Here is a 57,091-nt window from a genome sequence, read left to right as displayed (position 1 = left end):
GGTGCGGGCGGTATCGTGAACCTCAATCTCGGCGCGATCGTCCGGGCGGGCGGTCTGGTCAATTTCGTGCTGCCGACGGGCGGCGCGATTACGACGAGCAATGCCGACGGCGTGCTCGGCGGCTGGGCGACGATCAACGGATCGGATTATGCGAAGGTCGTCGGCGGCGGCATCCTCGCCTTTGATGCCAGCGATTACACGGCGAAGGACGATGCCGGCACCTGGGCGGATGGCGATATCATCAGCGATACTGCGGGCGCCGCGAACTCACCCTTCTTTGGCACCGTGACCGGAGATGTCCAACTCGGCGGCCTGCGCTACACTGCCGCATCGGGATCGACGGTGACGATCGGCGCCGGCAACAGGCTGGGCATCGACGGCACGATCATCGTCGCGCCGAGCACCGCGGCGACCAATCAGCTCATTACCGGTGGCTCTCTGACCGGCAGCGCCGGCGGCGGGACGCTCGGCGTTCAGCATAATGGCACGGGCGCGCTGACCATCGCCTCGACGATCGTCGACAATGGCGGTGCAACAAGCTTTGCCAAGAGCGGCGGTGGCACCGTCCGGCTGAGTGCGGCCAACAGCTATACGGGCGGCACGACGCTGAGCGGCGGCCGCCTCGAGGTCGCGCAACTGGCCAATGGGGGTATCGCGAGCGGCATCGGCGCGTCGAGCGCCGACGCGGCAAATCTCGTCCTCGAAAGCGGCACGCTGGCTTATACCGGCGGCGTCGACGCGGTCACCGATCGCGGCATCACGCTCGTCAACGGTGGCGCCGAGCGCGCGATCCAGGTCGAGACCGGGCGTACGGTCGAGTTTTCGGGGCTGGTCACAAGTCCCGACGACGCGGGACTGACCAAGACCGGCTGGGGCACGCTGGTCCTGTCGAATGCCGCCAATGATTATGTCGGCGTCACCACGATTACCCAGACGTCGGCCGGCAACAGCACGCTTTCGGTGAACACGCTTTCCGACGGTGGCATCGCAAGTGGCATCGGCGCAGCAAGCAGCGATTCGGCAAACCTCGTCATCAGCAACGGGGCGAAGCTGCAATATACTGGCGGCACGGTCGCCATCGACCGCGGCTTTACGCTCGCGGCCGGGCAGGGCGGTATCGACGTCGCCAACGCGGCGACAACGCTGACGATCGGCGGCGTCGCCGCGGGCGCAGGGACGTTGTTCAAGGACGGCGCGGGCACGCTCATCCTCAGCGGCACCAACAGCTACACCGGCGACACGATCGTGAACGGCGGCGTCCTGCGCGCCGGATCGGCGCGCGCATTTGGTCCGGGCGGCCGCAACATGACCGTCAACAGCGGCGGAACGCTGGATCTCGGGGGCTTCGATCTTGGCTTTGCCGCCGTCATCGGCGGCGGGCAGATCGATCTTGGCGGACGCACGCTGACCACGGGCAGCGGCAGCGGCGTTTTCACGGGCCGCATTTCTGGCACCGGCGGCTATACGCGCATCGGCAGCTTCACTCAGACGTTCAGCGGCTGCAATAACGACTACACCGGCGTGACGACGATCGGCGGCAATGTCGCGATCGATTGCATCGCAAACGGCGGGCAGGCGAGCGGTATCGGCGCGTCGACGGCGGCGGCATCGAACCTCGTTTTCGCGACGGGGTCGCTGGCCTATACCGGCGCCAGCGCTTCGACCGATCGCGGTTTCGCCTTGAACGGAAACGGCGGGCTCAACATCGTCAATGCCGGCACCGTGCTCGAATTTTCGGGTAACATCACCGGCGGCGGCCAGCTTCAGAAATCGGGGGCCGGCACGCTTCTCCTGTCCGGCAACAACAGTTCGACCGGGTCGGTGCGAATCTATGGCGGGACGCTCCGCGCCGGATCGACTACCGCGCTCGGCAGCGGCGGGATTCAGTTCGAAAATGCGCCGGGCACGACCCTCGACCTCGACGGATATGATAATAGCGTCGCCTTTTTGTTCACGACGGGCGGCTTGCAGGGCGGCGCGGTCGCGTTGGGCGACGCGACGCTGACCATCACCAACGGCGGCAGCACGGGGGTCATTTTCGGCGGCGCCATTTCGGGCAGCGGCGGCTTGGTCAAGACCGGGGGCGGCTATCAGCAACTGTCGAACTGTTCGAGCAGCTATAGCGGCTCGACCGTCATCAATCAGGGCATTCTCGCGGTAGCCTGTCTCGACGATGGGGGTGCGAACAGCTCGATCGGTTCGTCGTCATCGGCGGCGAACAACCTCGTGCTGAGCGGCGGTACGCTGCAATATGTCGGGTCCGGCGGAAGCACGAACCGCCAGTTCACCCTTGGCGCCTCGACGGCGAGCAAGCTCGATGCGTCCGGTACCGGCGCGATCGCCTTCACCCACGCCGGGCCGCTGACCTTCGCCAGCGCGAACACCGCGCAGACGCTGACACTGGGTGGCACAAGTACGGCGAACAATATCCTTGCCGCGCAGATCACGAACAATGGCAGCGGCGTAACACGCCTGACCAAGACCGACGCCGGCACGTGGATTCTGACGAATCCGGGCAGCACCTATACCGGCATCACCACGATCAGCGGCGGCGTGCTCGGCGTCGACAAGCTTTCCAACGGCGGACTCGCCAGCAGCATCGGGGCTTCCTCCAGCGCCGCGGCGAACCTTGTGATCGGTAACGGATCGACGCTGCGTTATACCGGCGCGGGCGACACGACCAACCGGCTGTTCACCCTGTCGGCAGGCGTGACCTTCATCGAATCGTCGGGCACCGGCGCGATCGTCTTCACCGACACCGGGCCGGTAACGCTGGCGAGCAACAACCAGGCGCGGACGATCGCGCTCGGCGGCACCAATGGCGGCAACAACACGCTCGCGGGGTCGATCGGCAATGCCGGCACGGGCGTCACGACGCTGGCCAAGAACGACAGCGGCACATGGGTGTTGACCGGCAACCACAGCTACACCGGCTCGACCAACATCAACGGCGGCACGCTGTTCGTCGGCGGCGGCGGCACGACCGGTTCGATCGCCAGCGCGCTCGTGAACAATTTCGGCACGCTCGGTTTCAATCGCAGCGATCTGCTCGCCTATGGTGGACACATCGTCGGCACCGGCTCGCTGCGTCAGGCGGGGACGGGGACGACCGTCCTCACCGGCACCAATAGCTACACCGGCGGCACGACGATCGATGCGGGTACGCTCCAACTCGGCAATGGCGGGACGACGGGCAGCATCGTCGGCGACGTCGTCGACAATGGCGCATTCGTGTTCAACCGCTCCGACCTCGTCAACTTTGCCGGGACGATATCCGGCAGCGGTGTCGTGCGGCAGATCGGCAGCGGTACGACGGTTCTGTCGGGTATCAACAGCTACGTTGGCGGGACATCGATCCTCGGCGGCACTCTGCAGGTGTCGGCCGATGCCAATCTCGGCGCAGCGGTGGGCGGCCTCGCCTTCTCGAACGGCACGCTGCGCACCACCGCATCCTTCGCAAGCGCACGAAACGGTGTCCTGACCGGTACCGGAACAATCCTCACCGACGCCGGAACGACCTTTGCGTTGAACGGACTGATCTCGGGCGCGGGCGGCCTCACGAAGTCGGGCGCCGGCATTCTGACGCTCGGCGGCAACAACAGCTATGCCGGCGCGACCGATGTGAACGCCGGTACGCTGCGTATCAACGGCAACCAGTCGGCGGCGACGGGTCTTGTGACCGTGGCGTCGGGGGCGACGCTGGCGGGCAGTGGGACGATCGGCGGCAACGTCAATGTGCTGAACGGCGGCATCCTTGCGCCGGGCAACAGCCCCGGCACACTCAATATCAATGGCGACCTGTCGCTTGCAGGCGGTTCGGTGCTCAACTTCGAATTCGGGCAGGCCGATGTTGCGGGCGGCCCGCTCAACGACCTCGTCAACGTCGGCGGCAATCTGACACTCGACGGCACGATCAACGTCAGTGTGTCGCCCGGGGGCAATTTCGGCGGCGGCCTTTATCGCGTGTTCAACTATGGCGGCACGTTCACCGACAACGGGCTGACGCTGGGTTCGATGCCTGCGGGCAGCAATGTCACCGTCCAGACCTCGGTCGCGGGTCAGGTCAATCTGATCAACAGCGATGGCTTGGCGCTCAGCTTCTGGGACGGCACCGGGGGCCCCAAGTTCAACAATGCGATCGACGGCGGCAACGGCAGTTGGCACCTCGGCGGCGTCGACAATAACTGGACGGGCGCGGACGGCAGCATCAACGCCGCTTATGCCGATGGCACTTATGCCATTTTCGCGGGCGCTCCGGGCACGGTCACGGTCGATAACGGCGGCGGCGCGGTCACCGCGACGGGCATGCAGTTCGCGACCGACGGCTATACGATCAACGGCGCGCCGCTGACGCTTGTAGGCCCGCAATCGCTGATCCGCGTGGGCGACGGCACCGCGGCGGGCGCAGACTTTACCGCGACGATCGCCGCCAACCTCAGCGGTGCGTCGCAACTGGTCAAGACCGACGCCGGTACGTTGGTGCTGGCCGCGGCAAACAGCTACACCGGCGGCACGCTGATCAACGGCGGCGTGCTTTCGGTGGGCGCAGACAGCTTCTTGGGCACCGGCGGGGTCACGCTCGATGGCGGCACGTTGCGGCTGACCGACCTCACCTTCTCCAGCGCGCGCGCGTTCGATCTGGGCGCAGCCGGCGGCGCGATCGAGGTCACCAATCCCACGACGACCGCCATCCTTTCCAATGGAGTGACGGGCAGTGGCGGACTGACCAAGCTTGGCGCGGGTACGCTCCAGCTTGGGCAAGCGAACAGCTACACCGGCGGCACGACGATTCAGGACGGCATACTCTTCATCGGCAGCTTCAGCGGCAACACCACCGCCTCGATCGTGGGCGACGTGGTCAATAACGGGACGCTGCGCTTCGGCCGTGCGGATGCCTACACCTATGCGGGGGCGATCACCGGCACCGGCTTCCTCGACATCGTCGGTACAGGCGTGACGACGCTGACTGGCAACAGCAACTATGGCGGTGGGACGAGGGTCAATGGTGTGGGCGGCGAGCTTCGTATCGCCGGCGGTGCAAAGGTCGCTTCGGGCGGCTCGACAACGATGGGTCGCTCGACGCTGAGCGTCGACGGTGCGGGATCGGAGTTCAGCACTGCAGCGATTGGCGGGAATATAGCGGGCAACGGCTCGACCATCGTGCTGGTTACGAACGGCGGCACGCTCCGGACCACGACCGGCGATCTCAACCTCAGAGCTCTGACTGCCGCCGTTCAGTTCAACGTCGATGGCGCGAACTCGCTGGCCGATCTTGCAGGCGGGGTTCAGGGGAGCGCCAGCTTCAACGCGCCGTTCAGTACGACGATCAGCGCCGGCGGCATGCTGCGAACCGCGGGTGCGAGCCAGATCGGTTTGACGACCAGCAATACCAACCCCATTGCAGTCACGATCACCGGCACCGGTTCCAATTGGACGAGCGGCAGTTCGCTGCTGATGACCGCGGGCAATTTCAGTGTCGATCAGGGCGGCGCGGCCAGCTTTACGTCGGCGACCTTCGGGGCGGCACCGCAAGCGGCAAGCCTGTCCGTGTCGGGAGCAACTTCCCGTTTCGCCACGACGGGCGATCTGGTCATCGGCAGCGGGAACGGCACGGGTGTGCTGACGCTAACCGACGGCGGGCGGGTCGATGTGGGTGGGACATTGATTCTCGCGAACAGCGCTGGGGCGGCGGGCAGTCTCAACATCGGCGGGGTTGCGGGCGACGCTGCGGCGGCCGCGGGCTTCCTCACCGGCGCGATCGCCTTCGGACCCGGCACGGGCGAACTGAACTTCAATCACACCGGCACCGACTATGGTTTCTCCAACGCCATCTCAGGCGCGGGTAGTATCAACCATGCGGCGGGCACCACCCGCCTGACCGGCGACAGCTCGGTCTTTACCGGCACGACGTCGGTCGCGGGCGGCACGCTGCTGGTCGACGGCACGCTTGGCGGCGCGGCGAGCCTGATCAATGTGGCAACGGGCGGCACGCTCGGCGGTACCGGGACGATTGGTGGTAATGTCGCGATCCTCGACGGCAACCTCAATCCGGGTGATATCGGCGGGATTCCAGGACGGCTGACGATCGCCGGCAACCTGAGCCTTGCTTCGGCTGCGACACTCAACGTCGATTTCGGTCAGGCGAACGTCGTCGGCGGCGCGCTCAACGACCTGATCGAGGTCGGCGGCGACCTGACGCTCGACGGCACGCTCAATGTTGCCGTGCCCCCGGGCGGCAGCTTCGATCCGGGCCTCTATCGCATCATCAACTATGGCGGGTCGCTGACCGACAACGGTCTGACCGCCGATTCGGGCTATTTCGTCCAGACCTCGGTCGCGAACCAGGTCAATCTGGTCAACACGACTGGCCTCACCATGCGTTTCTGGGACGGCGTCAACGGCGGCAAGAATGACGGCGTAATCACCGGCGGCGACGGTTTGTGGCAGGCCAGCGGCGGCAACGACAACTGGACCGAATATGACGGTTCGGCGAACGCGCCCTTCACCGACGATGCCTTCGCGGTCTTCTCGGGCGTCGGCGGCACGGTGACCGTCGATGGCTCGCTCGGCGCTGTCGCGGCTTCGGGCATGCAGTTCGCCAGCGATGGCTATATCATCGCGGGCGACGACATCGCGCTCGTTGCGCCGGAATCGGTCATTCGCGTCGGCGATGGTTCGATCGGCGGCGCGTCCTATATCGCGACGATCGCGACGAACCTCTCGGGCATCGGCGATGTCATCAAAAGCGATCTCGGCACGCTGGTGCTGACCGGCACCAGCAGTTTCGTCGGCGAGACCAATGTGCGCGGCGGCGAGTTGCGGCTCGCAAATGGCGGCACGCTGACCAACGCGGAGGGCATGATCGGCCGCGATGGCGGTGAGCAGGGCATCGTCACCGTCACCGGGACGGACGCGGGCGGCAATGCTTCGACATGGACCAACACGGGTATCCTCCGCGTTGGCCGCCTCGGCACCGGCACACTCAACATCCTCGACGGCGGCATCGTGACGGTCGCTGACATCGCTTATATCGGCGATGATATAAGCGGTCAGGGCACGGTCACGGTTTCGGGACAGGGTGCGAGCGGCAATGCCTCGACATGGACCGGGGCGAGCGACATCGTCATCGGCGAGTTCGGTAGCGGTACGCTGAACATCACCGCCGGCGGCCAGGTCAGCAACCAGTCGGGCTGGATCGGGTCGAATGCCGGTGCGCAAGGCATCGTCAACGTCTCGGGCGTCGGTACCAATGGCGTCGCCTCGACCTGGATGAACAATGCCGACCTGTTTGTCGGTTACGACGGCAACGGGACGTTGAACATCACCGACGGCGGCAAGGTCGTTAGCGTCGGGGGCCAGGTCGGTGGCAACAGCGACAGCTTGGGCGAGGTGCTTGTCAGCGGCGCGGGCTCGTCGTGGGACAACAGCGGGCGGATCAACGTCGGCCTGTTCGGCACCGGAACGCTGCGCATCGAAGGTGGCGCCAGCGTTACAAGCAATGACGGCATCGTCGGCGGCTCAGCGCAGGGCGACGCGGTCGTCTCCGGTACGGGTACTTCTTGGGTCAACAGCCAGCAACTGAATATCGGCAGCTTCGGCGCCGGCTCGCTACGCATCGAAAACGGTGCGAGCGTATCGAGCAACCAGGGCTATATCGGCGCCAATGCCGTCGGTAGTGCCGTGGTGACCGGGGCCGGCTCGAACTGGCTGGTCACCGATTTCTCGATGACCGTCGGCAATGACGGCACCGGTTCGCTTTTGGTCGAGAATGGCGGGCTCGTCCGCGCCGAAGGCGGCTTCGCACTCGGCCTCGCGGCCGGCGCGAGCGGGACCGTCGCCGTCACCGGTGCCGCGGGCAACCGCGGCATCGTCGAAACCAGCCAGATCGGCGGCGGGCTTGGCACCGTCGACTTCTCGCTCGATGGCGGCGTGCTGCGCGCGACGCAGGATGAAGCCGCATTTTTCGTCGATTTCGGCGCGAACGACATCACGCTCGGCGCAAACGGCGGAATCATCGACACCGACGGCCACGACATCGGCGTCGCTCCGCGCTTCACCGGCGCGGGCGGGCTGACCAAGGACGGCCTTGGCGCCCTGACGCTGACTGGCGGGAACAGCTATGCGGGGGCGACGCTCGTCAACGCGGGCACCCTGTTCGTCAACGGCGACCAGTCGGCCGCGACCGGCCTCACAACGGTCTTTTCGAGCGCGACGCTTGGCGGGACCGGCACGATCGGCGGCGATGTCGTCATGCAGGGCGGGGCGATCCTTGCGCCGGGCCAAAGCGCCGGAACCCTGACCATCAACGGAAACCTGTCGCTCGCGGGCGGTTCGATCCTCGACTATGAGTTCGGACAGGCGAATGTCGCGGGCGGCGCGCTCAACGATCTGGTCAATGTCGGCGGCGACCTGATCCTCGACGGGACGATCAATGTTTCGACATCGGCGGGCGGCACCTTCGGACCCGGCATCTACCGCGTCTTCAACTATGGCGGCGCGCTGACCGACAACGGACTGGCGCTGGGGACGATCCCCGGCGGCGCTGCGGGCGTTTCGGTCCAGACCGGGATCGCGGGACAGGTGAACCTCGTCAATTCGCAAGGCTTGACGCTCAGCTTCTGGGACGGTGCGGCCGGGCCGAAGCATGACGGTACGCTCGACGGCGGTGACGGCGTGTGGCGCATCGCCGGTGGCTCGAACAATTGGACCGACGCCAACGGTACGATCAACGCCGATTATGCGCAGGACAGCTTCGCGATCTTCGCGGCGGCACCGGGCACCGTGACGATCGACAACAGCGGCGGCAATGTTCTGGCGTCGGGCATGCAGTTCGCAGCCGACGGCTATGTGCTGACGGGGGACGCACTAACGCTGACCGGCGCGCAGGCGATCGTCCAGGTCGGCGACAGCAGTGCCGCGGGTGCGGGCTATACCGCGACGATCGGCGCCGACCTGACCGGGACGGCGATGCTGGTCAAGACCGACGCGGGGACGCTCGTCCTGTCGGGAACCAACAGCTATGCTGGCGGCACGGCGATCAATGGCGGCACACTCCGAATTGCGTCCGACGCCAATCTTGGTGACACGGCGGGGGGATTGGCATTCGGCGGCGGTACGCTGCACACGACTGCCGATGTCGTGTCGGGCCGTGCGGTCGACCTCGTCGGCAGCGGAACCTTCCTGACCGACGCCGGCCTGACGCTTGCGGGTATGATCTCTGGCGCAGGCGACCTGACGAAGGACGGCGCGGGCACGCTCGCCCTGACAGTGGACAATGATTATGCCGGCGGCACGTCGATCCTTGCCGGACGGCTGGAGATCGGTGGCGGCGGGACGAGTGGCGCGATCGTGGGCGATATCGTCAACGACGGCATTCTCGCGTTCAACCGGTCGGACGACAGGGTCTTTGCCGGCCTGATCACCGGCGGCGGTTCACTCGAACAGATGGGTTCGGGAAGGACGATCCTCACCGGCGACCATCTTTTCACGGGTGGTACGACGATATCGGCCGGCACGCTGCAAGTCGGCGACGGCGGCACCTCGGGCTCGATCACCGGTGATGTGGTCAACAATGGCCTGTTCGTCTTCAGCCGTACTGACACACAGACCTTCGCGGGCGTGATTTCGGGCAGCGGTTCGGTCGACCAGAACGGCGCGGGCACCACGATCCTGACCGGCAGCAACAGCTATACCGGGACGACGAGCGTCAGTGCGGGCACCCTGCTCGTGAATGGAGACCAATCGGCCGCGACGGGCGCAACCAACGTGGGCGCAGGCGCGACACTGGGCGGATCGGGCATCATCGGCGGCAATGTGTTCGTCGACACCGGCGCGACGCTCGCCCCGGGCGCGAATGCGCCCGGCACGCTCACGATCAACGGCAATCTCGCACTCGCGGCGGGCGCGACGCTCGGCTTCGAATTCGGCCGCGCGAACGACGTAGGCGGCCCACTTAATGATGTGATCAACATTGGCGGCGATCTTGTGCTCGACGGCACGCTCGATGTGACGGTGCCCGTTGGCGGCGCCTTCGATATAGGCCTTTATCGCATCGCCAATTATGCCGGTTCGCTCACCGACAACGGTCTGGCCCTCGGTACGTTGCCAGCCGGCGCCAATGCGCAGGTGCAGACATCGATTGCGGGTGAAGTGAACCTGATCAACATCGGCGCCGCGACGCTCAACTTCTGGGACGGCGCCGCCGGGCCGAAGTTCGACAATGCGGTAAACGGTGGTGACGGCGTGTGGCAGAACAGCGGCGGCAACAACAATTGGTCCGATATCAGCGGCGCGGTCAACGCGGGCTATGACGATGGCGCCTTTGCCATCTTCTCGGGCAGCGCAGGAACCGTCACAATCGACAACAGCCTTGGCGCGGTGTCGGCGTCGGGCCTGCAATTCGCGACCGACGGTTACCTGATCACCGGCGACACGTTGACGCTGGATGGCGCGCAGGCTGTGATCCGCGTCGGCGACGGCACTGCTGCGGGTGCTGCCTATGTCGCGACGATCGACGCCGAACTCGCGGGCGCGGCCGGGCTGGTCAAAACCGACGCAGGCACGCTCGTCCTGGCTGGCAGCAACAGTTATGCGGGCGGGACGTCGATCAATGGCGGCACGTTACAGATCGGCACCGACGCCAATCTGGGCGCCGCCGGCGGTGCGATTCGCTTCGACGGCGGCACGTTGCAAACGACGGCGACCCTCTCGTTGGCTCGTAGCATCGATCTGATCGGCAGCGGTGGGTTCCAGACCGGCGCGGGAACGACGCTGACGCTTGCCGGTCCGCTTTCGGGCACTGGCAACTTTACCAAGAGCGGCAGCGGTACGCTGGTATTGGACGGCATCGGTACCTACGGCGGCGCAACGGTCGCGAACGGCACGATGTTCGTCAACGGCAACTATGCCGCGGCGACGGGCGCCACCAATGTCCTCGCCGGCGCTGTACTGGGCGGCACCGGCACGGTCGGTGGCAACGTCACGCTGGCCAACGGCGCCGTGCTCGCTCCGGGCGCCGGAGCGGCGGGCACGCTGACGATCGGCGGCAATCTGTCGCTGTCGGCGACGACGCAGCTCGATTTCGAATTTGGTGAGGCCGGCGCGGTGGGCGGTACGCTTAACGACCTCGTCAACGTCGGCGGTAACCTCGTCCTCGACGGCGTGCTCAACGTGGGGGTTCCGACGGGCGGCGCATTCGACGTCGGCGTCTATCGCATGTTCAACTATGGCGGCACGCTTACCAACAACGGCATCACGCTCGGCACCATGCCGGCGGGCGCCAACGCCAATGTCCAGACGTCGATCGCGGGCCAGGTCAATCTCGTCAATTCGGCGGGACTGACACTCAATTTCTGGGACGGCGCAGCCGGACCCAAGAATAATGGCACGATCAACGGCGGAAACGGTGTTTGGCAGGCAAGCTTCGGCAATGACAATTGGACCGGCGAAGATGGCGCCGTAAACGCTGGCTATACCGACGGGGGCTTTGCCATATTCGGTGGCACCGGCGGGACAGTCACGGTCGACAACAGCCTTGGCGCCGTGTCGGTCGCGGGCATGCAGTTCGCGGCGAACAATTATGTGATCACCGGTGGCGACATCGCCTTGACCGATGCCACGGCGACGGTCCGCGTTGGCGACGGCAGCGCGGCGGGCGCGGGTTTCACCGCGACGATCAATTCTGCGCTCACCGGCGCGGCCGGGCTGGTCAAGACCGACGCGGGAACGCTCGTCCTTGGCGGCGCCAACGCCTACACCGGCGGCACGCAGATCGTCGGCGGCACGCTTCGTATCTCGCGCGACGCCAATCTCGGCGCGGCTAGCGGTGCGGTGACGCTCGACGGCGGCACGCTCGAAACGAGCGCCGACCTCACCAGTGCGCGCGGTTTTGTTGTGGCAGGCGGCGGTGCGATCGCGACTGCGGCCGGCACGGTCTTCACATACAACGGCCTCTTCTCGGGCACGGGCGGGTTGACCAAAAATGGCGCGGGCACGCTGCGCGTTACCGCCGATAACAGCGGCTTTGCTGGCAGCACGGCCGTTGCCGGCGGCACGCTCGCCGTGCAGGGAAGCCTCGGCGGCGCGGTCACCGTCGGCTCCGCGGGCCGCCTCGAAGGCGCGGGCCGCGTCGGCAGCCTCGTCAACGCGGGCGTCGTTGCGCCGGGCGAAGGTATCGGTTCGCTGACCGTCGCGGGCGACTATACCGGCAACGGCGGCGTGCTCGAGATCGAGGCCGCGCTCGGCGGCGATATGTCGCAGGCCGATCGCTTGATCGTGAACGGCGCGACCTCGGGCAATACGCGGGTTACCGTTGTCAATCGCGGCGGCGCCGGCGCCCCGACGGTCGACGGCATCAAGATCGTCGACGTTGCGGGTGCATCGAACGGCACCTTCACGCTCGATGGCGACTATCTGTTCGACGGCGAGCAGGCGGTGGTCGTTGGCGCTTATGGCTATCGCTTGTACAAGAATGGCGTTTCGACGCCGCAGGACGGTGACTGGTATCTGCGCTCGGCGCTGCTCGCGGGCGAAAATCCGCAAGGCCCGCTCTATCAGCCGGGCGTCCCGGTTTACGAGGCCTATGTTGGCGCGCTGCAATCGCTCAATCGTCTGCCGACGCTGCAACAGCGTGTCGGCAACCGCTCATGGGCGGCATCACCGATCGCCGGTGCGGGTCTGTGGGGCCGGTTCGAATCCGAACGCCAGCGTCCCGACGCGCTCGTCTCGACAAGCGATACCGACCGCAAGGTCGACCAGTGGCAGGCGCAGCTCGGGCTCGATGCGGTGCTGGCAGAACGCAGCGATGGCGCCGCGCTCGTCGGCGGGCTGACCGCACATTATGGCAAGGCGGACAGCAGCGTCGCGTCGATCTTTGGCAATGGCGCCATCGACACGCAGGGCTATGGCGTCGGTGCGACGATGACCTGGTATGGGCCGCAGGGCTTTTATGCCGATGGTCAGGTCAAACTCAGCTGGTTCGACAGCGATCTGGAATCCAATATCCTCGGATCGCTCGCCCGCGGTAACAAGGGCGACGGCCAGGCCTTCAGCCTCGAACTCGGCAAGCAGACGGCAATCGGCCGCAACCTCAGCATCACGCCGCAGGTCCAGATGAGCTATGCGAAGGTCGATTTCGATCGGTTCGCCGATCCTTCAATGGCCGCAGTTTCGGTCGCGAAGGGCGAAAGCCTGAAGACCCGCTGGGGTCTGGCGATCGATCATCAGGCGAGTTGGAAGGGCCGCGCGGGCGATACGCGCCGCACGCGTCTCTATACCGTCCTGAACCTCGGCTATGAGTGGCTCGACGGTGCGGTCTCCGACGTATCGGGCACGCCGATCGCCCATCGCGAGCACCGCCTGTCGGGCGAACTGGGGCTGGGCGGCAGCTATAGCTGGGGCGATGATCGCTTCACCCTCTATACCGAAGTGTCGGGCGATACCGCGATGGCCGACTTTGGCGCGGGATATAATCTGAAGGGTAGCGCCGGGTTCCGGGTGCGCTTCTGATGCGACTGAGCCCCGCGCCGACGACGGCGCGGGGCTCAGTCGGCGAAGTTCAGCGAGACTAACGCAAAGATGAAAAGAAGGACCACGCCGGTAAACAGAGCCGTCAACGCGGTAAGCAGGATCGCACTTGGCCGCCGCGCATAGAGTCCCTCGGTGTCGCCCGCCGGCATGCCCTCGGCGACATCGTCCGCTTCGCCGTCATGCGGTGCTCGGAGCAGGGCTGCGCTGATCGCGCTCGCCGGGACGGGCGTCAGAAACTCGCAGCCAAAGAGCCGGCCGTCGTTGCGGACGACGCGCGCTGGCGCGGCACCCAGTTCGGGCAGGACCAGCAGGAATGTCTCACCGATGGAAAAGGCGGCGTCGGTCTCGATCAGCAGACCGGTTCGCGACAGGTTGCGGATGACCACGGCCGCCTCGTCGGTCGCGGAACGCGCGGCGACATCGAGCCGAAGCGTCCGCCGCTCGGTCCGCCGACGATCGGGCGTTTCGACCGGAGCCGCGATATGGGCCAGCAAGGATCTCACCAACACCTCCTCAAGCGAACAGTCATCGCGCAGAACCTTTAATATTGCATTTTTTCCCAAGCGATTTTCAGTGGTGCAAGCGGGGCGTCTTACTCGTGCCCCGCTGCGTTTCGCTAAGTTGGCAGGGCGCAAAGAATCGGGCCAATCGGCCACGATGTGCGGCAAATGTTTGCGACGAGCCGCGTTAAGTTATGGTTCGAATTGGGACGCGTCTTGAATTGCCTCACCCCATGATCAGCTTCTCTGCTCAATTTTATAGCATTGAATAAGCATCGTATTTCATTTTTTCAGCTGGACCTCGATGTGCAGCCGTTCGGCACAAATTAGCCATTGCTAAAAATGTGTTAACGCGCTTGCGGAGTCTCGAGAATCCATGCTTCCTAATGGGTGGGGAAGGTCCGAGTCGCTCGGACAGTGGGTCGCACTGACATTGGTGACAATTTTGCTGTGCCGCTTTTGCGGCAGGGCGAGGTGCGTTCGAGGGAAATTGACATGGATGCTTTCGACAATCCGGCGCGGAATGGAATGACCGGTCCCGAGCGCGACAGCGCATCGAGCGAGCCGTCGAACCGGGCCGTCGCGGGCGGCGAGTTTCTGACCGCCGCAGCGAATGTCACCGCCGCCGCCACGGCCATGCCGCTGGCGATCCAGGCGATCCTCGTTCCCGATGCCAGCGGCCGGATCGTGTTGCCCGCGGGTGCGTCGATCGACGACATCACCATATCGGGCACCGACCTTGTCATCACGCTGCCGAACGGACAGGTATTCATCATTCCCGGCGGCGCGGTCGATGTTCCGGCAATCGTCGTCGATGGCGATACCGTGCCGGCGAGCACGGTCGCACAGCTGCTGGAAAATCTCGGCGAATTGAACCCCGAAGCCGGCGTCCGCAGCTCGGGCGGCAATTTCGCCGACCCCGAAGGCCCGATCCAGGATGCCTATGCGCTGGGCGACCTGCTGCCCTACACGCAGCTTGCCTTTCCGCAGCCCGAAGAACGCGAGCTGCTGCCCGACGTTCCCGATGAAGAACCGACGATCGTCATCGTCACCCCCGACCAGCCGGCGGGGGTCGCCGCCGCGACCGCAAGCGTCAACGAAGCGGGCCTGCCGGCGCGCGGCAACGAGCCTGCCGGCAGCAACAGCGCCGCGAACAGCGAAACCACGACCGGCTCGATCGTCTATGACGCTGGCGACGGGCTCGACACGCTGACGATCAACGGCACCGCCATCACGGCGGTTGGTCAGGTCATCACGACGCCGCTCGGCCAGCTGACGATCACCAGCCTGACGCCCGGCAATATCGGTTACAGCTACACGCTGACCGACAACACCAATGCGAACAACAATCTGACCGATCCCTTCACCGTCGTCGTCACCGACAATGTGAATGCGGGCGAAAAGATCATGCAGATCGTGCCGCTCGGCGATAAATTGCTGATCGAAACGCGCGTTACGCCCCGCGATATCGCCTTCATCAAGGTCGGCGACCCTGCGAACGTCAAGGTCACCGCCTATGATTTCTCGATCTATGGTGGGCTCAAGGGCAAGGTCGTGCGCGTGTCGGCCGACAGCATCTATGACGAGGTCGAGCGGCAGGCCTATTTCACCGTCGTTGTCGAAACGACGAACAGCTATCTTACCTCGAACGGGCGGCGGCTGCCGATCACCCCGGGCATGCTATGCGATGTCGAAATCGTGACCGGCAAGAAATCGGTGCTGAGTTACTTGCTGAAGCCGGTCTTGAAGGTCAGCGGATCGGCGCTCACCGAACGCTGATTGTTGAGCGCCAGCGTATAGGATTTTTGCGACGCCGGAATTGCGGTGAGATTTGGCGATGACTGGGTGCCGCGATAGGCGTGGACCCAGCGTCGGTTCTCGCTGAACGACAGCACCGGGCGCACCGAATTGGACTGGCTGCCGTCGTATAGCCGGTCGGTCACATTATCGAGCACGACCTTTCCGGCATCGGTCTGGACGAGCAGAAAGGCATGATCGGCGTTTGCGGCAAGATCGCGGAGCAGCACCAGCTTCATCCGGTCGGCATCGATTCCGGCGGCGCGCAGCATCTGCATCTTCAGGATCGCGAAATCCTCGCAATCGCCCTTGCCGCGCCCGAGCGTCTGTTCGGCGGTCGCCCAGAAATCACGCTGACGGTAATTGCGGTCGTCGTTCACATAGGCGATCTCGCGATTGACCCACTGGTTGACGCGCGCGAGCAGATCCTGCTCTGCCAGTCCCGACGAGGCGTTCGCGCTGCGCAGCTTGCTCTGCATCAGTCCGGCGGGCGCCGCGCGGCGCACATGATCCCAGCGATCGTCGAAGCGTGTGCGCTTGACCGGGATCGCGCGGGTGCCAAGCTCGGCGCTTGGGTCATATTCGGCGGTTTCGGTCAGCGGCGCGAAACTCGACGGCGTCCCGCAGCTTGGTGCAGGCGCAAAGGAGATCGGGGTTCGGCTTGCGGGTTCGAGCGTATGGCGAACGGGGAAAGCGTCCAATCCGGCCGTGATCGGCGATGCCGGGGTGACCGCGGGCGCCGCAATGGCCTGCTGGTCGGCGCGGATGCGGTCGAGCGCGCTCGGTGCGCCGCCCAATATGGCGCGTGAGATGTCCGCCCGCGCGGCCGGCGCAAAGCTCGCGGCGACAGGACACGCCGCCTTGCTGTCCGCCAACGACTTGTCGTTCAACAGCTTCGATGAGGCGTGGGCGGCCGACGGTGTCAGCGCAGCAGCGGCAAGGACGGCGGAAACAGGAAACCACCGCGACTCGCCAACGACAAGATGGGCATGCTTTCTCATGCGGCCCGATTTGACGTGGCGGCGTGAGGATATGCTTCATGACGATAGTAAACGCACGATTCAGCACATTTGGGGAAATTGGCGCTTTAACCCCCGCGTGGCTTGAGTGTCAGGGGCAGTCCGGCGGTGAGCAATACCACTTCGTCCGCCGTCGCCGCGACTAACTGGTTGAGTTGTCCCGCTGCGTCGCGGAATGCGCGCGCGAGCGCATTGTCGGGCACGATACCAAGGCCGACTTCGTTGGCGACAAGGATCAGCGTTCCTTCGAAGCGGCTGATTGTTTGACATAATAGGCGGCTGGCGAGCGCGATGTCGGCATCGGCGAGCAGCAGATTCGAGACCCAGAGCGTCAGGCAATCGACGAGGACGATCGCGTCCTTCTCATTCAGCGCATCGATTGCCGCGGGGAGGTCGCGCGGTGCTTCGACGGTGGTCCATCGCGCATCGCGGTCGGCCCGGTGGCGCGCGATTCGCTCGCGCATCTCCTCGTCAAAGGCTTCGGCGGTCGCGACAAAGATGAGACCGTTGCCCGCAGCTTCGGCGCGCCCCTGTCCATAACGACTCTTGCCCGACCGCGCGCCGCCGAGAACGAACAGCGACGACCGGCTCATGCGCCGACTCCCGCGATCCGCAGCATGGCATCGATATCGGCGTGTGCCGCAAACTCGGCCGCAATGTCGTCGAGCGCGGCATCGACGTCGGTCGCATAGTCACGCCCACCACCCGCGACGCCGATTCGAGAGAGTAGCGCCCGACGCAGTTCGGGTGAGGTGAAAACGCCGTGGAGATAGGAGCCGATCACATTGCCTTCGGCATTGATCGCGCCGTCGCGGGCAGCGCCTTCGAGAAAGGCAAAGGGCCTTTCGGTGCCGGGTCCGCGCGTTTCCCCCATGTGCATTTCATAGCCTGCGACCGGCGCCCCCAGCGCCGTTCCGTCCACATGGCGCAACCTCTTCGCGGGAGAAAGGGTCGTTTCGACATCGAGCAGGCCGAGCCCTTCGACGTCTCCCGCAGCGCCCTCGATCCCCAAGGGGTCGGCGATGCGATGGCCGAGCATCTGATATCCGCCGCACAGCCCGACGATCAGGCGGCCACGGCGATGGTGCGCCATGATGTCGATGTCCCACCCCTCGGCCCGCAGCGCGGCGAGGTCGGCGATCGTCGCCTTCGATCCGGGCAGTATGATGACGGCTGTCTCCGCTGGAATCGGCCGGCCCGGCGGGACCATGACGATCTCGACCCCCGGCTCGAGCTTCAGTGGATCGAGATCGTCGAAATTCGAGATGCGCGGCAGGATCGGGCAGGCGATCAGCTTGCGGCCTTCGCGCGGGTCGGCTGGGCGTTCGAGGATCACCGCATCCTCGCTCGGCAGTCGCGCGGCCGCGCTCAGCCAGGGGATGACGCCAAGGGCCGCCCAGCCGCTTCGCCGCTCGATCTCGCGATACCCATCATCGAATAGCGCGGGGTCGCCGCGGAACTTGTTGATCAGGAAGCCGCGGATCATTGCCGCGTCTTCGGGCTCGATCACCATGCGTGTCCCGACGATCGACGCGATCACCCCGCCGCGATCGATATCGCCGATCAGTATGACGGGCACGTCGGCGGCGCGCGCGAAGCCCATGTTCGCGATGTCGCCCTGGCGCAAATTGATCTCGGCGGGCGACCCTGCACCCTCGACGATCACGATATCGCACTGACTCTGCAGCCGCTCATAGCTTTCCAGCACTTCGGTCATCAGCGCGCCGCGCGCTTCGCGGAAATTGCCGCTGCCCAGCGTCCCGCGGACGCGCCCGTGGACGATCAGTTGCGAGGTGCGGTCGGCTTGCGGTTTCAGCAGCACCGGATTCATGTCGCTGTGCGGTTCGGCGCGGCACGCAATCGCCTGAAGCGCCTGCGCGCGGCCCATCTCCCCGCCGTCGGCGGTGACCGCGGCATTGTTCGACATATTCTGCGGCTTGAATGGCCGGACGGTGAGGCCGCGGTTGGTCAGGGCGCGGCACAGCGCAGCGACGAGCACCGACTTGCCGACGTCGGACCCGGTGCCCTGCAGCATCAGCGCAGCCATAATGCACCCCCTGCGATCAGCCAGAGGAACAGGCAGGCGCGCAGATAGATGGCGAGCGCGCGATCGATCTCTTCGCCGCCCGCGCCCTCTGCTCCGTCGCCGATCCATGGTTTGTCGTGCATGACGCCGTCATAGGCGATCGGCCCCGCGAGCCGAAGCCCCAGTGCGCCCGCCATCGCCGCTTCGGGCCAGCCGGCGTTGGGCGAGGCATGTTTGCGGGCGTCGCGCTTCATTATGCGCCATCCGCCGCCGCCCGCGAGGCACAGAAGCAATCCCGACAGCCGCGCCGGAATCCAGTTCGTAAGATCGTCGAACCGCGCCGCCGCCCAGCCGAAGGCGCGCCAGCGTTCCTCGCGGTGGCCGATCAGGCTGTCGGCGGTGTTCGCCGCCTTATACGCCCATATGCCGGGCAGGCCGAGCAGCAGCAGCCAGAAGAGCGGCGCCGCCACGCCGTCGCAAAAGCTTTCGGCGAGGCTTTCGATAGCGGCGCGGGCAATGCCGCTTTCGTCGAGCGCTGCGGTGTCGCGGCCGACGATCATGCCGACGGCATCGCGCGCGCCGGCAAGGTCGCCCGCGTCGATCCGCTCGCCGACCGCGCGGACATGGTCGAACAGGCTGCGCTGCGCGAGTGCGGGCCAGGTGAGGATCGCGACGCCGATCCAGCCCCAGCCGCCAAAGATGCGAAGCAGTCCTTGCTGTGCCGTCCAGCCGATGCCGGCGGTGACCAGCAGCAGCAGGGCCAGCGTCAGCGCGCCGAGCATCCGCCGCCTCGTAAAGCTGCTTTCGGGGCGGTTCCAGTGCGCCTCACATCCATCGATGATATGCGCGAACAGCCCGACCGGGTGGCCGATGCAGCGATAGAGCGCGCGCGGCCAGCCGAACGCGGCGTCGAGCGCAAGCGCGGTTAGCGCGACCGGCTCAGCCATCGGTCAGCGCCGCTTCGAGCCGGGCGAGCGCGTTGGCGTCGGCGGGGAGACCGATGCGCAGCCAGTGCGGTTGGTCTGCGAAGGGGCGGGCCAGGATTGCGCGCGCCGCGAGCCGTTCGAACAGTGCGTGCGCGTCGCCCGTCTCGATCAGGCGAAAGAGCGGGCAGGCGCCGATGGGCTGGAATCCGCTCCGTACCAGCACCGCGTCAAGTGCTGCCGCTTCCTCGGGCAGGCGCTGCCGCGTGGCCGCGATCCAGTCGGCATCGGCATAGGCCGCGGTGCCGATCGCGATTGCCGCCGCCGACAGCGGCCATGCGCCGAGCCGTTCGCGCAGCGCCGCGACAATGGCTTGCGGTGCGAGCACGAAGCCGAGCCGGAGGCCGGCAAGGCCGAAGAATTTTCCGAACGAACGAAAGACGATCAGTCGCCGTGCGTCGTCGATCGAAGGTGCGACGCTATGCGCCGGGTCGACGTCGGCGAAGGCTTCGTCGACGAGGAGCCAGCCATCCCGGCCGTCGAGCAACGTCCGAACCCGTTCGGCGCCCACGGTGCGCCCGTCTGGGTTATTGGGGTTGGCGAGGATCAGGTTACCGGTCGAATTTTGCGCAGCCGAGGCTTCAATGGCCGAAGTGTCGTGGATCATATCGCCATGGGTGCGATAACTGGGGGCGATGTGCTGCGCGGGGCCACCGATCAGCGACCCGACCAGGCGCAGCCCGATTTCGGTGCCCGGGACCGCGCAGACATGCTGTGCGGCCAAGCCGAAATAGCTCGCCGCGACGACCTCGAGCCGTGCCAGCGCGTTCGTGTCGGGCAAGCGCTGCCAGTCGAACGCCATCGCGCCCGTGGGCCAAGCGTGCGGGTTGATGCCGGTCGACAGGTCGATCCAGTCGTCGCCGCCGAAGCGGCGTTTGGCGGCTTCGAGGCCGCCGCCGTGCCAGGTCCATGCACCGGTCATGTGGCGTGCGCCAGCAGCAGCGCGGCGGCGAGGAGGAGGCTTTCGCCGATCTCGATCCCCGCGCCATGCCCATCGCCCGAAATGCCGCCGATCCTGCGCAGCAGCCACCAGCCCCAGAGGACGAAGGCCAGCGGTGCGATCAATAGCGAGGGCGATATCCACACGGCAGCGATGAAGGCCAAACTCCATATCAGGAAATCGACCGGGCGCACCGCATTGCGGAAGCGCGACCCGAGCCCCGCGTGCAGGTCGGGCAGCGCGCGCGACCAGACGAGCGGGCCGACCCGCGCGGCGAAAGGAATCAGCGCGATCGCGGCGAAAGCGTGGCGGTCGAGCAGGGCATGAAGGAGCACCAGCTTGGCGATCAGTTGCAGTGCGATGGCGACCACCGCGAAACTGCCGACATGCGGATCGCCAAGCACGGCGATCAACCGTTCGCGGTCCTTGTGCGCCGCGCCGCTTGCGTCGGCGATATCGCCGAGCCCGTCGAGGTGCAGCGCGCCGGTGACCGCGACCCAGATAAGGAGGGCGGACAGGGCGCCCGTCCACGGGTCGATCTGTCCACCCGCCCAACCGGCGCCGGCAACGAATGCGCCGACGATCAGCCCGACCGCGGGAAACCAGCGCATCGACGCCGCGAATTCGTCACTCGACACGGCGATGCGCGGCGTCGGCAGCCTCGTCAGAAACTGGATCGCGACGATCAGGCCCTTCATGGATACAGTCCCGCGATCTGCGCGCCTGGATGTTCGCCCCGCCAGATACGGAGGGAGAGGCGCGAAGCATAGGGAAGGTCGAATGCCCACAGCTGGCGCTGGTCGAAACCGCACAGCGTGTGAAGCGCGGCGCGCATGGCGCCGCCATGGGTGACGATCAATGTCGCGACGGGGGGCAGGTCGGCGATAGCGGTCGAGACACGCGCCACCAGTGCCGGCCAGCGTTCGCCGCCAGGCGGCGGGCTGGCGTCGGGGTCGTCATAGAAGCGATTGAGCGCATCGGCGGCGATGGCGCTGCTTGCCTTGCCGTCCCATTCGCCGAAGTCGAGTTCGCGCCAGCGCGGATCGACGACGAGCGATATGCCCGACGCCTCACTGATTGCTTCGCCCGCTGCGCGGCTGCGGCAAAGGTCGGATGCGATCAGGCGCTCGATGCCAAGGCCTTTCGCTTGCGCGGCGCATGCGGCAATCCCCTCGCTTGTCGGCACGCCATCGGTGCGTCCCATCAGCAGTCCCGGTGTTTCGGGCGCGCCGTGGCGCAGCAGATGGAGCGCGAAGCCGGTCACAGCGATGCCGAAACCGCCGCCTCGGCAAAGGTCGCCATTCCATCATGCGCCGCGAGCGCGCTGCGGACGATGTTTGCCGCGACCGCGGCGCCGCTGCCCTCGCCCAGCCGCATGTCGAGCGACAGGAGTGGGTCGAGCCCCAGCAATGCGAGCAGGCGTTTGTGTCCCGGTTCGGCCGAACAATGGCCCGCGATGCAATGGCCGACGATGGCGGGATTGTCCGACGCAAGCGGCGCGATCGCCGAGGTGCAGATAAAACCGTCGAGCAGCACCGGCACGCCGAGTTGGCGCGCGCGCAATATTGCGCCGGCGATCGCGACGATCTCGCGCCCACCGACCCGTCGTAACGTCTCGAACGCCGAACGCGGCGCGTCCGCATGAAAAGCGAGCGCGCGTTCGATCACCTCGGCCTTGCGTGCGACGCCGTGGCCGTCGACACCGGTACCGGGACCGACCCATCCCGCGACGCCGCCGGCGAAGCTGCGCGCGCACAGCGCAGCGGCGGCGGTCGAATTGCCGATGCCCATTTCGCCGAGGATGAGGAGGTCGAGGTCGGTGTCGACCACGGCCGCGCCTTGGTTGAGCGCGTCGAGGCATTCGGGCGTGCTCATCGCGGGGGCGGCGGTGAAATCGGCGGTTGGCCGGTCGAGGTCGAGCGCGACGACGGTGAGTTCAAGCCCTGCCGCGTCGGACAGGGCATTGATCGCGGCGCCGCCGCTTGCGAAATTTGCGACCATCTGTGCCGTCACGCTGGGCGGGAAGGCGCTGACGCCATGGACGGTGACGCCATGGTTGCCCGCAAAGATAGCAGCGCGGGCGCGGCCAATCCCTGGTCGCGCCTTGCCCTGCCAGCCTGCGAAAAAGATCGCCATATCCTCGAGCCGCCCGAGCGATCCGGCGGGTTTGGTCAGTTCGCCCTGCCGGATCCGCGCGTCGGCTTTGGCATCGGCGTCGGGCTCGCGCAGCTCGGCGAGCGCGGCTTCAAACACCTGAACGGAAGGAAAGCTGGTCATTCGGCGACAAATCCTGGGGGCGGAGTGCGGGTGACGAAATGGCCTTTGACGCCATCGGGCCACAGCGAATAGGCGACACGGCCGTGCTCGCTTGCGGCATAATGGACCGCATAGTCGAGGATCGCACGCGCCGATTCCTCGTCACCCTGAAAGCGGCCGAGTACATAACCCACTTTGTCCGGCGCGCGCAGGTGGACGGTGCAATGATCCTGACAAGCGAAGAGGCACGCCATTTCCTGCACCGCGATCCCGGCGTAGCGCGGCCCCTCTTCCTTCAGTCGCCGCATCGCCTCGACGAGCCGCGCGCCGCCGCGCACGCCAGCGGCGTCGACCTGTGCCTCGCGGCTGTGGCGGCATGTGTTGCATACCACCACCGCGGGCCCCGGGTCGACGCGCGTCAGCATCAGGCCTCCGCAGCTTTCGGAGGCACCGGAAGGCCGATCGCGACGAGCCCGCGATAGAGCGCATAAAGCCCGATCAGGATCGCCGCGTTGCGCACAAACTGCTCGGCGAGCAGGTCGGGCGCCATCGCGGTGTGCAAACCGCCGAGGACGAGCGCCCAGCAGAGGATGATAGCCTTGAACGCGGTGAACCCCGCAGCATAAGCGAGGCCGAGCTGCGCCGCGACCGCACGGTAGCGGAGCGCCCCCAGCGCCATATAGCTGGCGAGCGCGGATCCGACGGCTGCTGTGCCCAGTCCGACGCCCCACGCCAGTGTGCTTCCGTCGCGCGGATAGCCGAGCAGGAAGAAGCCGACGAACTGGCTGACGGCCCATGCGAGCACCATCAATGCGATGCCGTCGCGGCGGCGCATATGCACCGCCGCGAGCGCCGCGAGCGAAGGGAAGGGCGTCGCACAGCCGAGCGCGAGCGTCGTCACGCTGCTCGCCGCGGTGAGCAATCCCACCCACAGCGCCGATGCGCTGCTTGTCCGGAGCGCGACCATCAGAAGCGGCCCCTTATGCCGGCGTAGACGCTGCGGCCGAGCGAGCCATAGCGGAAGGCGGTCATATATTGCTCATCGAAGATATTTTCGGCGCGCGCGAACAGCTTCACCGCATCCGACAGCGCATATTCGGCGCGCAGGTCGACGAGGGTATAATCGTCGAGCCGCTGCGCATTGCTCGCATTGTCATAGCTTTTGCCCGACCAGCGCACCGCGGTACCCAGTTCGAGCCCGAAGCCGAAGGCATAGCTGGCCGACGCATTGGCGGTATTGCGCGGGCGGCGCGGCAGCCATTTGCCGAAATTGGCGGTGCCTTCGGACCGATCCTCGGCGACGATCCAGCTATAATTTCCGTCGAGCTTCAATCCGCCGAGGGAAAGCGCTGCGGTGGCTTCGACGCCGTGGGCTTCGCTCCGCGCGACGTTCGAATAATAGCCGAAGCGCCGCGTCGTCGGGTCGCCCGGTACAAAGCACATCGGGTTCGTGGTGGTCGACGAACAGCTGTTGTAGATGATCTGGTTCGTCGTCGTGCGCTCGAACCAGGCCGCGCCGAACACCAGCTTGCGGTCGAACAATTGCTGTTCGATGCCGGCTTCCCAGCCATGCGCTTCCTCGGGATTCAGCGCGAGGTTCCCATATTCGCTATACTGCTGATAGAGCGACGGCGCCTTGAAACCTTCGCCATAGCTCGCGCGGAGCACGGTGCCGGTCGACAGGCGCCACACGCCGCCCGCGGCGAACAGCGTTTGCCCGCCATAACCATCATGATCGTCATAGCGCACGCCGCCGTTGAGCGTCAGCCCGTCCAGCGGCTCGACGCTGAGCTGGCCGTAAACGCTGGTCAGTTCGGCCTTGCCGCGCGCAAATGCCGGGAGCGGCGTGGCGAGCGATGCGGACGGCGATCGGCTGCGGAAATCCGATCGTTCATTCTCGACCCCGAAGATCGCGGTGATGCGATTGGTGACGTCGAAGCTGCCCTGATATTCCCAGCGCTTGTTCTTTCCGTCGGCTTCGAAGCTTTGCGGGCGCGCGCGGTCGGGGTTGAAATTGTCGCGGTTGGTGTCGGTATAGGCATAAGCGACGCGGTTGCGGAAGCGCCCGTCGACGAGGTCGACATTTAGCCCCGCATAGCCGACGAACTCCTTGTTCAACCCATAATCGTTGCTGTCGACATTAAAGCCGTCGAATTCGACGCGGCCGCTCGAATAATAGCCACGGACCTCGGCGCTGAGATTCTCGGCGAGCGCCAGTTCGGCGCGGCCCGAAAGATTGGTGTTGCGATAGCCGTCGCGCTCAACCCCGCCGAACGCCTTGGCGTGTGATGAGATGCCGTCGGTGGTGAAGCGCTGGCCGCCGATGCGCCAGTTCAAGGGGCCGGTGCGTCCGCCGACCGCAGCGCGCGCGCTCACGGTCTGACGCGATCCGGCCTCAAGGTCGAAGCTGCCCTCAAGGGTCTTTTCGGGCGATGCGGTGACGACATTCACGACGCCGCCGATCGCCTGGCTGCCCCACAGGATCGACTGCGGCCCGCGCAGTACCTCGATCCGTGAAATATCGCCGGCGAGCAGGTTGGTGAAGTTGAAGCCGCCGCCGGTCGACGACGGATCGTTGAGCTTCACCCCGTCGATAACGACGACGCTATGGTCGGATTCGGCGCCGCGGATGCGGAGTGAGGTCGAGGTGCCGTAACCACCGTTGCGCGAGATGCTGATCCCCGGTGTGCGGAGCAGCAATTCGGTGACGCCGATATCCTGCGCGCGGTCGATCGCCGCCTTATCGAGCACCGCGACCGACGAGGGTATCTCGTCGAGCGTCAGCGGTGCGCGTGTCGCGGTGACGATGATGCTGTCGCCGTCGGCGGCATGCGCGGTGGACGCGTCTTCGGCCGACGCGGCGGAGGAGGCCGCGAAGGCGGCAAGGCAGATCGAACTTCGGAAAGCAAATTTCAACATTGGGTACCCCATCGACAAGGCCGCCCATGCGCGCGGTCGATGCGGTCGCCCTTTGGGGACGCACGACATCGCCCGCGCTCACGCGCAGCCAGCTTTGTCGTCATGCGGGTTCACCCCCGTCCGCCCGGCACACCCTGTCCGCGCGAAAGACGACGGCGACGGGCAGGTCTCCTGGCTTGCGGGTCAGCGCCGGTCGGCCGCCTTCTCGGGACCGAAGTCCCAATGGCGTGTGGCCGATGGCTCGCCGCGTACAGTTGCAGGGGCAGCCGGGGTTTTCCCGTTCCCTCTTAGTCCCCGTCGCCGGGGAACCTGTCGCTTGCCGTGGCCGTTAGCCGCATTTCCCGGCTGCGGTCAATTGCTGCGATGCAGCAGCGATCAGAAGAGGCCCGGCAGTTCGCGCTGCGCTGCGCTCGGGCGGTCGGGGGTCAACATCGCGCGTTCGGCCACGATCGGCGCGCTGCGACGCATCGCCGCCGCGCCCGCGCTCGCGTCGGCGATCCGCGCCGTGCAGGCTGTGCCCGACAGGAAGTTGATCGCGGCGCGGATCGATGCTTCGCGCGGATCGCCGAGCGGCACGCTGAGATCGTCGTTCGCCGCGCAGCTATTGCCTATCTTGGGCGCGAGCCCGTCATAATAATCGCGCTGTCCATTCGCATTGGCCGTTGCAAAGGCGACAACACGCATGCGGTCGTCGCACTCGGCCTTGTCGAGGGCGATCTGGCCGACGGGCTTGCCATAGGTGTTGCTGCCGACGAGTGTCATATCGGTACCGAGCCAGGGCAGCATCGAATTGATCACAAGCTCGCTCGCCGACGCGGTCGACCCTGTCCCGATGAAGGCTATCCGTGTCGGTGCGATCGATTGGCTCAACGGATTGAAGCGATGCTCGTCATTCTCGGCCGATTTGCTGGCGCGGAACTGCGTCTGCGAGAAAATCTGCCCGGCGCGCCCGGCGCCCATCAGATCGCCCATCAGATTGGCGGTCGAAACGAGCCCGCCGCCATTATAGCGGAAATCGACGATGATATCGGTGACGCCGCGCGCGCGAAAATCGGCAAAGGCCGCCTTCAGCTGGTCGTCGGCCGACGAGATGAAGGTGCGCAGGTTGATATAGCCGTAGCTGCGGCCTCCCTCCGCAATGATCTTGGCGCCATAGCGATCCGAAACCGGGTCGAGCGAATAGTCGGCTTTCGCCACCGTGACGTCGCGCGTGCCGCTGGCGTCGGTGATGCGTAGCACCCGGCTGACCCCCGGATCGTTGGGGCCGAGCGCATTGGTCAGCCCCGCCGTGCCTTCGGCGTTCACGATGCTGGCAACGGTGCGCAAATTGCCGCTGTTCGTCCCGATCGCGACAATTGCCGTCCCGCGGTCGATCCCGGCGGCAAAGGCCGGAGCGCCTTCATAGGCTTCGGCGATAAGGATGCGCTGGTTCACCGCATCATAGGCCAGACGAGCGCCAAAGCCCGCGCTTGATCCGCTGGCGTAGAAGGCGTTCTCTTCGACGATCGAGGTGATGTAGGTGAAGAAGCGGTCCTTGTTCAGTGCGCGTGCGGGTGCGACGAGCGCGTCGATGTAGGACTGGACATTGCCGTGGCTCGCGGCGCTGACGCTCGCGACGTCGCTCGGGAACAGATACCATTCGTCGATCACGGCCTTGGCAAAGGCCTGACGCGACGCGAGGGCGCAGGTAGGGGTTGGCGTGGGGGTCGGGGTCGGCGTCGGGGTGACCGTGACGGGTCCGCCGCTGCCCAAGCTGCCTTCACCCCCGCCACCGCACGATGCCAGCATCAGCGCTGCGAGTGTCACAGCCGCGACCGACCGTGCCGATTTGCCCATCGAAAATTCTCCCCCGGTTCGGTTCATCGTCCGATTATTCTGCGCCCGCGTTGCGGCTCCGGCCCTTGAAGCCCTGCGCGATGACATAAAGTTCCGGCGACCCCTTGCGGCTGGCCGGCGGTTTGGCGTGCTTCACCGTCGTGAAATTCTGCTTCAAGATCGTCAGCAACTCGCGGTCGGCGCCGCCGGCAAAGACTTTCGCGACGAACGCGCCGCCGGGCAGCAGATTCTGCACCGCGAAATCGGCTGCGGTCTCGGCGAGGCCGATGGTGCGTAGGTGATCGGTCTGGGGATGGCCTACGGTATTCGCGGCCATGTCCGAAATGACGAGATCGGGCGCGCTGCCCAGCGCTTCGATCAGCGCGTCGGGCGCGGCATCGTCCATGAAATCCATCTCGAGGATTTCGACGCCCTCGATCGGTTCGCAATGGAGAAGGTCGATCCCCGCGACGCGCGCGCGGGGGTTCGCCTTGCGCACGACCTGCGACCAGCCGCCCGGTGTGATGCCGAGATCGACGACCGCGCGCGATTTCTTGAGGAATCCGAATTTTTCGTCGAGTTCGATCAGCTTATATGCGGCGCGCGAGCGATATCCCTCGGCCTGCGCGCGGCGAACATAGGGATCGTTGAGCTGGCGTTGCAGCCAGCGCGTCGACGAGACGCTGCGCTTGCGTGCGGTCTTGACGCGCACGTGCAGCCCGCCTCTGCCGCTGCCGCCCTTTCCGCCCGCGCCGCTCATTTGCGATACTCGCGGCGGGTGACGGGTATATCGCGGCCCTGCATCGCAAGGCAGCGCAAGATCCCTTCGCGGATACCGCGATCGGCAACGCCGACGCGGACCGCGGGCCACAGGTCGATAATGCTCTCCAGGATCGCGCAGCCAGCGACGACCAGATCGGCGCGCTCGCGGCCGATACATGCAATTTCGGCGCGGTCGGCGATGCTCGCGTCGGCGAGGCGGCGGCTGATATCGCGCATCGCATCCGTCGGGACGACCAGTCCGTCGACCGCACGCCGGTCGTATCGCGGCAGGTCGAGGAAGACGCTGGCGAGCGTCGTGACGGTGCCGCTGGTGCCGAGCAGGCGCAGCGGCTGCCCCGCAAAACGTTCGGCGCGATCGGCGAAGGCGGAAAAAGCGGTGCGGGTCACTTCGCGCATATGCGCATAGGCGGCTTGCCGACCGGCAAGGCTGTCTTCGGGCAGCGGAGCATGTTCGGTCAGCGAGACGACGCCCCACGGCACGCTGATCCAGTCGTGTATCTTGACGTCATGGTCCGACACGTCGACGTGCATCAGCTCGGTCGAGCCGCCGCCGATGTCGAAGATCAGCGCCGGTCCTTCGCCGGGCTCCATCAAATTGTGGCAACCGAGGACTGCGAGTCGCGCTTCTTCGGCAGCCGAGATGATATCGAGGACGATGCCCGTCTCGCGGCGGACGCGCTCGGCGAGCTCTTCGCCATTGCTTGCACGGCGGCAAGCCTCGGTCGCGACCGCGCGCGACAGCGTGACATGGCGGCGGCGGAGCTTGTCGGCACAGATCGACAGCGCCGCGACGGTGCGATCCATTGCGGCTTCGCTGATTTTCCCGCTGCCGTGGAGTCCCTCGCCCAGCCGGACAATACGCGAAAAAGCGTCGATGACGACGAGCTCGCCATTTTGTGGGCGCGCGATCAGCAGTCGGCAATTGTTGGTGCCAAGGTCGATGGCGGCATAGCTGCGCGGCCGCGTGATCGGCATCGGGCGTGCATCGCCACCTGCCTTGTTTCGTCCCTTCGCCGCCGGCCCCGTTCTTGAACCCGGCCGCGGCGGTCGCCCTGATGGCGCTGCCATTTGCCGCATGGCTAGTATAACCTGTTCTGCTCACGCGTCCGCAAAACCGCGAACGTGCACTTGGTGGCGAGATTAGGCTTACGCCGCTCCAATGGCAAGCTTCCGCTCCCGCGCTGTCGATCGCGCAAAGAAAACCCCGCCCGGCGTGGGCCGGACGGGGTGCAAGGGAAGAGGAAATTATTGGGGTCGGGACTGCCTCTTAACGGCAGCCGTCATTCCCCTTGTCGATCGCGCGGCCGGCGAGGGCGCCGACGGCGCCGCCGATGATCGTGCCGACCGTGCGGTCGCCGCGACCGGCGATTTCATGACCGGCAAGGCCGCCTGCGATCGCACCGATCACGGTGCCGCCGGTGCCATTGTCGCACTGGCGATAATTGCGGCGGTCACCGCGGTAATAGCGACGGTCGTTGCGGTAATCGCGGCGGTTGTCCCGGCGATAGTCGCGACGGTCATAGCGACGGTCGTCGCGGTCATAGCCGCTGTAATAGCTCGAATAGCCGTCGCGGTCGTAATAACCGTTCTGCGCTGCGGCGGGAGCCGCCATGCCCAGCGTCGCGGTGGACATCAGGGCGGCGATCGAGAGGGTCACCATCTTTTTCATTGTCGTTCTCCTTCGTCGTCGTGGGCCCGTCTGGGCTTTGTCGATGATCATGTTTTGCCCGATTCGCATTGAGCGAAGCCTGAACGCGGCTGTTGGCTGGCGTTCAGCTTTCTGCGGCGAAACGCTTTTCTTTCGCAGGCCGCCGTCCTAACCCCGCGCGGCAATGCGCCGTTTGCTTCCCGCTGCCTTGATCTTCCTTGCCGTCGGCCCCGTGCCGGGGACTGTCATGCGCTTTCCCGAGACCGACCTGACGCAAGAGGCGTCGGCGCACCCGCTGGCTTTTCCGCCCGCCTCGCGTGGTGCGATGCGATTCGTGCGCGGTTGGCGTCTTGTCAGTCCGCATAGCCGTTTCGGCGGCTTTTCCGCGCTGGCGCATATCGGGCAGGGGCAGTTTCTGCTGGTCGGCGACAATGGCTATTCGACACGCCTGTCGCTCGATTCGCGCGGCGCCGTGTCGTCGGTCCGGATTCGTGCGCTGCCGACGGTCGATGGCCGCCCGGCACGCAAATCGATGGCAGATACCGAGGCGATGTTCGTCGACGCGGCAAGCGGAAAGGTCTGGCTCGCACTTGAAGGGGTAAACCAGATCTGGCGACTCGATGCCGATCTTTCGAAGATCGAGGCGCGCCGCAAGCTGCCGGAGCCGCGCTGGCCAACCAATCGCGGTCCGGAAGCGATGGCGCGCCTCGCCGATGGGCGGACGGTCGTTTTTTCGGAGGATGCCGATGATGACCCGCGCGGGCGCGAGGCGCTGATCTACACCGGCGATCCGGCGGCGCCCGGTCCGGCGCCGGTCCGCTTCTTTTACGATTCGGGTGGGCGCGGACTGATCAGCGACGCGGCAGCGCTCCCCGACGGGCGGATCCTGCTCGTGCATCGGCGACTCGGCTTCGACCCGGTCTTCACGACGATCATCGCCATCGTCGATCCAGCTGACATCAAGAAGGACGCCGTCGTCCGGTCACGGACGATCGGGCGTGTACCCCGGCCGCTCGCCGAAAATTACGAAGGTGCGGCGATTTCGGTCGAGAAGGGGCGGACCTGGCTGTGGCTTGTCGCCGACAATAATTTCAATGTCTGGCAGCGCAGCCTGTTGCTGCAGTTCGAACTTGTCGACCTGCCGCCCAAAAAGACGCCGGACAGCAAAAAGGCCGCGCGGTAGTCCGGCGGCCTTCTGCAATTCGAAAGAGTTGGTCGCTCAGGCGGCCTTTTCGGCCAGCTTCTTCGCGACTTCCTTCTTCACCTTGCGAGCGCCAGCCGACAGCTGATCGTCTCCGGCCTTCAGCAGCCAGTTGTCGAGACCGCCGTTATGCTCGACCGTGCGCAGGCCGTGGGTCGACACGCGCAGCTTCACGCCCTTGCCGAGCGCGTCCGACAGCAGCGTCACATTCTGCAGGTTGGGCAGGAAGGTGCGCTTGGTCTTGTTGTTGGCGTGGCTGACATTGTGGCCAACCTGGCGGCCCTTGCCGGTCAGTTCGCAGATGCGCGACATGGTCTTCGTCCTCGTCAAAAAAATTTCGGATCGGCGTCCGCGCACTTCCCGCAAAACGGGGAGTACAAGACCGGAGTGAGCCGGGAAAGGCGCGCGCTTATCGGCTTGCAGGAGATTCGTCAAGCGCATAGGCCGCTTTTATGGCCCTGTTTCCGCTCCCTGAACCCATGCGCCGCGCGCTCGATCTGGCCCGTATCGCCGCAGAATGGGGCGAAGTGCCCGTCGGCGCAGTGATCGTCAAGGACGGCACGATCATCGCCGAGGGGCACAACTGCCCGCGCGAATCGCACGACCCGACCGCGCATGCCGAAATCGTCGCGATTCGCGCGGCGGCGGCGAAACTCGGCAATGAGCGGCTCGACGGCTGCGACCTGTATGTAACGCTCGAACCCTGTGCGATGTGTGCCGGGGCGATCGCGCACGCCCGAATCGCGCGGCTCTATTATGGCGCCGACGATCCGAAGGGCGGCGCCGTCGTCCACGGTCCGCGGACCTTTGCGCAGCCGACGATCCACCATCGGCCCGACATCTATGACGGGATCGGGGAAGACGAAGCGGCGGCGCTGCTCAGGGATTTCTTTGCCGCGCGACGCTAGCCGAGCATCTGTTCGACCCATTCGGGTACCAGCCCGGTTGCCGGCCCGTGGCGTGCTTCGTCGAACCAGTAACTGCCCTGGCTTGGCTCCATATTGAGTTCGAGCGTCATTGCACCTGCCGCACGCGCCTCGCGGACGAAGCCCGCGGCGGGGTAGACCGCACCCGATGTACCGATCGACACGAACAGGTCGGCGCGGTTCAACGCGTGATAGATGTCCTCCATCCGGTACGGCATTTCACCGAACCAGACGATGTCGGGGCGGAGCAGGCCCGCCACCCCGCACGCCGGGCAGGCTGGCCGGTCGAGTAGTGGCCCCGTCCACGGCACCCGCGTATCGCAGCCGGTGCACCAGGCGTTCAGATGCTCGCCATGCATATGGATCAACCGCTTCGCACCCGCGCGCTCGTGCAGATCGTCGACATTCTGCGTGACGATCAGCAACTCGCCCGGCCATTCGGCGTCGAGACGCGCGAGCGCCCTGTGCGCGGCATTGGGTTCCTTCGTCTGGATCGCTTCGCGCCGCATATCATAGAATCGCAGCACCAGATCGGGGTCGCGGGCAAAGGCTTCGGGCGTCGCGACATCCTCCACGCGATGCTGTTCCCACAGTCCGCCGCCGTCGCGAAACGTATCGATGCCGCTCTCGGCCGACACGCCGGCGCCGGTCAGGATGACGATATTCTGGATCGGGGACACATTAACTCCGTTCGTCCTGAGCTTGTCGAAGGACCGTCCTTCCTCTTATGGCGGTGATGAAACAAGTGCGGCCCTTCGACAAGCTCAGGGCGAATGGGGATTGTGCATTATGACGAGCATCGGGATTATCGGCAGCGAAGGGCGGATGGGCGTCGCGCTTGCCGCCGCGATAGCCGAGGCGGGGCAGCAGCATCTCGGTATCGACAAGGGCGGCAATGCCCTGAAGCTCGCCAGCGATGCCGACGTGCTCGTCGATTTCTCGTCGCCCGCCGCGCTCGAGGCGACGCTCGATGCGTGTGTGGCTGCGCGGACCCCGATCGTGATCGGCACGACCGGGCTCGAGGAGCGCCATCATTATCTGATCGACGATGCCGCAAAGGATATTGCGGTGCTCCAGACGGGCAACACGTCGCTCGGCGTGACCTTGCTTGCGCATCTGGTGCGCGAGGCGGCGACCCGGCTCGATGCCGACTGGGATATCGAGGTCGTGGAGATGCACCACGGCAAGAAGGTCGATGCACCGAGCGGCACCGCGCTGCTTCTGGGGCAGGCCGCCGCCGAAGGGCGCGGGATCGATCTCGACACCCGATCCGAACGGGGCCGTGACGGCGTCACTGGCGCGCGTGGGCGCGGCAACATCGGTTTCGCGAGCCTGCGCGGCGGCACCGTCGCGGGTGACCATGATGTGATCTTCGCCGGCGCTGAGGAAATGATCACCTTGTCGCATCGCGCCGAAAACCGCATGATCTTTGCGCGGGGTGCGGTGCGCGCGGCGCTCTGGCTGATGAACCAGAAACCCGAACGCTATACGATGCCGCAGGTGCTGGGGCTTTCGTAAAGGCCATGAAAAAGGCCGACATCTTCGAATTCTATCGGCGCCTTGCCGAGCTGAACCCCAGCCCGGAGACCGAGCTGGAGTTCGGCAACACCTATCAATTGCTCGTCGCGGTCGTGCTGTCGGCGCAGGCGACCGACGTCGGGGTGAACAAGGCGACGCGGCGGCTGTTTCAGGATGTGAAGACCCCGCAGCAGATGCTCGATCTCGGCGAAGACGGGCTCAAACAGCACATCAAGACGATCGGGCTGTTTAACGGCAAGGCGAAAAATGTCATCGCCCTCTCCGAAATCCTCGTGCGCGATTTCGGCGGCGAGGTGCCCGCCGATCGCGATACGCTCGTCGAACTGCCGGGAGTGGGGCGCAAGACCGCCAATGTCGTGATGAACTGCGCGTTCGGGGCCGAGACCTTCGCGGTCGACACGCATATCTTCCGTGTCGGCAATCGCACCGGACTCGCGCCGGGCAAGACGGTGCTCGCGGTCGAAAAGCAGCTCGAAAAGCATACGCCGGCCCCCTTCCGCGTCGGGGCGCATCACTGGCTGATCCTCCACGGCCGCTATATCTGCAAGGCGCGTACCCCCGAATGCTGGCGCTGCCCGGTCGACGACCTCTGCCGCTACAAGCCCAAGACCCCGGCGCCGAAGACGAAAAAGGCGGCGTGACGGGAATGACCGGTTTGAGGTGATGTCCGCTTCCGGTCGAAAGCCGACATCTCCATCTACGCAAAAAGGGCCCGCCGTCCTTGTGGATGGCGGGCCCTTTTTTGGCCTTGGCGCGTTCAGCCCTTTTCGGGTGGTGCAACCGTGATGCGGACCCGTTCGCCCGAATTGCCGGGAAAGCCGGTAAACATCGCCTCGACGAGGTTCGGGACCAGCGCTTGCAGATTATTGTCGCGGGACTGCGCCTCTGCATGGCCCTCGAACAGGCGCGAACCGTCGGCGGCGCGGTTGATCTGCAGGTTCAGGCCGCTGGTGTAGACGGTGTAGCTCGACACATCGTTATAGCCGCCGCCCCAGCCGGGACCGAAGCCGCCCCACAGGAACGGGTCGCGATAGCCATAGACATAACGGCGTCCGCCGCGGCCGGTCACGATCACCGGGCGATAGAAGCCGCGGCCGTAAAAGCTACCATAACCGCCGTACCAGGGGTCGCCGAAGCCGGGGCTCGACACGACGCGTTCGCGGCCCTTGTCGACGCCATAATCCATGCGGACAACCAGGTCGGCGCGTTCGCCGTTCGCCGCGGGGCGATAGCCGTAACGCGTCAGTTCGCCGGCGACGAGATTCGCATATTGGCCGAATTCGATGCCGCCCTGCAGCGCAGGATCGTTGGCCTCGACGACGAAGCTTTGGCCCTGCGGCGCGGGAAGCTGCGTCTGGAAGCGCGCGACATTGGCCTTGAAGGGGGTCGCGCAGCCGGCCAGCGCCAGCGCCGCGCCTGTCATGGCGGCAAGGCTCAACCGCCGGAAATTCATCTTGCTCATCGTCCTGGCTCCGTGATTCGGGCGCACATAAACCGCGCTTTCATACCATAGACTATGTCGGCGCGACTTAACCTTGGTTGAACCCGGTTCGTCGCACCGCCGTTCCACCTCCCCAATATGGGGAGGTGGAAGCGCTTAACAAGATTTTTCGTACCAAGACGAAGGTTTAGCGGCAGAGCCCCAGCGCGGCATAGGCCGCGTCGAGCGTCGGCCTCGCAAGCGCCGATGCGCGGGCCGCGCCGGCTTCGAGCGCGGCGTCGATCGCCGCAGGGTCGGCCTTGAGCTCGGTGAGGCGCGTCGCGATCGGGCGCAGCGTCTCGACCAGCAACTCGCCGAGGGCGGGCTTGAACGCGCCGAAACCCTGTCCGGCAAAGCGCGCGAGCACCTGATCGACGCTCTCGTCGGCCATCGCGGCATAGATGGAGACGAGATTCTTCGCCTCGGGTCGCCCTTCAAGTCCCGCAACCTCCGCCGGGAGCGGTTCGGCGTCGGTCTTCGCCTTGCGGATCTTCGCCATGATCGTGTCGGGATCGTCGACCAGGTTAATGCGGCTCGCATCGCTCGGGTCCGATTTCGACATTTTCGCGGTTCCGTCGCGCAGGCTCATGATCCGCGCCGCGGCGGGTGGGATCGTCGGTTCGGGCAGGGTGAAGGTCTCGGTCCCCGTGTCGAGATTGAACTTGGTGGCGATGTCGCGCGCGAGTTCGAGATGCTGTTTCTGGTCGTCGCCGACGGGGACGTGCGTCGTCTGATAGAGCAGCACGTCGGCCGCCTGCAGCACCGGATAGGCGAAGAGGCCGACGCTCGCGCCCTCGCGGTTCTTGCCCGATTTCTCCTTGAACTGCGTCATGCGGTTCAGCCAGCCGATGCGTGCGGTTCCGTTGAGCAACCAGCAAAGCTGGGCATGCGCAGGGACGCGTGCCTGGTTGAACAATATCGCCTTTTCGGGATCGATCCCCGCCGCCATCAGCGCCGCCGCCATTTCGCGCGTGTTCGCGGTCAGCTCGGCGGGGTCGTTATAGACGGTGATCGCGTGCAGATCGGCGAGGAAATAGAGCTTCTCGCCCGGCATCTCGTCCTGCATACGCACCCAGTTGCGGATCGCGCCCAGATAATTGCCGAGGTGCAAATTTCCGGTGGGCTGGATGCCCGATAGCGTCCGCATGTCTTACTCCTGGGTTGGCGCAGGTTTCGCGCGCCGCCGCGTGAGCATGCGAACCAGATCCTTGTCAAGCGCGCCGACGAGGAAGGCGACGGCGAAAAAGGCCGCGCCGCCCGCGGCGCAGAGCGCGGCGAGCGACCAGATGCGGTCGAATACACCGCCGCTGTAATAGGGCGTCATCATCGGCATCATCCACCATAGCAGCGCCGACATCGCCGCGACCGCGACGATCTGGCGCGCGATCCGGCCGGCGAGCTTCGCGGTGAAGTGGAACCAGCCGCGGCGATGGAGGATGGTGTAGAGCAGGATGCAGTTGATCGAGGCCGACGCCGCGGTCGCGCCCGCTAGTCCGACGATGCCATAATGTTCGACGACATAGAGGTTGATCGCGATGTTGATGATCAGCGACGCAAAGGCGGTCCATACGGGGGTGCGCATATCCTCGCGCGCGAAAAAGCCGGGGTTCAATATCTTGATCACGACATAAGCGGGCAGTCCTGCGACCAGCGCCATCACGATATGCGCCATGATCGTCCCGTCGGCAGCGGTGAATTTCCCGCCGACGAAGAAGGCGGCGGTGAAAGCGGGAGCGCAGATCGCGAGTGCGGCGGCGGCGGGCAGGGTGAGCAAGGTCGCGATCTCGAACGCGTTGCTTTGCAATCGCTGTGCTTCGGCCGCGTCGCCGCTGTGGATATGGCGCGACAGCATCGGCAGGATCGCGGTGCCCAATGCGATGCCGACGATGCCGAGCGGCAGCTGGTTCAGCCGGTCGGCGAGCTTCAGCAAGGTCAGCGACCCTTGCGGAAGCGAAGTTGCGAAGAAGGTGTCGACGAACTGGCTGACCTGATAGATGCCGGCGCCGAAGGTCGCGGGCAGGATCAGCATGCCGAGCTTCTTCACTTCGGGGGTGAATTTGGGGAAGCTCCAGCGGAGCTTGAGCCCCGCGCGGCGCACCGCCCACGCCATATAGGCGAGCTGGACCACGCCCGCGATGCTGACCGATACCGCCAGCGCCTCGGCCACGATACGGTCGTCACCACCCGGACCGCGCAGCCACCAGCCGGTGACGATCCCGCCGATCAGCACGATGTTGAGCAGCACGGGCACGAACGCACCCGGTGCAAAGCGCGAGCGCGCGTTGAGCAGGCCCGATAGCATTGCGACGAGACTGACGAGCGCGAGATAGGGAAAGGTCACGCGGCTCAGGAGCACCGCGAAGTCGAACTTGCCCGGCACCTCCTGGAAATCGCGCGCGAGCAGCCAGACGATCCCGGGCATCGCGATCATCATGATCGCGGAGAAAGCGAATAGCGCCCAGAGGAAGACCGACAGCACGTCGTCGGCGAATTTCGCGGCCGCTTCCTCGCCGCCCTCGCCGTGCAGCGCGCGGCTGTACATCGGCACGAAGGCGACCGAGAAGGCGCCCTCCGCGAACAGCCGGCGAAAGGTGTTGGGAAGCGTGAAGGCGAGTTGGAAGGCGTCGGCGGCCAAGCCGGCGCCGAGCACGCGGGCGAGCAGCATGTCGCGCGCGAAGCCGAAAATGCGGCTGACCATCGTCAGGCCGCCGATCGTCCCCACGCTTTTGACGAGGCTGCTCAAGCCCTCAGCTCGCCCCCGTTACGGGTTTCAGGCCTGGCCGACCGCAACTTCGCCCGCCGCTTCGGCCTGCGCCGCCTGGAGCTGCTGCGCAAACAGGCCGTGGAAGTCGATCGGTTCGAGCAACAGCGGCGGGAAACCGCCATCCTGCACCGCATCGGCAACGACGCGGCGCGCGAAGGGGAAGAGGATGCGCGGCGCTTCGGCAAGGAAGAAGGGCTGAAGCTGGTCGTCGGGGACGTTGCGGACGCCGAACAGGCCGGCATATTTCAGGTCGATCACGAAGCTCGTGCCCTGATCGGTCTTCGAGGTCACGTCGATCTTCAGCGTTACTTCGTACAGATTCTCGCCGACGCTGTCGGCGGCGATGTTGAACTGGACATCGACCTGCGGGGCGTCCTGCCACTGATAGACGGCGGGTGCGTTCGGGTTTTCGAACGACAGATCCTTCACATATTGCGAAATCAGGCCGATCGCCGGGCTTGTGTCTTCGCCGTTCGGCTGCAGGGCGGGGTTGTTGAGGTCGGCGCTGGTCTCGTCAGCCATGATGATGAAGCTTTCACTGAAAAGAAGGAAACAATATCCGCGTCCGCAGGCCGTGTCGGGACTGCGGCGGACGGTTGTCGCGGCGCTTAGCAGCGCCCGGCAGCGAGCACAATGGGCGCCCTTTGCCGTGCTATAGTTAAGGTTGAATCGTTGACCCGCCGGTCGCCAGCGGCCATGGTCATTTGAAACCGGGGCGCTTATCGCCTATGTATCAACCATGATGTTGCCATTGCCCGCATTGGACTTTTGCCCGTGACCTCTTTTGCTATCGTCCTGCTCGCCATGATTGCCGCTTTCCTCGGCATGCGGCTCTATTCGGTGCTCGGCAAGCGCACGGGGCATGAGCAAGAGCCCGTGTTGCCGCGCGAACGCGCCACCGCGTCGCCGGTCCGGCTCGATGACAAGGATGGATCGACGGCTCTCGCGCCCGCGTCCGCCGATACTGCAGGACTGGTCTATGAGCCTGCCGCCGAGGCCGGGCTGCGCCAACTGCTCGCGACCGACCGCAATTTCGACGCGGGCCGTTTCATGGAGGGCGCAGAAGCGGCGTATCGCATGATCCTCGAAGCATATTGGAAAGGCGATCGCGATACGCTCCGCGATCTCTGCGACGACGACAGCTATGAAGCGTTTGCCGATGCGATCGCCGCGCGCGAGAGCCGCGGGGAGACGCTCGACAATCGCCTGATCGGCATCGATTCGGCAAAGATCACCGCGGTCGAGATGAGCCGCAGCGAAGCGCGCGTCACCGTGCGCTACCATGCCGATATCAGCGCGGTCACGCGCGACGCCGATGGCAAGCTGATCGCCGGATCGATGAGCGACGCGTCGCAGACCGACGATCTGTGGACCTTCCGCCGCCAGATCGGCAGCAACGACCCCAATTGGGTGCTCGACGAAGCCGAATCGGCCTGATCCCATGATCCTGTCGGTGGGGGCGCCGCGCGCACGAGCATTCGGATTCGCGCTGCTCGCCGTCCTCCCGCTGCTTTCCGGTTGCGCTTCGGTCATCCCCGACGCGGATAGCCGCCCCACGACTGTTACTCCCGCGCCATCGCGCCCGCTCGGCACGCCGCGCCCCTATATCCCGCGTCCCTCCGAAGGCACTGGCGCCGCCGCTCAGCCAATAGCAGCCACCCCGCGCGCGGCGCTTTCCGCGCCGGCCGTCCCCGCCGATGCGACGACCGCTGCCGCCAGCGGCGTTGTAGCGGGCCCCGATGTATCGACCCTCGGCGTGACCGCCGAGCAGGCGACCACCGCGCTTGCCGCCTTCCGCATCAGCTGTCCGTCGGTCCAGCGCCGCACCGACACCAGCGGCCTGACGCAGGGCGCCGACTGGGCCGAAAGCTGCACCGCGGCGAAAAGCTGGAAGGATGACGACGCGCTCGCTTTCTTCGCGCGCTATTTCGGTACAGTGCAGGTCGGCACGGGGACCGCCTTCGTCACCGGCTATTACGAACCCGAAATCGCCGGATCGCGCACGAAGCAGCCCGGCTATGACGTGCCCATCTATCGCCGCCCCGCCGACCTAGTCGATGTCGACCTCGGCCAGTTCGCCGACGATCTGAAGGGCCGCAAGCTTCGCGGCCGCGTCGATGGCAGTAATTTTGCGCCTTATTACGACCGCACGGCGATCGAGAGCGGCGCGCTCGACGGGCGCGGTCTCGAAATCGCTTATGCCGCCGACGCCGCCGAATTCTTCTTCCTGCAGGTGCAGGGCTCGGGCCGCCTTCGCTTGCCGGGCGGCGGTATCATGCGCATCGGCTACGATACGCAGAACGGCCGCGGCTATGTCGGTATCGGCAAGCTTTTGCTCGACCGCGGCGAACTGCAGCGCGGACAGGCGTCGATGCAGGGCATCCTCGATTATCTCCGCGCCGACCCGGTGCGCGGCGCGGCGGTGATGAACGAGAATCCAAGCTGGGTCTTTTTCCGCGAACTCACCGGCCCTGGCCCGCTCGGCGCCCTGGGCGTGCCCGTGACCGGCCGCGCGAGCGTCGCCGCCGACCCCAAATATGTGCCGCTCGGTGCGCCTATCTTCCTCTCACTCGACCGCGCCGAACCCAATGGGCTGTGGGTGGCGCAGGACACCGGCGGCGCGATCAAGGGCGCGAACCGCTTCGACAGTTTCTGGGGCGCGGGCGACGAGGCGCGCGCGATCGCGGGTGGCATGTCGGGGCGCGGCTCGGCGCTGCTGCTGCTGCCGCGCGCCAGCATCGTGCGGCTGATCCCGGCGCCTTGACGTGCCGCGCCGCCTTGCTCCCGAGGAAAGCGCGCTGTGGAAAAAGGTCGCAGCGACCGTAAAGCCGCTGCCCAAGGCGAAGGCGCCACTTGCGCCCGTCGCGCCGCCGACCGTTAGCCCACCCAAACTGACCCCGCGCAGCACCGCCGCGCCCGCCGCTACGCCGCTCCCGCCCGCAAAACTTCCGCCCCCACGCCGCACGCACCAAGCCGCAACCCTCGACGGCCATTGGGACCGCCGTCTGCGCAATGGGCTCGTCCGCCCCGATCTCAGCATCGACCTCCACGGTCATACGCTCGCCTCGGCGCAGGCCTTGCTCGACGAGGCGATCGGCCGCGGGCTGATGCGCGGCGCGCGCGTGTTGCTCGTGGTCGCGGGGCGCCTCCGCCCCGGTGCCGACCGGCTGCCGCAGATGCACGGCGATCCGCGCCCGCGCGGCGCGATCCGCGCCTCGCTCCCCGACTGGCTCGCTTACTCGCCCTACGCCGACCAGATCGTCGCGCTCCGCCCCGCGCATATCAGCCATGGCGGGGCAGGGGCGGTTTATGTGATACTGCGGCGCGCTCGAGAAGATTAGTCGCGAGGACTAGAGGAAAACGCGCATCAATATGCCGCGATAGATGGCGGTCAGCGTGTGGAGATCCTCCACCGCCACCGCCTCGTCGAGCTTGTGCATCGTCGCATTGGTCAGCCCGAATTCGACCACCGGGCAAAGCGCGTGCAGGAAGCGTGCGTCGGAGGTCCCGCCCGTCGTCGACATTTCGGGCGTGATGTCGGTTTCGGCATGGATCGCTTCGGCGACCAGCCCCGACAAATCGCCCGGCGGGGTGAGGAACGCCTCGCCCGAAATCTTGCCCAGAACTTTCGCGTTCGGTTCGACCTCATGCGCGATCCGCTCGATCATTGCGACGAGATCGGCGCCCTTCTGCTGGTCGTTGAAGCGGATCGACAGCCGCGCGCGCGCCGACGCCGGGATGACATTGGTCGCGCCATTGCCGACCTCGACATCGGTGAATTCGATGTTCGATGGCTGGAACCAGTTATTGCCCTCGTCGAGCGCCACCGCGTCGATCGCCGCCATGATTCGCACCAGCTTGGGGATCGGATTGTCGGCAAGGTGCGGGTAAGCGACATGCCCCTGCGTCCCCGGAACGTCGATCCAGATATTGACCGACCCGCGCCGCCCGATCTTCACCATGTCGCCGAGCCGGTTCACCGAAGTCGGTTCGCCGACGACGATCATGTCGGGCTTCACCCCGCGCGCGTCCATATGTTCCATCAACGCCCGCGTGCCGAAGATTGCGGGGCCTTCCTCGTCGCCGGTGATGATCAGGCTGATCGTCCCCGCCTCGGCCGGCGTCGCCGCCGCCGCCGCGACAAAGGCAGCGATCGACCCCTTCATGTCGACCGCGCCGCGCCCATAGAGCAAATCGCCGCGGATTTCGGGGGCAAAGGCGTCGCCGGTCCAGCCCACCCCCGGCGGCACGACGTCGAGATGCCCCGCAAAGCCAAAATGTTTCGGCCCCTTGCCCGTCCGCACCGCGAGCAGATTCTCGACCGGCCCGTCGGGCTCGATCCCGTCGATAAAGCGCTCGACGGTGAAGCCGAGCGGCGTCAGCGCCGCCTCCAGCGCGTCGAACACGGCGCCCATGGCGGGGGTGACGCTCGGCGCGGCGATCAACGCCTTGGCCAACTCTACGGGATCGACGGTGATGCTCATGCCGCTCCCTTACCCCCTCGCCGCCGCCCAAGTCGAGGCTTTGCATCGCACCGCCTTTATGCGAAACAAAGATAGAACAAACTCCACGAGGACTGCCATGCCCAAGCTCGATCTCGATGCGATCCCGCAAACCAATTCCACCGGCTATCCGGCGCCCTACAGCGAGCCCGTACAGGGCCGCTGGTACCGCCGCCTCGCCCCCGCTACGGGGCTCAGCGATTTCGCGGCGAGCCACGTCGTGCTCAAACCCGGTGCCTGGTCGTCGCAGCGTCATTGGCACGATGGCGAGGACGAGATGCTGGTGATGATTTTGGGCGAGGCGGTGCTGATCGAGGACGACGGGCGCTGGCCGATGCGACCGGGCGACATCGCGGTGTGGCCGAAGGGCAGCACCAACGGCCATCACCTCGTCAACGAATCGGACGCCGACTGCGTTTTCGTCGCGCTCGGCGGCGGCAAGAAATATGACACCGGCGGCGGCTATTCGGACATCGACATGCTGTTCGGCCCCGACGGCTATTTCCACAAGGACGGCACGCCCTATCCGACGACGCGGATTCCCTGATTGCGTCGAAGGGTGGGGCAGCGTCCGGCTGAAACCCGCCCTCAGCTTGTTCGCCGCGCGAGGTACACACCGGCGATCATCAGCGAGATCCCCGCGATGCGTTTGGCGTCGATCGCCGATCGCATCGCGCCGAACAGGCCGAAATGGTCGATCGTCGCGGCGCTGATCAACTGGCCGACGAGCACGAAGAAGATCGCATTGCCGACCCCGAAGCGCGGCGCGATAAAGGTCACTGCGATGACATAGAAAGCAACGAAGACGCCGCCGAGGTGAAAGTGGAAAGGCGTCTCGGCTGACAGGCGCACCTGCCCCATCGACCCGGTCCAGATCGCACCGCCAATGGCGATTAGCAATGCGACGCTGAACAGGATCACCGAAGCCGCCATCGGGTGGCCGAGCCGGAGCCCGAGCCCGGCATTGAGTGCGGCGAGGACCGGGATGCCGATGCCCGTGAGCAGCATGATCGCGGCAAAGGCCGGCGCATTGTTGGCGGTCATATGGTCGCGTCCCTTCGTTACAGGCCCAGTTCTTCGAGCCCCGGATGATCGTCGGGGCGGCGGTCTCCTGCGCCGTCGCGTGGCCAGTGCAGCAAGCGGTCGCCGGCGGTGATCGCGACGTCGTTGATGCTGGCGATCCGCCGCTGCATCTCGCCGTCGTGCGCGAACTCCCAATTCTCATTGCCATAGGAGCGCCACCACTGGCCATCGTCATCGTGCCATTCATAGGCGAAACGTACCGCGATGCGATTGCCGGTGAAGGCCCATAGCCCCTTGACGAGCCTATAGTCGTGCTCGCGCTGCCATTTGGCGGTCAGGAAGTCGACGATCGCGGCGCGGCCGGTGACGAAGGTCGAGCGATTCCGCCAGATGCTGTCCGGCGTATAGGCGAGCGCGACGCGTTCGGGGTCGCGGCTGTTCCAGCCATCCTCGGCAAGGCGGACTTTGAGCAGCGCGCTGTCATGATCGAAGGGCGGGAGCGGGGGACGGGCCATCGGCTTTTCCTCTCAGGCGAAGGGAGTCGCGAATTCGATGCGGATGCCACCGGGCATCGCGCAGATGAAATGATGCGTCGTCGCGCCTTCGCGGATCGGTTCGGGGTCGAACTCGATCACGGCGCCGGGATGACCCTGCACACGCGCGAAGACGGTGCGCAGCGCGTCGAGGTCAGCGACGCGGAGCGCGAGGTGATGGAGGCCGATATTGGCGCGGCGGTCGAACGGAGTCGCGCTGGCTGGGTCGGCGACCTGCCAAAGGGTGAGCAAGGTGGTGCCATCGGAGACGAAGATCGCGGGATAGTCGGGGCGTTCGGCAGCGACGGTAAAACCGATGGCTTCGACGAAAAAGTCGCGGGCTTCGGCCACGTCGCGGACGGCCAATCCGATGTGATGCGCCCCTTGGGTCATGGCATTGGTCATTTTGCATCCTTCTCTGCTCGAAGCGCGGCGATTTCGGCGCGCAGCTGGTTGAGTTCGTCCGCCATCGGGCGGATCGCGGCGGAAATTTCGGCCTCGGTGAAGCGCGGGGTGATGTGCTGCGAGCAATTCCATTCCCAGCCGATCACATCGATGAAGAAAGCGCGCTCGGGGGTCGCGCGATAACCGTCGGGCATCAGTGCGGTGACCGCGGCAGGATCGTCGGCAAGCTCGACGCTGTGCGCGTGCCCGACGAGTTTCAGCCGCTCCTTGTTCGGATAGTCCATCAGAAACAGCGAGACGCGGTCATTGCCCTTCAAATTGGCGGTACTGATATATTGCTTGTTGCCGCGATAGTCAGCGAAGCCGATGCGGTTGCCAGCGATATGGCGGAGGAAACCCGCGGGGCCGCCGCGATGCTGCATATAGGGCCAGCCCTCGGGATTGACGCTCGCCATATAAAAGCTGTCGCGTTCCTCGATGAAGGCTATTTCGCGAGGCGTCAGCGTGTCGGGGGTGCCGTCGGCGCTGGCATCCATTTTGGCATAGGAGGCGCGCGAGCCATGGCGCTCCTGTTCGGATTTTACCGCATCGTCGAACAATATGTGCCGGTAATTTTGAGCCATCGGACTGTCTTTCGATAGGAAGCGAACGAAGGCCGGGGGAGGGGCGGGCCTCCGTCCGCAGCACTGATTTACGCCATTGCGTGGGCAATGATAATCCGGAGTGATCGCACAAGTTAATTCCGGTAAGTGGAATAATCATGGACCGGTTGCTTACCCTCGAAATGTTCGTTGCCGTCGCAAGCGAGGGCGGTTTCGCCGCCGCCGCGCGCAAGCTCGGCAGCTCGCCGCCCGCGGTTACGCGCGGAATTGCGGCGCTCGAGGCGCGGCTGGGGACGAGCCTGTTCCATCGATCCACGCGCGCGGTCGCGCTGACCGATGCGGGCGCGGCGTTTCTGGAGCAGGCGCGGCGCATCCTCGCCGACCTGGCGGGCGCCGAACGCGAACTGCGCGGCGCCGAGGCCGAACCACGCGGGCAGCTGCACCTGACCGCGCCGGTGATGTTCGGGCGGCTGCACGTGCTACCCGTTGTCGGCGGGTTGATGGCGCAGCACAGCGAACTGGCGGTACGGATGATGCTGATCGACCGCAATGTGCGTATCGTCGAGGAAGGAATCGACATCGCGGTGCGTATCGGGCCGCTCGCCGATTCGGGGCTGAAGGCGGTGCGGATCGGCTGGGTGCGGCAGATGCTCGTCGCGAGCCCCGCCTATCTGGCACGAAGCGGGGCGCCCGCGCGCGTGGCGGACCTGGCGGGGCATGACCTGATCGCGGCGATGGGGCCCCGCGCGGTGGGCGAGTGGCAGTTCGCGTCGGGCCGGTGGCGTCTCGATCCGCGCCCGCGGCTGGTGCTCAATACCGTCGACGGGATTTTGGCGGCCGCCGAGGCAGGGCTGGGGATCGCCAATCTGCTGAGCTATCAGGTCATCGAGGCGGTCGATGCGGGGCGGCTGATTTCGCTTCTGGCTAACGAGCAGCCGCCACCGTTGCCGGTGCATTTGCTGTTCGAGCCGTCGCGTGCGGGATTGCCGGCGGTGCGGCTGTTCATTGCCGCGATGAAAGTCAGAATGCGGATGGCAGGGCTGGTCTGAAGGCTGAGCCGTTCAGGAGGCGAGCGTCCGTTCGTTCATCCGCTTCCGATCAGAACTGGTAGGCCAGCCCGCCGCCAAAGAGCCATTGGTCGGCGCTGCCCGCGTCCTTGACGATCGGCGAATCGGCGAAGCGCGAAAGGAGGCGGCCATATTGGGCGCCGCCGATCAGTACGAAGCCTTTGCGAAGGTCGCCCGACAACGCATAGGCGCCTGCCATGCCGAGCGTATATTTGCCTGCAGTCGCCTTCGTTCCAGCGCCGGTATAGACGGGAAGCCCGCTCGCGGCGCTGCCGATCGGGTCGATGTCGTAATAATAGCGGCCGAAACCCTTCCCGTAGAAATTCACCGACGCCGACACGCCGATATAGGCGCGTTTCGACAGCGGGGTACCGTAATCGATCGTCGGCGAGGCGGTCCAGCTGCCGTGACGGCCCGAAACATCCTTGGTCGCGACGAAGCGGAAGCCGATCTGGTCATAGGCGCTGGTAACGACACCCGTCTTGGTGACGCCAGTGAAGAAGCCGGCTTCGACCGCCATCTTGCGGTCGGGTAGCGCGTCGACCTGCGGATTCTTGACGCTGCCGGAGCGGTCGCCGCGCAGGCTGATGATCGGACCGAATTTCCAGTCGACCTTTTGACCGCGGCGATGGCGGATCAGGTCGACCTGGAAGTTGGTGCCGCGCGTCGAGAAGGAAAAGCCGCTGATCCGCCCACGCAAGTAAAAGGCGGGCAGGAAGCGGCGGTCGTCGGAGCCGTTGTAATCGGGCGTGTTGAGCACGCCCGCGGCAACCGCGATATAGTCGCGCGACCATTTGCGTTCGCTGTCATCATCGTCGGTGCGCGCGCCGGGAAGCAGGATATTCTCGTCGATATCGGTGTTCTGGAGGTAGCGCGCGGGTTCCTCGTCGATCCCGGTTGCGAGCCCGGCGTCGGGGGTGGTCACTGTGATTTCATAAGGCAGTGGTGCATCCTCGGCGGCCGCGGGCGCGGTGAACGCGAAGGCGGCGAAAAGCGGGAGGAGGTGCACAGGGCGGGGGACGCGGAAGAAGTTGGTCAAATTGGGCATGGTCATCCGCTCAAACATCCTGTGACATTGCCCCTCTTTACGGGGGTGTAAGTAAACAATCCGCCATTGCAACGGCTTGTCTTGCCGAAGGATGCATTTGGCCGCATGTGACGTTCATGCATCAACGCGCCTTCACCGCTTTCATATTCCCCCGCGTCGCTATTGGTTCCCGGACCGAGGATGCTTCGTGAGCCGACTGCCGCGCTTTATCGGCTATGCGTTCATGGCCGCGGCGGCAATGCTCGCAGCGGTGATGAAAAAGGAAGGGGTCGAAAATGTCGGCCCGCTCCCGGCCGTCGCGGTCGCACTGTTTCTTGGCATGGTCGGGGTGATGCTGGTCTTTACCGACCTGATGGTGCGCGGACTTTATGCGCAGGTCGACGTCGCCAAGGCCGCTGCAGACGAAAAGGAGAAAGTGGATAATGGGAAAGAGTGACACGCGGGCAGGCTGGACGATCGCCGCAGCGTTCGCGCTTCTCGTGCCCGCTGTTGCGGGGGCGACCGACGACACGGCCGGCGAGAGCGACCGTTTCTTTATGGCCGAGGCCGAGGGCGCGTGCCGAAATGGCGATTTTCCTGCTTTTTTGTGGCCCTTTGCCAACAGTCGTGCGGTGCGCGAGCGCTATAGTGCGCCGGCGATCCGGTCGGGTGCTCCGACCACCGCACGCGAGCTTCCCGCCAATCGCTATCTGGCGGCCGACGATTTTCCGGTGGTGATGATCGATTACAGCTATGTCACCGGCGCATCGGCGCGCCGGTTCGATGCGCCGGGCGGCGGCGACCCCCATGAGCTGGTATATGTGCAGGTGGATTTCAGCACGCCGTCGGAAGGCGTTGAACGCGTCGATTGGATGCCGGGCCGCTTCGAGCCCGGCGAAGGCGACGGGCCCGGGACGCTGATCGAAAAAACGGGGGCGGGCGGACATCTGCATTTCCGCCGCGTCGCCGATTGCTGGCAATTGGTCGAGGATATACGAAATCCCGAGGCTGGCGGCTGACCGGCCCGATCCCTTTTCGTTCGACACCCCATGTGCTTGGCAGTATGACGGCGGCATGACTGATCGTCCGCATACGCCGCTGCTCGACACGGTGGATGTCCCCGCCGACCTCCGCAAGCTGAAGCCCGAAGACCTCCGCCAGTTCGCCGACGAGCTGCGCGCCGAGATGATTTCGGCCGTCGGCACAACCGGCGGGCACCTCGGCTCGGGGCTGGGCGTCGTCGAGCTCACGACCGCACTCCATTATGTATTCGACACGCCGCGCGACAAGATCGTGTGGGACGTCGGGCACCAATGCTATCCGCACAAGATTATTACGGGACGCCGCGACCGGATCCGGACGCTGCGGACCGGCGGCGGGCTGTCGGGCTTCACCAAGCGCAGCGAGAGCGAATATGATCCGTTCGGCGCGGCGCACTCGTCGACCTCGATCAGTGCGGCGCTGGGCTTTGCGATTGCCAACAAGCTGAAGGACCAGCCCGGCCGCGCGATCGCGGTGATCGGCGACGGCTCGATGTCGGCGGGCATGGCCTATGAAGCGATGAACAATGCCGCCGCGGCGGGCAACCGGCTGATCGTCATCCTCAACGACAACGACATGTCGATCGCGCCGCCCGTCGGCGGGCTTTCGGCCTATCTCGCCAAGCTGGTTTCGTCGCGGCCGTTCGTCGAACTGCGCGAGATCGCGCGGCGCTTTGCGCGCAAGCTGCCCGAGCCGCTGCACAAGGCGGCGAAAAAGACCGACGAGTTCGCGCGCGGCATGGCGATGGGCGGGACTTTGTTCGAGGAACTCGGTTTCTACTATGTCGGGCCGATCGATGGGCATAATCTCGAGCATCTGATCCCCGTGCTGGAGAATGTGCGCGACAGCGACCATGGTCCGGTGCTGATCCATGCGGTGACGGTGAAGGGCAAGGGCTATGCGCCCGCTGAAGCCGCCGCCGACAAATATCATGGCGTCCAGAAATTCGACGTCATCACCGGCGAGCAGGCAAAGGCGCCGCCCGGACCGCCGCAGTATCAGAATGTTTTCGGTGAAACGCTGGCCAAGCTCGCCGACACCGATCCGCGCATCGTCGCGATCACCGCCGCGATGCCGTCGGGGACGGGCGTCGACAAATTCGCCAAGGCGCACCCGACGCGGACGTTCGACGTCGGCATTGCCGAGCAGCATGCGGTGACGTTCGCGGCGGGGCTCGCGGCGCAGGGGATGCGGCCGTTCGCGGCGATCTATTCGACCTTCCTGCAGCGCGCCTACGACCAAGTCGTGCATGACGTCGCGATCCAGAATCTGCCGGTGCGTTTCGCGATCGACCGCGCGGGGCTCGTCGGCGCCGACGGGTCAACGCATGCGGGGTCGTTCGATGTCACCTATCTCGCGACCTTGCCCAATATGGTGGTGATGGCAGCGGCGGACGAGGCCGAGCTGGTCCATATGACTTATACCGCGGCCGAATATGATGACGGTCCGATCGCCTTCCGCTATCCGCGCGGTAACGGTACCGGGGTCGCGCTGCCCACGGTTCCCGAGAAGCTGCCGATCGGCAAGGGGCGCGTCGTGCGCAGCGGCAAGACGGTGGCGATCCTGTCGCTCGGCACGCGTTTGGCCGAGGCGCTGAAGGCGGCCGATACGCTGGAAGCGCGCGGGCTGTCGACCAGCGTGATCGACCTGCGCTTTGCCAAGCCGCTCGACGAGGAACTGATCCGCAAGACCCTCGCCGCCCATGAGGTCTGCGTGACGATCGAGGAGAATAGCGTTGGCGGGCTCGGCGCGCATGTGCTGACGCTCGCGAGCGACGAGGGGTTGATCGATGCCGGGCTCAAGCTGCGCACGATGCGCCTGCCCGATGTCTTCCAGGATCAGGACAAGCCCGAGCTGCAATATGACCAGGCTGGCCTCAATGCGCCGCAGATCGTCGACACGGTGCTGAAGGCGCTGCGGCATAACAGCGCGGGCGTCGAGGAAGCGGGCGCGAGGGCCTGAAGAGGGCGATGTGCCGGATTGGCTGATCCCTGCGGTCGGCGTGATTGCCATCATGGGCGGCGTGATACTCGTCGCGATCCGAAACACGCGGCGAATGATCGACACGACGCTCGCACGGCGACCCAACCCGACAAGGCATGAATTTGTTGCCATGCTGAGCGACGATGTTCGTCCCGAGACTGCCGAGTTTCTCTGGGATTCGATCGCCTGCCTCGTGGCGCCAAGGTTGACGCCGCACCCGACGACCATCTTGCGGACGATTTGCCGATAGACCCGGATGAGCCAGCGATGGACTGGATGCCCGAATTTGCCGAGCAGCATGGCGTGAACGCCATGCATTGGCCGCAATGGCCCGACGAGTGGGAGGGCACGGTTCGCAATTTCGCGCGCTGGCTGGAGGCCGGACTGCCGCCTGCGGCGGACGTGGCCACATGAATTTCTTCAACCTCCTGCAATCGCTAGACGAATTGCTCTACGAGGTGATGTCGTGGCTGGTCTTCTATCCGATCACGCTGTGGCGCACGCTCGTGCGGCCGCTGCAGATGATGGATTATTCGGATAGCGAGCAGGGCGATGCCAGCGACCAGCAATATACCGATACGCTGAGCCCGCCGCTGTTCCTGCTCTTGTCGCTGATCATCGTCCACGCCGCCGAGATCGCGCTGGTCGGCAATGACGCGGTGGTGGCGAGCAAGATCGGACTGTCGGCGCTGGTCAGCAACAACACCGACCTGATCATTTTGCGTATCGTGACTTACAGCCTGTTTCCGGTGATGATGGCAACGCGGATGGTCCGCGCGCAGGGGCTGCAGGTAAACCGCGACACGCTGCGCGCGCCTTTTTACAGTCAATGCTATGCCGCAGCGGTGCTCGCGATGCTGCTGGGCGGCGGGGTGATATTGATCAAGCTGGGGCACGACTGGTCGGTGCTCGCGGGCGCGAGCCTCGCGCTCTTCGGGCTTTTGTGGTTCGGTTTCCTGCAGACCGCTTGGTTCAACCAGCATCTAATATGCGGCCGGCTCCGCGCTTTCGGCCACGCGTCGCGCGCGATGGTCGAGAGCCTGGCCGCGATGTTCCTGCTGTCGAGCCTGTTCAGCTAGGCGCCCAAAAGAAAACGGCCCGGAAAGCCAGGCCGTCATCTTTATCCTGTCATGCGCGTCTTAGGCGGTCGGGATCGCCGCCGATGCTTCGCGGCCGTCGCCTTCGGGGGCGGCGAGGATGTCGCGGACGACGAGGCCCTTGTCGACGACCTGCGTGTCGGGGCTGCCGATCTGGCTGCGGATGCCCGGGTCGGCGCGCGCGCCGTCGGCGCTGCCGATGACCTGCGTTTCGCTCGCGCTGCGCGCCGACGGGCCGCCGAAGAGCGCGCGGAGCGTCTGTTCGGCGGTCGATTCGCCGCCGGGGCGTGCGGTGCCGGGTGCGGGCGGGGTCAGCGCGAAATCGGGCGGCACGACGAGCGGTGCCTGACGCGACACCATCATTTCGTCGGGACGGTCGCGGCTGAACAGGCTGTTCGACCCGCAGGCCGACAGTGTCGTGGCAAGAATCGAGGCGGCCAGGATGGCGGTGGTCCGGTTCACTTTAAACATACTCCCAATGCGCCCCTTTTAGTCGGCGGACGGCTTGGCGCCCGCGCTCTCGGCCTTTTCGCCCAAGAGCAGCGCGCGCGCAACCAGCAAAAGCACGCCGAGCGTGATGCACGCATCGGCGACGTTGAAGATCATGAAGGGGCGAAAATCGCCGATATGGAGGTCGGCGAAGTCGACGACATAGCCGAAGCGCACGCGATCGACGATATTGCCGAGCGCGCCGCCGAGGATCATCGCGAGCGCGATCACATCGCCCTTCGCCTGTTCGCGCGTCATCCAGATCGCGACCGCGGCAGCGACGATCCCGGTCACCGCGACGAGCGTCCAGCGCGTCGTGTCGGTGCAGCTCGCGAACATCGACAGCGAAATCCCGCAATTCTCCGCCCAGGTCAGGTTGAAGAAGCTCGTGATCTCGATCATCCCCTTGGGTTCCAGCGACAGCGGAACGGTGACGACCCATTTGGTGATCTGGTCGAGGATGAAGGCGACGGCTGCGAAAATCAGGCCGAAGCGCAGATAGGGGGACCGGGTTCTGCTCATGCCGCGGTCAATACCGTGTCGCAGCGATTGCACAAGCTGCCGTCCTCGACGACTTCGGGCAGGTGGCGCCAGCAGCGACCGCATTTGTGGTTTTCGGTGCGGGTGACGGTGAGGTCGTCACCGGCGCGCGCGACCGACACGATGAAGATTTCCTCCAGCGCCGCCGGATCGAGCGTCGGGTCGGGGATCGTGACTTCGGCCTCAAGGCTCGAGCGGATCGTCTTTTCGCGGCGATAGGGCTCGATCGCTTCGGTCACGGCTTCGCGCTGGGTGCGGACGCCCGCCCATTTCGCGGCGAGCGCGGCGTCGTTCCACGCGGAGTCGACAGTGGGCCATTCAAGCAGATGCACGCTGCCCGCATCGGGATAGCGCGTGCCCCACACTTCCTCGGCGGTGAACACCAGCACCGGCGTCGCGTAACGGACGAGCGCGTGGAACAGGATGTCGAGCACGCTGCGGTATGCGCGGCGCGTGTCGGTGCCGAGCGGCGCGGCGGGGCCGAGATCGCAGTAGAGGACGTCCTTGCGGATGTCGAAATAGAAGGCCGACAGATCTTCGTTGCAGAAATCGGCGAGCAGGCGCGTGTATCCGTTGAAGTCGAAATCATCGACGGCGCGCGCCATCTTCGCGTCGAGGTCGGCGAGCAAGCTGAGCATATAACGCTCAAGCTCGGGCATCGCGGCGACGTCGCTGACACGTTCCTCCTCGCTGAACCCGTCGAGCGCGCCGAGCAGGTAGCGGAAGGTGTTGCGCAGCTTGCGATACTGGTCGGCGACGCCCTTCAGGATTTCGTCGCCGATGCGGTGATCCTCGGTGAAATCGACGCTCAGCGCCCACAGGCGGATGATGTCGGCGCCGTTGGTTTCCATCACCTTGACGGGATCGGTCGTGTTGCCGAGCGACTTCGACTGTTTGAAGCCCTTGCTGTCCATCGTGAAGCCGTGCGTCAGCACCGCCTTGTACGGCGCCTGTCCGCGTGTGCCGCAGCTTTCGAGCAGCGACGACTGGAACCAGCCGCGATGCTGGTCGCTGCCCTCGAGATAGAGGTCGGCGCTGTGCGTGCCGCCGTCGTGGCGGACGAGCGCGGGCCACCTACCGCTCTCCAGCACGAAGGCGTGGGTGCAGCCCGAATCGAACCAGACGTCGAGAATGTCGACGATGCGTTCGTAGTTCGCTGCGTCGTATGCGTCGCCGAGATATTCCTGCGCGCGCGCATCGTTCCATGCGTCGACGCCGCCCTCGCGGACGGCCGCGACGATGCGGTCGTTGACGACCGGGTCGTTCAGATAATGGCCGGTCTTGCGGTCGACGAAGAGCGTGATCGGCACGCCCCACGCGCGCTGACGGCTGAGCACCCAGTCAGGGCGCCCTTCGACCATCGACCCGATGCGGTTGCGGCCCTTGGCGGGGACGAAGCGCGTGTCGTCGATCGCCTGCATCGCCGCCTGCCGCAGCGTCGGCGCGTCGCAGAGGTCCTCTTCGTGCGGGTTGATCGCGCCGCCCTCATTCTCCCAGCGCTTTTCGCGCGGGGTCTTGGGCTCGATATGCGTCATCACCTTGTCCATCGGCACGAACCATTGCGGGGTGCAGCGATAGATGACCTTGGCCTTCGAGCGCCAGCTGTGCGGATAGCTGTGCTTGTAGTCGGCCGAAGCGGCGAGCAGCGCGCCGGCTTCGCGCAGGTCCGAACAGATCGGGCCGTCGGGGGCGTTGAACTTGGCGTTGATGACGCTGCCCTGGCCGGCGAGCCAGCCCCAATCCTCGCGATATTTGCCGTCGCCCTCGACCGCGAACACGGGGTCGATGCCGTTCGCCTTGCAGAGGTCGAAATCGTCCTCGCCATGGTCGGGCGACATATGGACGAGGCCGGTGCCGCTGTCGGTGGTGACGAAATCGCCGGGCAGGAAGGGGCGTGGGCGCGCGAAGAAGCCGCCGAGCGCGTGCATCGGGTGGCGGGCTTCGACGCCGACCAAGCCATGACCGAGGATCGTTTCAACGACCTCGCCAGAACGACCAATTCGATTCAGGAAAGAATCGACCAGCTCTTTGGCTACCAAAAGCTTTTCGCCGTCAGACTCGACCAAGGCATATTCGATCGGTCCGAAAGCGATCGCTTGGTTAACTGGAATGGTCCAAGGCGTGGTCGTCCAGATGACGGCTTTTGCACCCACCAACCAAGCCGCAACGCGGGCTGACTTGTCGTGATCAAATCCGCCCTCGATGCTCTCGTGGCCCGAATTCACATACGCAGCTTTGGTGATCTCGAACGCGACATCGATCTGCGTCGAGACGATATCCTCATATTCGATCTCGGCCTCGGCGAGCGCGGTCTTTTCGACCGGCGACCACATCACCGGCTTGGCGCCGCGATAGAGCATGTCGTTCGCGGCGAATTTGAGCAGCTCACGCACGATGGTGGCCTCGGCCTCATAATCCATCGTGAGGTAGGGATGGTCCCAGTCGCCGCCGATGCCGAGGCGCTTCAACTGCTCGCGCTGGGTGTCGACCCAATGCTGTGCATAGGCGCGGCATTCGGCGCGGAATTCCTCGACCGGAACCTCGTCCTTGTTGAGCTTTTTCTTGCGATACTGCTCCTCGACCTTCCACTCGATCGGCAGGCCGTGGCAGTCCCAGCCGGGGACGTAGGGCGAATCCTTGCCCTTCAGCGTCTGGGTGCGGACGACCATGTCCTTCAGGATATGGTTGAGCGCATGGCCGATGTGCATGTCGCCATTGGCATAGGGCGGGCCGTCGTGGAGGATGAACTGGTCGCGGCCCTTGCGGCTCTCGCGAATCTGCCCTTCGAGGTTGCCCTCGATCCATTTCGCCAGAATCGCCGGCTCCTTCTGCGGCAGACCGGCCTTCATCGGAAAGTCGGTCTTGGGCAGAAAGACGGTGTCGCGATAATCGCGCTGTTCGGCGGCGGAGGGCGTATCAGTCATGCGCGGCCGCTTAGCGCAAGTAGTGCCGAATAGTCACGTTTAAGTTGATATTCCCGCTCACGGTTCGGTGTCGCGCTGGGCCCCGGCTTTCGCCGGGGTTCACAAGAGGGGCTGGTAGTCTGTGAACCCCGGCGAAAGCCGGGGCCCAGACGGTCAGCGCAGAAGCTCGAAATAGAGATCGCGCCAGTCTGGGTTCACCGCCTCGATCAGCTCGATCTTCCACGCGCGTTTCCACTCCTTCATCTGGACCTCGCGGCGGCGGGCATCGTGGAGATTGTCGAAATGCTGGTGCCAGACGAGCATTTTGAGGCCATATTTCTTCGTAAAGCCTCCGATTATCCCTTGGCGATGTTGCCCAATGCGCTGCGGGAGGTCGCTGGTGACGCCGATGTAGAGTGTCCCGTTGCACTTGTTGGTGAGAATGTAAATCCAGCCTTGCTTCATGATGCAAGGTATACTGGGCCCCGGCTTTCGCCGGGGTTCACCTTGGTCCGCTCCGGAGCAATTTCCCGCGGGCTATTTCTGCCGCGGCCTGAGCGCGGGGCCGACCTCGCGGATATCCTCGACCCAGATATAGCCGTTGAAGCTGGCGGGCACCTTCGCGAGTTGCTGCGGCGTCGTCAGGCCTTCGTTCGATTTGCCGCTTTCATAGGGGCCAAAGACGATAACGCGCGCGCCGACGCTGTCCATCCGCTGGATCAGCCGGTCGGGCCAGCCCCAGAAGGCCCATTGATAGTTGACCGGGATCGCCATCACGCCGCCCCGGCAGCTTTCGGGGACGATGCCCGTCCAGCCATAGGTGATATAATCCTTGCTGCAGCGCAGCGCCTCGCGCCGGAGGTCGAAGGACCAGTTGTCTGGCAGCAATTCGCGCATCCGCTTAACCGGGCGTTCTGCGCCGTAGAAAGCATCGCCGATCTTCGCGCTGTCGCGGCCTGCGTCCTTGAGGATCGCGAACAGCTGATCAGCCTCGCGCGGGTTCTTTGATTTGAAGTTGAAGAGAATGGGGTGGACGGGGAGCGCGGCGAGCCCTTCCTCGACCGTCGGCATCTTGCCGATACCCTTGCCGCGCAGCGGGAAGGTCTGGCCGCCGTCGGCGGTATAGCCATAGCCGATGTCGAGCGCCCTCAATTCGCCGAGCGTCAGGTCCCGCGTCTCGCCCTTGCCGTTCGTACGGCAGTCGACGGTCCAGTCATGGAAGAGGACCATGCGGCCATCCTTCGTCGGGGCGACGTCGACCTCGACCATATTGGCGCCGAGCCCAACCGCCCAGCGCATCGATTCGGGGGTGTTTTCGAACACCTCATGGCTTGGCGGCAGCGCGTGTGCCGCGGTGCAGGTGTCGCGGCCGGCGGCGGCGCGCTTGTCGTAGAGATGATAGACGCCGCGGTGCGCGATGAGCTTGGGCTTGCCCTGCGGATCGGGGGCAAGGAAACTGGCGTTCGAGAGGGTGAGCCACGCGACGATCGCGGCGAAAATCCAGAGCAGGATCTTCGTGCGGCGCTTCATCGGCTTTTTCTTCGGGCCTTCGAGCGCGCTGGCCCAGTCTTCGCTATCTGTCATCATCCCCCCTGTCGCCCCTCTTGCGGCGAGGGATCAGATGTCCGTCAGTAGCGCCTTTGCCGCGTCGCAATCCACAGCGATTTGAACCATCAAGGCGTCCATGCTGTCGAACTTCGCCTCGGGCCGGATGAAGGCATGAAAGGCGACGTCGATTTCCTGCCCGTAAAAGTCT

51 protein-coding genes and 1 riboswitch (2 of these 52 running past the window's edge) are annotated in these 57,091 nt (G+C 65.4%); of the genes, 17 read left to right on the top strand and 34 right to left on the bottom strand.

Going from position 1 to position 57,091, the window contains the following annotated elements:
• Positions 1–13,506: the 3' portion of an autotransporter-associated beta strand repeat-containing protein gene (locus BLW56_RS06255; RefSeq protein ID WP_093509735.1), read on the top strand. 2,025 nt of this gene lie to the left of the window's left edge; the window shows 13,506 of its 15,531 coding nt (coding positions 2,026–15,531); the start codon falls outside the window, past its left edge; its stop codon occupies positions 13,504–13,506.
• A gap of 35 nt (positions 13,507–13,541) precedes the next feature.
• Here BLW56_RS06255 and BLW56_RS06250 read toward each other — a convergent pair whose 3' ends face one another.
• Positions 13,542–14,030, bottom strand: coding sequence for a PilZ domain-containing protein (locus BLW56_RS06250; RefSeq protein ID WP_177175850.1), 489 nt, complete (start codon positions 14,028–14,030; stop codon positions 13,542–13,544).
• A gap of 492 nt (positions 14,031–14,522) precedes the next feature.
• Here BLW56_RS06250 and BLW56_RS20830 point away from each other — a divergent pair, with 492 nt between their 5' ends.
• A complete protein-coding gene (locus tag BLW56_RS20830) occupies positions 14,523–15,806 on the top strand; it encodes an HlyD family efflux transporter periplasmic adaptor subunit (protein WP_256203321.1) in 1,284 nt (427 codons plus the stop codon).
• Here BLW56_RS20830 and BLW56_RS06240 read toward each other — a convergent pair.
• The 15 genes from BLW56_RS06240 to BLW56_RS06170 all read right to left on the bottom strand — a co-directional run bounded on the left by BLW56_RS06240 (position 15,752) and on the right by BLW56_RS06170 (position 30,234).
• Entirely contained in the window at positions 15,752–16,825 is a 1,074-nt protein-coding gene (locus tag BLW56_RS06240; protein ID WP_093509733.1) for a transglutaminase-like cysteine peptidase, read from the bottom strand. The two genes, BLW56_RS20830 and BLW56_RS06240, sit on opposite strands and share 55 nt — an antisense overlap.
• Before the next feature lie 86 nt (positions 16,826–16,911).
• Positions 16,912–17,436, bottom strand: a complete 525-nt coding sequence (gene cobU, locus BLW56_RS06235; protein WP_093509732.1) for a bifunctional adenosylcobinamide kinase/adenosylcobinamide-phosphate guanylyltransferase — start codon at positions 17,434–17,436, stop codon at positions 16,912–16,914.
• A complete protein-coding gene (locus tag BLW56_RS06230) occupies positions 17,433–18,890 on the bottom strand; it encodes a cobyric acid synthase (protein ID WP_093509731.1) in 1,458 nt (485 codons plus the stop codon). The genes cobU and BLW56_RS06230 overlap by 4 nt, the downstream gene beginning before the upstream one ends.
• Positions 18,878–19,816: an adenosylcobinamide-phosphate synthase CbiB gene (cbiB, locus tag BLW56_RS06225; protein ID WP_093509730.1), complete on the bottom strand. Its 939-nt coding sequence runs from the start codon at positions 19,814–19,816 to the stop codon at positions 18,878–18,880. Before cbiB ends, BLW56_RS06230 begins: the two co-directional genes overlap by 13 nt.
• Positions 19,809–20,774 carry an aminotransferase class I/II-fold pyridoxal phosphate-dependent enzyme gene (locus BLW56_RS06220; RefSeq protein ID WP_093509729.1) on the bottom strand — a complete coding sequence of 322 codons (966 nt, stop codon included), beginning with the start codon at positions 20,772–20,774 and terminating at the stop codon, positions 19,809–19,811. Before BLW56_RS06220 ends, cbiB begins: the two co-directional genes overlap by 8 nt.
• Positions 20,771–21,490: an adenosylcobinamide-GDP ribazoletransferase gene (locus tag BLW56_RS06215; RefSeq protein WP_093509728.1), complete on the bottom strand. Its 720-nt coding sequence runs from the start codon at positions 21,488–21,490 to the stop codon at positions 20,771–20,773. The genes BLW56_RS06220 and BLW56_RS06215 overlap by 4 nt, the downstream gene beginning before the upstream one ends.
• Positions 21,487–22,056 carry a histidine phosphatase family protein gene (locus BLW56_RS06210; RefSeq protein WP_093509727.1) on the bottom strand — a complete coding sequence of 190 codons (570 nt, stop codon included), beginning with the start codon at positions 22,054–22,056 and terminating at the stop codon, positions 21,487–21,489. Before BLW56_RS06210 ends, BLW56_RS06215 begins: the two co-directional genes overlap by 4 nt.
• The gene (cobT, locus tag BLW56_RS06205) at positions 22,053–23,069 is read right to left on the bottom strand and encodes a nicotinate-nucleotide--dimethylbenzimidazole phosphoribosyltransferase (protein ID WP_093509726.1); all 1,017 of its coding nucleotides are present in this window, start codon (positions 23,067–23,069) and stop codon (positions 22,053–22,055) included. Before cobT ends, BLW56_RS06210 begins: the two co-directional genes overlap by 4 nt.
• Positions 23,066–23,473 (bottom strand): DUF1636 domain-containing protein, encoded by a 408-nt coding sequence (locus BLW56_RS06200; protein ID WP_093509725.1) that lies wholly within the window; start codon positions 23,471–23,473, stop codon positions 23,066–23,068. Before BLW56_RS06200 ends, cobT begins: the two co-directional genes overlap by 4 nt.
• Positions 23,473–24,015 (bottom strand): hypothetical protein, encoded by a 543-nt coding sequence (locus tag BLW56_RS06195; RefSeq protein ID WP_093509724.1) that lies wholly within the window; start codon positions 24,013–24,015, stop codon positions 23,473–23,475. The genes BLW56_RS06200 and BLW56_RS06195 overlap by 1 nt, the downstream gene beginning before the upstream one ends.
• A complete protein-coding gene (locus tag BLW56_RS06190) occupies positions 24,015–25,967 on the bottom strand; it encodes a TonB-dependent receptor plug domain-containing protein (protein ID WP_093509723.1) in 1,953 nt (650 codons plus the stop codon). The genes BLW56_RS06195 and BLW56_RS06190 overlap by 1 nt, the downstream gene beginning before the upstream one ends.
• 143 nt (positions 25,968–26,110) lie before the next feature.
• A riboswitch (cobalamin riboswitch) is annotated at positions 26,111–26,295 on the bottom strand.
• 47 nt (positions 26,296–26,342) lie between these two features.
• Positions 26,343–27,803 (bottom strand): S41 family peptidase, encoded by a 1,461-nt coding sequence (locus BLW56_RS06185; protein WP_093509722.1) that lies wholly within the window; start codon positions 27,801–27,803, stop codon positions 26,343–26,345.
• A gap of 34 nt (positions 27,804–27,837) precedes the next feature.
• Complete coding sequence (locus tag BLW56_RS06180; protein WP_093509721.1) at positions 27,838–28,542, bottom strand: RlmE family RNA methyltransferase; 705 nt, start codon at positions 28,540–28,542, stop codon at positions 27,838–27,840.
• The gene (locus BLW56_RS06175; RefSeq protein ID WP_093509720.1) at positions 28,539–29,642 is read right to left on the bottom strand and encodes a Ppx/GppA phosphatase family protein; all 1,104 of its coding nucleotides are present in this window, start codon (positions 29,640–29,642) and stop codon (positions 28,539–28,541) included. The genes BLW56_RS06180 and BLW56_RS06175 overlap by 4 nt, the downstream gene beginning before the upstream one ends.
• 190 nt (positions 29,643–29,832) lie before the next feature.
• Positions 29,833–30,234, bottom strand: a complete 402-nt coding sequence (locus BLW56_RS06170) for a glycine zipper 2TM domain-containing protein (RefSeq protein WP_093509719.1) — start codon at positions 30,232–30,234, stop codon at positions 29,833–29,835.
• A 163-nt stretch (positions 30,235–30,397) separates the two neighbouring features.
• Between BLW56_RS06170 and BLW56_RS06165 the strand changes: the two genes are divergently transcribed.
• Positions 30,398–31,396, top strand: coding sequence for an esterase-like activity of phytase family protein (locus BLW56_RS06165; RefSeq protein WP_093509718.1), 999 nt, complete (start codon positions 30,398–30,400; stop codon positions 31,394–31,396).
• Positions 31,397–31,432: 36 nt separating this feature from the next.
• Here the strand turns inward: BLW56_RS06165 and rpmB are convergent, their stop codons facing one another.
• Positions 31,433–31,726 (bottom strand): 50S ribosomal protein L28, encoded by a 294-nt coding sequence (gene rpmB, locus BLW56_RS06160; protein ID WP_093509717.1) that lies wholly within the window; start codon positions 31,724–31,726, stop codon positions 31,433–31,435.
• 140 nt (positions 31,727–31,866) lie between these two features.
• On the opposite strand from rpmB, the gene tadA reads away from it, so the two are divergent.
• Complete coding sequence (tadA, locus tag BLW56_RS06155) at positions 31,867–32,322, top strand: tRNA adenosine(34) deaminase TadA (RefSeq protein ID WP_093509716.1); 456 nt, start codon at positions 31,867–31,869, stop codon at positions 32,320–32,322.
• On the opposite strand, the gene BLW56_RS06150 is transcribed toward tadA, so the two are convergent.
• Complete coding sequence (locus tag BLW56_RS06150; RefSeq protein WP_093509715.1) at positions 32,319–33,020, bottom strand: NAD-dependent deacylase; 702 nt, start codon at positions 33,018–33,020, stop codon at positions 32,319–32,321. The genes tadA and BLW56_RS06150 overlap by 4 nt on opposite strands.
• A gap of 109 nt (positions 33,021–33,129) precedes the next feature.
• On the opposite strand from BLW56_RS06150, the gene dapB reads away from it, so the two are divergent.
• Together dapB and nth are read left to right on the top strand one after the other, a co-directional pair.
• Positions 33,130–33,858: a 4-hydroxy-tetrahydrodipicolinate reductase gene (gene dapB, locus BLW56_RS06145; protein WP_093509714.1), complete on the top strand. Its 729-nt coding sequence runs from the start codon at positions 33,130–33,132 to the stop codon at positions 33,856–33,858.
• Positions 33,859–33,863: 5 nt separating this feature from the next.
• Entirely contained in the window at positions 33,864–34,520 is a 657-nt protein-coding gene (gene nth / locus BLW56_RS06140; protein WP_093509713.1) for an endonuclease III, read from the top strand.
• A 116-nt stretch (positions 34,521–34,636) separates the two neighbouring features.
• On the opposite strand, the gene BLW56_RS06135 is transcribed toward nth, so the two are convergent.
• The 4 genes from BLW56_RS06135 to secB all read right to left on the bottom strand — a co-directional run bounded on the left by BLW56_RS06135 (position 34,637) and on the right by secB (position 38,645).
• Entirely contained in the window at positions 34,637–35,341 is a 705-nt protein-coding gene (locus tag BLW56_RS06135; protein WP_093509712.1) for a DUF4136 domain-containing protein, read from the bottom strand.
• A 166-nt stretch (positions 35,342–35,507) separates the two neighbouring features.
• Positions 35,508–36,506, bottom strand: a complete 999-nt coding sequence (trpS, locus tag BLW56_RS06130) for a tryptophan--tRNA ligase (protein WP_093509711.1) — start codon at positions 36,504–36,506, stop codon at positions 35,508–35,510.
• A 3-nt stretch (positions 36,507–36,509) separates the two neighbouring features.
• Entirely contained in the window at positions 36,510–38,102 is a 1,593-nt protein-coding gene (gene murJ / locus BLW56_RS06125) for a murein biosynthesis integral membrane protein MurJ (RefSeq protein WP_093509710.1), read from the bottom strand.
• A 27-nt stretch (positions 38,103–38,129) separates the two neighbouring features.
• Positions 38,130–38,645: a protein-export chaperone SecB gene (gene secB, locus BLW56_RS06120; RefSeq protein WP_093509709.1), complete on the bottom strand. Its 516-nt coding sequence runs from the start codon at positions 38,643–38,645 to the stop codon at positions 38,130–38,132.
• Positions 38,646–38,897: 252 nt separating this feature from the next.
• On the opposite strand from secB, the gene BLW56_RS06115 reads away from it, so the two are divergent.
• Genes BLW56_RS06115 through BLW56_RS06105 form a run of 3 tightly spaced genes read left to right on the top strand, consistent with a single transcriptional unit; the run spans position 38,898 to position 41,464 of the window.
• On the top strand, positions 38,898–39,560 hold the full coding sequence (locus BLW56_RS06115) for a Tim44/TimA family putative adaptor protein (RefSeq protein WP_143043390.1): 663 nt from the start codon (positions 38,898–38,900) through the stop codon (positions 39,558–39,560).
• A 4-nt stretch (positions 39,561–39,564) separates the two neighbouring features.
• The gene (locus BLW56_RS06110) at positions 39,565–40,887 is read left to right on the top strand and encodes a murein transglycosylase A (protein ID WP_093509707.1); all 1,323 of its coding nucleotides are present in this window, start codon (positions 39,565–39,567) and stop codon (positions 40,885–40,887) included.
• A gap of 1 nt (position 40,888) precedes the next feature.
• Entirely contained in the window at positions 40,889–41,464 is a 576-nt protein-coding gene (locus tag BLW56_RS06105; RefSeq protein WP_093509706.1) for a Smr/MutS family protein, read from the top strand.
• A 9-nt stretch (positions 41,465–41,473) separates the two neighbouring features.
• Here the strand turns inward: BLW56_RS06105 and dapE are convergent, their stop codons facing one another.
• Positions 41,474–42,607 carry a succinyl-diaminopimelate desuccinylase gene (gene dapE, locus BLW56_RS06100; protein ID WP_093509705.1) on the bottom strand — a complete coding sequence of 378 codons (1,134 nt, stop codon included), beginning with the start codon at positions 42,605–42,607 and terminating at the stop codon, positions 41,474–41,476.
• Positions 42,608–42,704: 97 nt separating this feature from the next.
• Between dapE and BLW56_RS06095 the strand changes: the two genes are divergently transcribed.
• A complete protein-coding gene (locus BLW56_RS06095) occupies positions 42,705–43,172 on the top strand; it encodes a cupin domain-containing protein (RefSeq protein WP_093509704.1) in 468 nt (155 codons plus the stop codon).
• Between the two features lie 41 nt (positions 43,173–43,213).
• Here BLW56_RS06095 and BLW56_RS06090 read toward each other — a convergent pair whose 3' ends face one another.
• From BLW56_RS06090 to BLW56_RS06075, 4 genes are read right to left on the bottom strand one after another with little or no spacing between them, the layout of a single operon-like run.
• On the bottom strand, positions 43,214–43,669 hold the full coding sequence (locus tag BLW56_RS06090; RefSeq protein ID WP_093509703.1) for a DMT family transporter: 456 nt from the start codon (positions 43,667–43,669) through the stop codon (positions 43,214–43,216).
• A gap of 17 nt (positions 43,670–43,686) precedes the next feature.
• Positions 43,687–44,163 (bottom strand): nuclear transport factor 2 family protein, encoded by a 477-nt coding sequence (locus tag BLW56_RS06085; protein ID WP_093509702.1) that lies wholly within the window; start codon positions 44,161–44,163, stop codon positions 43,687–43,689.
• Positions 44,164–44,175: 12 nt separating this feature from the next.
• Positions 44,176–44,586 (bottom strand): VOC family protein, encoded by a 411-nt coding sequence (locus BLW56_RS06080; RefSeq protein WP_093509701.1) that lies wholly within the window; start codon positions 44,584–44,586, stop codon positions 44,176–44,178.
• Complete coding sequence (locus BLW56_RS06075; protein ID WP_093509700.1) at positions 44,583–45,209, bottom strand: pyridoxamine 5'-phosphate oxidase family protein; 627 nt, start codon at positions 45,207–45,209, stop codon at positions 44,583–44,585. The genes BLW56_RS06080 and BLW56_RS06075 overlap by 4 nt, the downstream gene beginning before the upstream one ends.
• 137 nt (positions 45,210–45,346) lie before the next feature.
• Between BLW56_RS06075 and BLW56_RS06070 the strand changes: the two genes are divergently transcribed.
• Positions 45,347–46,237, top strand: a complete 891-nt coding sequence (locus BLW56_RS06070) for a LysR family transcriptional regulator (RefSeq protein ID WP_093509699.1) — start codon at positions 45,347–45,349, stop codon at positions 46,235–46,237.
• Between the two features lie 49 nt (positions 46,238–46,286).
• Here the strand turns inward: BLW56_RS06070 and BLW56_RS06065 are convergent, their stop codons facing one another.
• Complete coding sequence (locus tag BLW56_RS06065) at positions 46,287–47,309, bottom strand: MipA/OmpV family protein (protein WP_218140492.1); 1,023 nt, start codon at positions 47,307–47,309, stop codon at positions 46,287–46,289.
• A 181-nt stretch (positions 47,310–47,490) separates the two neighbouring features.
• Between BLW56_RS06065 and BLW56_RS06060 the strand changes: the two genes are divergently transcribed.
• Genes BLW56_RS06060 through BLW56_RS06040 form a run of 6 tightly spaced genes read left to right on the top strand, consistent with a single transcriptional unit; the run spans position 47,491 to position 51,385 of the window.
• On the top strand, positions 47,491–47,739 hold the full coding sequence (locus tag BLW56_RS06060; RefSeq protein WP_093509697.1) for a hypothetical protein: 249 nt from the start codon (positions 47,491–47,493) through the stop codon (positions 47,737–47,739).
• On the top strand, positions 47,726–48,301 hold the full coding sequence (locus BLW56_RS06055; protein ID WP_093509696.1) for a hypothetical protein: 576 nt from the start codon (positions 47,726–47,728) through the stop codon (positions 48,299–48,301). Before BLW56_RS06060 ends, BLW56_RS06055 begins: the two co-directional genes overlap by 14 nt.
• 55 nt (positions 48,302–48,356) lie before the next feature.
• Positions 48,357–50,285 (top strand): 1-deoxy-D-xylulose-5-phosphate synthase, encoded by a 1,929-nt coding sequence (dxs, locus tag BLW56_RS06050; RefSeq protein WP_093509695.1) that lies wholly within the window; start codon positions 48,357–48,359, stop codon positions 50,283–50,285.
• Positions 50,286–50,295: 10 nt separating this feature from the next.
• Entirely contained in the window at positions 50,296–50,556 is a 261-nt protein-coding gene (locus BLW56_RS06045; protein WP_143043389.1) for a hypothetical protein, read from the top strand.
• A 26-nt stretch (positions 50,557–50,582) separates the two neighbouring features.
• Positions 50,583–50,720: a hypothetical protein gene (locus BLW56_RS20595; RefSeq protein ID WP_177175848.1), complete on the top strand. Its 138-nt coding sequence runs from the start codon at positions 50,583–50,585 to the stop codon at positions 50,718–50,720.
• Positions 50,717–51,385 (top strand): hypothetical protein, encoded by a 669-nt coding sequence (locus BLW56_RS06040; RefSeq protein ID WP_093509693.1) that lies wholly within the window; start codon positions 50,717–50,719, stop codon positions 51,383–51,385. The genes BLW56_RS20595 and BLW56_RS06040 overlap by 4 nt, the downstream gene beginning before the upstream one ends.
• A 60-nt stretch (positions 51,386–51,445) precedes the next feature.
• Here the strand turns inward: BLW56_RS06040 and BLW56_RS06035 are convergent, their stop codons facing one another.
• The 6 genes from BLW56_RS06035 to BLW56_RS06010 form a co-directional block, all read right to left on the bottom strand.
• Positions 51,446–51,865 carry a DUF3035 domain-containing protein gene (locus BLW56_RS06035; RefSeq protein ID WP_093510816.1) on the bottom strand — a complete coding sequence of 140 codons (420 nt, stop codon included), beginning with the start codon at positions 51,863–51,865 and terminating at the stop codon, positions 51,446–51,448.
• Positions 51,866–51,892: 27 nt separating this feature from the next.
• Positions 51,893–52,414, bottom strand: a complete 522-nt coding sequence (gene lspA, locus BLW56_RS06030; protein ID WP_093509692.1) for a signal peptidase II — start codon at positions 52,412–52,414, stop codon at positions 51,893–51,895.
• Positions 52,411–55,356: an isoleucine--tRNA ligase gene (gene ileS, locus BLW56_RS06025; protein ID WP_093509691.1), complete on the bottom strand. Its 2,946-nt coding sequence runs from the start codon at positions 55,354–55,356 to the stop codon at positions 52,411–52,413. The genes lspA and ileS overlap by 4 nt, the downstream gene beginning before the upstream one ends.
• Before the next feature lie 153 nt (positions 55,357–55,509).
• On the bottom strand, positions 55,510–55,800 hold the full coding sequence (locus tag BLW56_RS06020) for a GIY-YIG nuclease family protein (RefSeq protein ID WP_093509690.1): 291 nt from the start codon (positions 55,798–55,800) through the stop codon (positions 55,510–55,512).
• 72 nt (positions 55,801–55,872) lie between these two features.
• Positions 55,873–56,919, bottom strand: a complete 1,047-nt coding sequence (locus BLW56_RS06015) for a glycerophosphodiester phosphodiesterase family protein (protein ID WP_177175846.1) — start codon at positions 56,917–56,919, stop codon at positions 55,873–55,875.
• Between the two features lie 33 nt (positions 56,920–56,952).
• A protein-coding gene (locus BLW56_RS06010) for a bifunctional riboflavin kinase/FAD synthetase (RefSeq protein ID WP_093509688.1) crosses the window boundary here: on the bottom strand, positions 56,953–57,091 show its 3' portion. It continues 791 nt past the right edge of the window; 139 of the gene's 930 nt are visible here — the last part of the coding sequence; its start codon lies off the right edge, out of view — the gene reads right to left on this strand; its stop codon occupies positions 56,953–56,955.

Source organism: Sphingopyxis sp. YR583, from assembly GCF_900108295.1.
GTDB lineage: Bacteria > Pseudomonadota > Alphaproteobacteria > Sphingomonadales > Sphingomonadaceae > Sphingopyxis.
Note: the sequence above shows the minus strand (reverse complement) of the source record. Positions and strands in the feature narration are given on the sequence as shown.

Excerpts from the sequence above, each read along its gene's own strand:
- BLW56_RS20830 (WP_256203321.1), top strand. The coding sequence starts at position 14,523 with ATGGATGCTTTCGACAATCCGGCGCGGAATGGAATGACCGGTCCCGAG.
- BLW56_RS06240 (WP_093509733.1), bottom strand. The coding sequence starts at position 16,825 with ATGAGAAAGCATGCCCATCTTGTCGTTGGCGAGTCGCGGTGGTTTCCT.
- cobU (WP_093509732.1), bottom strand. The coding sequence starts at position 17,436 with ATGAGCCGGTCGTCGCTGTTCGTTCTCGGCGGCGCGCGGTCGGGCAAG.
- BLW56_RS06230 (WP_093509731.1), bottom strand. The coding sequence starts at position 18,890 with ATGGCTGCGCTGATGCTGCAGGGCACCGGGTCCGACGTCGGCAAGTCG.
- cbiB (WP_093509730.1), bottom strand. The coding sequence starts at position 19,816 with ATGGCTGAGCCGGTCGCGCTAACCGCGCTTGCGCTCGACGCCGCGTTC.
- BLW56_RS06220 (WP_093509729.1), bottom strand. The coding sequence starts at position 20,774 with ATGACCGGTGCATGGACCTGGCACGGCGGCGGCCTCGAAGCCGCCAAA.
- BLW56_RS06215 (WP_093509728.1), bottom strand. The coding sequence starts at position 21,490 with ATGAAGGGCCTGATCGTCGCGATCCAGTTTCTGACGAGGCTGCCGACG.
- cobT (WP_093509726.1), bottom strand. The coding sequence starts at position 23,069 with ATGACCAGCTTTCCTTCCGTTCAGGTGTTTGAAGCCGCGCTCGCCGAG.
- BLW56_RS06200 (WP_093509725.1), bottom strand. The coding sequence starts at position 23,473 with ATGCTGACGCGCGTCGACCCGGGGCCCGCGGTGGTGGTATGCAACACA.
- BLW56_RS06195 (WP_093509724.1), bottom strand. The coding sequence starts at position 24,015 with ATGGTCGCGCTCCGGACAAGCAGCGCATCGGCGCTGTGGGTGGGATTG.
- BLW56_RS06190 (WP_093509723.1), bottom strand. The coding sequence starts at position 25,967 with ATGTTGAAATTTGCTTTCCGAAGTTCGATCTGCCTTGCCGCCTTCGCG.
- BLW56_RS06185 (WP_093509722.1), bottom strand. The coding sequence starts at position 27,803 with ATGGGCAAATCGGCACGGTCGGTCGCGGCTGTGACACTCGCAGCGCTG.
- BLW56_RS06180 (WP_093509721.1), bottom strand. The coding sequence starts at position 28,542 with ATGAGCGGCGCGGGCGGAAAGGGCGGCAGCGGCAGAGGCGGGCTGCAC.
- BLW56_RS06175 (WP_093509720.1), bottom strand. The coding sequence starts at position 29,642 with ATGCGGCAAATGGCAGCGCCATCAGGGCGACCGCCGCGGCCGGGTTCA.
- BLW56_RS06170 (WP_093509719.1), bottom strand. The coding sequence starts at position 30,234 with ATGAAAAAGATGGTGACCCTCTCGATCGCCGCCCTGATGTCCACCGCG.
- BLW56_RS06165 (WP_093509718.1), top strand. The coding sequence starts at position 30,398 with ATGCGCCGTTTGCTTCCCGCTGCCTTGATCTTCCTTGCCGTCGGCCCC.
- rpmB (WP_093509717.1), bottom strand. The coding sequence starts at position 31,726 with ATGTCGCGCATCTGCGAACTGACCGGCAAGGGCCGCCAGGTTGGCCAC.
- tadA (WP_093509716.1), top strand. The coding sequence starts at position 31,867 with ATGGCCCTGTTTCCGCTCCCTGAACCCATGCGCCGCGCGCTCGATCTG.
- dapB (WP_093509714.1), top strand. The coding sequence starts at position 33,130 with ATGACGAGCATCGGGATTATCGGCAGCGAAGGGCGGATGGGCGTCGCG.
- nth (WP_093509713.1), top strand. The coding sequence starts at position 33,864 with ATGAAAAAGGCCGACATCTTCGAATTCTATCGGCGCCTTGCCGAGCTG.
- BLW56_RS06135 (WP_093509712.1), bottom strand. The coding sequence starts at position 35,341 with ATGAGCAAGATGAATTTCCGGCGGTTGAGCCTTGCCGCCATGACAGGC.
- trpS (WP_093509711.1), bottom strand. The coding sequence starts at position 36,506 with ATGCGGACGCTATCGGGCATCCAGCCCACCGGAAATTTGCACCTCGGC.
- secB (WP_093509709.1), bottom strand. The coding sequence starts at position 38,645 with ATGGCTGACGAGACCAGCGCCGACCTCAACAACCCCGCCCTGCAGCCG.
- BLW56_RS06110 (WP_093509707.1), top strand. The coding sequence starts at position 39,565 with ATGATCCTGTCGGTGGGGGCGCCGCGCGCACGAGCATTCGGATTCGCG.
- dapE (WP_093509705.1), bottom strand. The coding sequence starts at position 42,607 with ATGAGCATCACCGTCGATCCCGTAGAGTTGGCCAAGGCGTTGATCGCC.
- BLW56_RS06095 (WP_093509704.1), top strand. The coding sequence starts at position 42,705 with ATGCCCAAGCTCGATCTCGATGCGATCCCGCAAACCAATTCCACCGGC.
- BLW56_RS06090 (WP_093509703.1), bottom strand. The coding sequence starts at position 43,669 with ATGACCGCCAACAATGCGCCGGCCTTTGCCGCGATCATGCTGCTCACG.
- BLW56_RS06085 (WP_093509702.1), bottom strand. The coding sequence starts at position 44,163 with ATGGCCCGTCCCCCGCTCCCGCCCTTCGATCATGACAGCGCGCTGCTC.
- BLW56_RS06080 (WP_093509701.1), bottom strand. The coding sequence starts at position 44,586 with ATGACCAATGCCATGACCCAAGGGGCGCATCACATCGGATTGGCCGTC.
- BLW56_RS06075 (WP_093509700.1), bottom strand. The coding sequence starts at position 45,209 with ATGGCTCAAAATTACCGGCACATATTGTTCGACGATGCGGTAAAATCC.
- BLW56_RS06070 (WP_093509699.1), top strand. The coding sequence starts at position 45,347 with ATGGACCGGTTGCTTACCCTCGAAATGTTCGTTGCCGTCGCAAGCGAG.
- BLW56_RS06065 (WP_218140492.1), bottom strand. The coding sequence starts at position 47,309 with ATGACCATGCCCAATTTGACCAACTTCTTCCGCGTCCCCCGCCCTGTG.
- BLW56_RS06055 (WP_093509696.1), top strand. The coding sequence starts at position 47,726 with ATGGGAAAGAGTGACACGCGGGCAGGCTGGACGATCGCCGCAGCGTTC.
- dxs (WP_093509695.1), top strand. The coding sequence starts at position 48,357 with ATGACTGATCGTCCGCATACGCCGCTGCTCGACACGGTGGATGTCCCC.
- BLW56_RS20595 (WP_177175848.1), top strand. The coding sequence starts at position 50,583 with ATGCCCGAATTTGCCGAGCAGCATGGCGTGAACGCCATGCATTGGCCG.
- BLW56_RS06040 (WP_093509693.1), top strand. The coding sequence starts at position 50,717 with ATGAATTTCTTCAACCTCCTGCAATCGCTAGACGAATTGCTCTACGAG.
- lspA (WP_093509692.1), bottom strand. The coding sequence starts at position 52,414 with ATGAGCAGAACCCGGTCCCCCTATCTGCGCTTCGGCCTGATTTTCGCA.
- ileS (WP_093509691.1), bottom strand. The coding sequence starts at position 55,356 with ATGACTGATACGCCCTCCGCCGCCGAACAGCGCGATTATCGCGACACC.
- BLW56_RS06020 (WP_093509690.1), bottom strand. The coding sequence starts at position 55,800 with ATGAAGCAAGGCTGGATTTACATTCTCACCAACAAGTGCAACGGGACA.
- BLW56_RS06015 (WP_177175846.1), bottom strand. The coding sequence starts at position 56,919 with ATGACAGATAGCGAAGACTGGGCCAGCGCGCTCGAAGGCCCGAAGAAA.